Annotated in this window: 62 protein-coding genes (2 of these 62 cut by a window edge); 19 read left to right on the forward strand and 43 right to left on the reverse strand. The window is 39.9% G+C overall.

Annotated elements, in window-relative coordinates; all coding sequences use genetic code 11:
• Positions 1 to 970, reverse strand: partial view of a tyrosine-type recombinase/integrase gene (locus tag IGI42_RS19365; protein ID WP_438717670.1) — the 5' portion only. The gene continues 140 nt to the left of window position 1, outside the view; only the first 970 of its 1,110 coding nucleotides appear in the window; its start codon is at positions 968 to 970; its stop codon lies beyond the left edge, outside the window.
• 749 nt (positions 971 to 1,719) lie between these two features.
• Here IGI42_RS19365 and IGI42_RS19370 point away from each other — a divergent pair.
• Positions 1,720 to 2,550, forward strand: a complete 831-nt coding sequence (locus IGI42_RS19370; protein ID WP_438717671.1) for a homing endonuclease associated repeat-containing protein — start codon at positions 1,720 to 1,722, stop codon at positions 2,548 to 2,550.
• Between the two features lie 122 nt (positions 2,551 to 2,672).
• Here IGI42_RS19370 and IGI42_RS19375 read toward each other — a convergent pair whose 3' ends face one another.
• Positions 2,673 to 3,278, reverse strand: a complete 606-nt coding sequence (locus tag IGI42_RS19375; protein ID WP_438717672.1) for a short chain dehydrogenase — start codon at positions 3,276 to 3,278, stop codon at positions 2,673 to 2,675.
• Positions 3,279 to 3,450: 172 nt separating this feature from the next.
• Here IGI42_RS19375 and IGI42_RS19380 point away from each other — a divergent pair, with 172 nt between their 5' ends.
• From IGI42_RS19380 to IGI42_RS19390, 3 genes are all read left to right on the forward strand, one after another.
• Positions 3,451 to 4,338: a helix-turn-helix transcriptional regulator gene (locus IGI42_RS19380; RefSeq protein ID WP_438717673.1), complete on the forward strand. Its 888-nt coding sequence runs from the start codon at positions 3,451 to 3,453 to the stop codon at positions 4,336 to 4,338.
• 262 nt (positions 4,339 to 4,600) lie between these two features.
• Entirely contained in the window at positions 4,601 to 6,724 is a 2,124-nt protein-coding gene (locus tag IGI42_RS19385; protein ID WP_438717674.1) for an LTA synthase family protein, read from the forward strand.
• 96 nt (positions 6,725 to 6,820) lie between these two features.
• Positions 6,821 to 6,994, forward strand: a complete 174-nt coding sequence (locus tag IGI42_RS19390) for a hypothetical protein (protein WP_438717675.1) — start codon at positions 6,821 to 6,823, stop codon at positions 6,992 to 6,994.
• Positions 6,995 to 7,020: 26 nt separating this feature from the next.
• Here the strand turns inward: IGI42_RS19390 and IGI42_RS19395 are convergent, their stop codons facing one another.
• Positions 7,021 to 7,338 carry a DsrE family protein gene (locus IGI42_RS19395; RefSeq protein ID WP_438717676.1) on the reverse strand — a complete coding sequence of 106 codons (318 nt, stop codon included), beginning with the start codon at positions 7,336 to 7,338 and terminating at the stop codon, positions 7,021 to 7,023.
• 240 nt (positions 7,339 to 7,578) lie between these two features.
• Here IGI42_RS19395 and IGI42_RS19400 point away from each other — a divergent pair, with 240 nt between their 5' ends.
• Complete coding sequence (locus tag IGI42_RS19400) at positions 7,579 to 9,300, forward strand: Na/Pi cotransporter family protein (protein ID WP_438717677.1); 1,722 nt, start codon at positions 7,579 to 7,581, stop codon at positions 9,298 to 9,300.
• A 302-nt stretch (positions 9,301 to 9,602) separates the two neighbouring features.
• Here the strand turns inward: IGI42_RS19400 and IGI42_RS19405 are convergent, their stop codons facing one another.
• The 19 genes from IGI42_RS19405 to treP all read right to left on the reverse strand — a co-directional run bounded on the left by IGI42_RS19405 (position 9,603) and on the right by treP (position 29,221).
• A complete protein-coding gene (locus tag IGI42_RS19405) occupies positions 9,603 to 9,758 on the reverse strand; it encodes a hypothetical protein (RefSeq protein WP_438717678.1) in 156 nt (51 codons plus the stop codon).
• A 2-nt stretch (positions 9,759 to 9,760) separates the two neighbouring features.
• On the reverse strand, positions 9,761 to 10,609 hold the full coding sequence (locus IGI42_RS19410; protein ID WP_438718326.1) for a prohibitin family protein: 849 nt from the start codon (positions 10,607 to 10,609) through the stop codon (positions 9,761 to 9,763).
• A 349-nt stretch (positions 10,610 to 10,958) separates the two neighbouring features.
• The gene (locus tag IGI42_RS19415; RefSeq protein ID WP_438717679.1) at positions 10,959 to 11,252 is read right to left on the reverse strand and encodes a barstar family protein; all 294 of its coding nucleotides are present in this window, start codon (positions 11,250 to 11,252) and stop codon (positions 10,959 to 10,961) included.
• Positions 11,253 to 11,272: 20 nt separating this feature from the next.
• Positions 11,273 to 11,716, reverse strand: a complete 444-nt coding sequence (locus IGI42_RS19420; RefSeq protein ID WP_438717680.1) for a hypothetical protein — start codon at positions 11,714 to 11,716, stop codon at positions 11,273 to 11,275.
• A gap of 265 nt (positions 11,717 to 11,981) precedes the next feature.
• Entirely contained in the window at positions 11,982 to 12,482 is a 501-nt protein-coding gene (locus IGI42_RS19425; RefSeq protein ID WP_438717681.1) for a DUF2247 family protein, read from the reverse strand.
• Positions 12,483 to 12,521: 39 nt separating this feature from the next.
• Complete coding sequence (locus tag IGI42_RS19430) at positions 12,522 to 13,403, reverse strand: pre-toxin TG domain-containing protein (protein WP_438717682.1); 882 nt, start codon at positions 13,401 to 13,403, stop codon at positions 12,522 to 12,524.
• 124 nt (positions 13,404 to 13,527) lie between these two features.
• Entirely contained in the window at positions 13,528 to 14,064 is a 537-nt protein-coding gene (locus IGI42_RS19435; protein WP_438717683.1) for a DUF2247 family protein, read from the reverse strand.
• Positions 14,064 to 15,554 carry a T7SS effector LXG polymorphic toxin gene (locus tag IGI42_RS19440; protein WP_438717684.1) on the reverse strand — a complete coding sequence of 497 codons (1,491 nt, stop codon included), beginning with the start codon at positions 15,552 to 15,554 and terminating at the stop codon, positions 14,064 to 14,066. The genes IGI42_RS19435 and IGI42_RS19440 overlap by 1 nt, the downstream gene beginning before the upstream one ends.
• Complete coding sequence (locus IGI42_RS19445; protein ID WP_438717685.1) at positions 15,544 to 15,909, reverse strand: DUF3958 family protein; 366 nt, start codon at positions 15,907 to 15,909, stop codon at positions 15,544 to 15,546. Before IGI42_RS19445 ends, IGI42_RS19440 begins: the two co-directional genes overlap by 11 nt.
• Complete coding sequence (locus IGI42_RS19450; RefSeq protein WP_438717686.1) at positions 15,906 to 16,184, reverse strand: TIGR04197 family type VII secretion effector; 279 nt, start codon at positions 16,182 to 16,184, stop codon at positions 15,906 to 15,908. Before IGI42_RS19450 ends, IGI42_RS19445 begins: the two co-directional genes overlap by 4 nt.
• Positions 16,185 to 16,583: 399 nt before the next feature.
• On the reverse strand, positions 16,584 to 18,323 hold the full coding sequence (ade, locus tag IGI42_RS19455; RefSeq protein WP_438717687.1) for an adenine deaminase: 1,740 nt from the start codon (positions 18,321 to 18,323) through the stop codon (positions 16,584 to 16,586).
• A gap of 174 nt (positions 18,324 to 18,497) precedes the next feature.
• The gene (locus IGI42_RS19460; protein WP_438717688.1) at positions 18,498 to 18,803 is read right to left on the reverse strand and encodes a PTS sugar transporter subunit IIB; all 306 of its coding nucleotides are present in this window, start codon (positions 18,801 to 18,803) and stop codon (positions 18,498 to 18,500) included.
• A 20-nt stretch (positions 18,804 to 18,823) separates the two neighbouring features.
• On the reverse strand, positions 18,824 to 20,422 hold the full coding sequence (locus tag IGI42_RS19465; RefSeq protein WP_438717689.1) for a solute:sodium symporter family transporter: 1,599 nt from the start codon (positions 20,420 to 20,422) through the stop codon (positions 18,824 to 18,826).
• A 204-nt stretch (positions 20,423 to 20,626) separates the two neighbouring features.
• Positions 20,627 to 21,517, reverse strand: a complete 891-nt coding sequence (gene iolE / locus IGI42_RS19470; RefSeq protein WP_438717690.1) for a myo-inosose-2 dehydratase — start codon at positions 21,515 to 21,517, stop codon at positions 20,627 to 20,629.
• Positions 21,518 to 21,661: 144 nt separating this feature from the next.
• On the reverse strand, positions 21,662 to 22,696 hold the full coding sequence (gene iolG / locus IGI42_RS19475; protein ID WP_438718327.1) for an inositol 2-dehydrogenase: 1,035 nt from the start codon (positions 22,694 to 22,696) through the stop codon (positions 21,662 to 21,664).
• 9 nt (positions 22,697 to 22,705) lie between these two features.
• A complete protein-coding gene (locus tag IGI42_RS19480; RefSeq protein WP_438717691.1) occupies positions 22,706 to 23,710 on the reverse strand; it encodes a Gfo/Idh/MocA family protein in 1,005 nt (334 codons plus the stop codon).
• A 675-nt stretch (positions 23,711 to 24,385) separates the two neighbouring features.
• Entirely contained in the window at positions 24,386 to 25,396 is a 1,011-nt protein-coding gene (gene rbsR / locus IGI42_RS19485) for a ribose utilization transcriptional repressor RbsR (RefSeq protein ID WP_438717692.1), read from the reverse strand.
• 197 nt (positions 25,397 to 25,593) lie between these two features.
• A complete protein-coding gene (gene treC, locus IGI42_RS19490; protein WP_438717693.1) occupies positions 25,594 to 27,216 on the reverse strand; it encodes an alpha,alpha-phosphotrehalase in 1,623 nt (540 codons plus the stop codon).
• Positions 27,217 to 27,265: 49 nt separating this feature from the next.
• The gene (gene treP / locus IGI42_RS19495; RefSeq protein WP_438717694.1) at positions 27,266 to 29,221 is read right to left on the reverse strand and encodes a PTS system trehalose-specific EIIBC component; all 1,956 of its coding nucleotides are present in this window, start codon (positions 29,219 to 29,221) and stop codon (positions 27,266 to 27,268) included.
• A 473-nt stretch (positions 29,222 to 29,694) separates the two neighbouring features.
• On the opposite strand from treP, the gene treR reads away from it, so the two are divergent.
• Entirely contained in the window at positions 29,695 to 30,417 is a 723-nt protein-coding gene (gene treR / locus IGI42_RS19500) for a trehalose operon repressor (RefSeq protein WP_438717695.1), read from the forward strand.
• Positions 30,418 to 31,144: 727 nt separating this feature from the next.
• Here the strand turns inward: treR and hxlB are convergent.
• From hxlB to IGI42_RS19550, 10 genes are all read right to left on the reverse strand, one after another.
• Positions 31,145 to 31,687 carry a 6-phospho-3-hexuloisomerase gene (gene hxlB, locus IGI42_RS19505; protein WP_438717696.1) on the reverse strand — a complete coding sequence of 181 codons (543 nt, stop codon included), beginning with the start codon at positions 31,685 to 31,687 and terminating at the stop codon, positions 31,145 to 31,147.
• Positions 31,684 to 32,310 (reverse strand): orotidine 5'-phosphate decarboxylase / HUMPS family protein, encoded by a 627-nt coding sequence (locus tag IGI42_RS19510; RefSeq protein WP_438717697.1) that lies wholly within the window; start codon positions 32,308 to 32,310, stop codon positions 31,684 to 31,686. Before IGI42_RS19510 ends, hxlB begins: the two co-directional genes overlap by 4 nt.
• A complete protein-coding gene (locus IGI42_RS19515; protein WP_438717698.1) occupies positions 32,307 to 33,272 on the reverse strand; it encodes a sugar kinase in 966 nt (321 codons plus the stop codon). Before IGI42_RS19515 ends, IGI42_RS19510 begins: the two co-directional genes overlap by 4 nt.
• 22 nt (positions 33,273 to 33,294) lie before the next feature.
• The gene (locus IGI42_RS19520; protein WP_438717699.1) at positions 33,295 to 34,566 is read right to left on the reverse strand and encodes a gluconate:proton symporter; all 1,272 of its coding nucleotides are present in this window, start codon (positions 34,564 to 34,566) and stop codon (positions 33,295 to 33,297) included.
• Between the two features lie 13 nt (positions 34,567 to 34,579).
• Positions 34,580 to 34,825 carry a hypothetical protein gene (locus IGI42_RS19525; protein WP_438717700.1) on the reverse strand — a complete coding sequence of 82 codons (246 nt, stop codon included), beginning with the start codon at positions 34,823 to 34,825 and terminating at the stop codon, positions 34,580 to 34,582.
• A gap of 4 nt (positions 34,826 to 34,829) precedes the next feature.
• On the reverse strand, positions 34,830 to 35,564 hold the full coding sequence (locus IGI42_RS19530) for a sugar phosphate isomerase/epimerase family protein (RefSeq protein ID WP_438717701.1): 735 nt from the start codon (positions 35,562 to 35,564) through the stop codon (positions 34,830 to 34,832).
• A gap of 182 nt (positions 35,565 to 35,746) precedes the next feature.
• Positions 35,747 to 36,736, reverse strand: coding sequence for a LacI family DNA-binding transcriptional regulator (locus IGI42_RS19535; RefSeq protein ID WP_438717702.1), 990 nt, complete (start codon positions 36,734 to 36,736; stop codon positions 35,747 to 35,749).
• A 63-nt stretch (positions 36,737 to 36,799) separates the two neighbouring features.
• Positions 36,800 to 38,320 carry a metal ABC transporter solute-binding protein, Zn/Mn family gene (locus IGI42_RS19540; protein ID WP_438717703.1) on the reverse strand — a complete coding sequence of 507 codons (1,521 nt, stop codon included), beginning with the start codon at positions 38,318 to 38,320 and terminating at the stop codon, positions 36,800 to 36,802.
• 168 nt (positions 38,321 to 38,488) lie between these two features.
• The gene (locus IGI42_RS19545; protein WP_438717705.1) at positions 38,489 to 38,887 is read right to left on the reverse strand and encodes a pyridoxamine 5'-phosphate oxidase family protein; all 399 of its coding nucleotides are present in this window, start codon (positions 38,885 to 38,887) and stop codon (positions 38,489 to 38,491) included.
• Complete coding sequence (locus IGI42_RS19550; RefSeq protein ID WP_438717706.1) at positions 38,887 to 39,792, reverse strand: diacylglycerol/lipid kinase family protein; 906 nt, start codon at positions 39,790 to 39,792, stop codon at positions 38,887 to 38,889. The genes IGI42_RS19545 and IGI42_RS19550 overlap by 1 nt, the downstream gene beginning before the upstream one ends.
• Before the next feature lie 134 nt (positions 39,793 to 39,926).
• On the opposite strand from IGI42_RS19550, the gene IGI42_RS19555 reads away from it, so the two are divergent.
• Positions 39,927 to 40,241 (forward strand): DUF960 family protein, encoded by a 315-nt coding sequence (locus IGI42_RS19555; protein ID WP_438717707.1) that lies wholly within the window; start codon positions 39,927 to 39,929, stop codon positions 40,239 to 40,241.
• A 405-nt stretch (positions 40,242 to 40,646) separates the two neighbouring features.
• Here IGI42_RS19555 and IGI42_RS19560 read toward each other — a convergent pair whose 3' ends face one another.
• Positions 40,647 to 41,066, reverse strand: a complete 420-nt coding sequence (locus IGI42_RS19560) for a universal stress protein (RefSeq protein WP_438717708.1) — start codon at positions 41,064 to 41,066, stop codon at positions 40,647 to 40,649.
• 12 nt (positions 41,067 to 41,078) lie between these two features.
• A complete protein-coding gene (locus tag IGI42_RS19565; RefSeq protein ID WP_438717709.1) occupies positions 41,079 to 41,513 on the reverse strand; it encodes a universal stress protein in 435 nt (144 codons plus the stop codon).
• A gap of 127 nt (positions 41,514 to 41,640) precedes the next feature.
• Here IGI42_RS19565 and IGI42_RS19570 point away from each other — a divergent pair, with 127 nt between their 5' ends.
• The gene (locus tag IGI42_RS19570; RefSeq protein WP_438717710.1) at positions 41,641 to 42,015 is read left to right on the forward strand and encodes a hypothetical protein; all 375 of its coding nucleotides are present in this window, start codon (positions 41,641 to 41,643) and stop codon (positions 42,013 to 42,015) included.
• Positions 42,016 to 43,400: 1,385 nt separating this feature from the next.
• Here IGI42_RS19570 and IGI42_RS19575 read toward each other — a convergent pair.
• Positions 43,401 to 44,801, reverse strand: a complete 1,401-nt coding sequence (locus IGI42_RS19575) for a hypothetical protein (protein WP_438717711.1) — start codon at positions 44,799 to 44,801, stop codon at positions 43,401 to 43,403.
• 318 nt (positions 44,802 to 45,119) lie between these two features.
• Here IGI42_RS19575 and IGI42_RS19580 point away from each other — a divergent pair, with 318 nt between their 5' ends.
• From IGI42_RS19580 to IGI42_RS19600, 5 genes are all read left to right on the forward strand, one after another.
• Entirely contained in the window at positions 45,120 to 45,362 is a 243-nt protein-coding gene (locus IGI42_RS19580) for a hypothetical protein (protein ID WP_438717712.1), read from the forward strand.
• Positions 45,363 to 45,399: 37 nt separating this feature from the next.
• A complete protein-coding gene (prdD, locus tag IGI42_RS19585; RefSeq protein WP_438717713.1) occupies positions 45,400 to 46,137 on the forward strand; it encodes a proline reductase cluster protein PrdD in 738 nt (245 codons plus the stop codon).
• 12 nt (positions 46,138 to 46,149) lie between these two features.
• A complete protein-coding gene (locus IGI42_RS19590; protein WP_438717714.1) occupies positions 46,150 to 46,611 on the forward strand; it encodes a glycine/sarcosine/betaine reductase component B subunit in 462 nt (153 codons plus the stop codon).
• A 90-nt stretch (positions 46,612 to 46,701) separates the two neighbouring features.
• Positions 46,702 to 46,962: a DUF5960 family protein gene (locus tag IGI42_RS19595; protein ID WP_438717715.1), complete on the forward strand. Its 261-nt coding sequence runs from the start codon at positions 46,702 to 46,704 to the stop codon at positions 46,960 to 46,962.
• A gap of 5 nt (positions 46,963 to 46,967) precedes the next feature.
• On the forward strand, positions 46,968 to 47,237 hold the full coding sequence (locus tag IGI42_RS19600; protein WP_438717716.1) for a hypothetical protein: 270 nt from the start codon (positions 46,968 to 46,970) through the stop codon (positions 47,235 to 47,237).
• A 57-nt stretch (positions 47,238 to 47,294) separates the two neighbouring features.
• On the opposite strand, the gene IGI42_RS19605 is transcribed toward IGI42_RS19600, so the two are convergent.
• Positions 47,295 to 47,753 carry a DUF2188 domain-containing protein gene (locus tag IGI42_RS19605; protein ID WP_438718328.1) on the reverse strand — a complete coding sequence of 153 codons (459 nt, stop codon included), beginning with the start codon at positions 47,751 to 47,753 and terminating at the stop codon, positions 47,295 to 47,297.
• 335 nt (positions 47,754 to 48,088) lie between these two features.
• Positions 48,089 to 48,388 carry a hypothetical protein gene (locus IGI42_RS19610; protein ID WP_438717717.1) on the reverse strand — a complete coding sequence of 100 codons (300 nt, stop codon included), beginning with the start codon at positions 48,386 to 48,388 and terminating at the stop codon, positions 48,089 to 48,091.
• A 143-nt stretch (positions 48,389 to 48,531) separates the two neighbouring features.
• Here IGI42_RS19610 and IGI42_RS19615 point away from each other — a divergent pair, with 143 nt between their 5' ends.
• A complete protein-coding gene (locus IGI42_RS19615) occupies positions 48,532 to 49,251 on the forward strand; it encodes a hypothetical protein (RefSeq protein ID WP_438717718.1) in 720 nt (239 codons plus the stop codon).
• Positions 49,229 to 49,618 (forward strand): MmcQ/YjbR family DNA-binding protein, encoded by a 390-nt coding sequence (locus IGI42_RS19620; RefSeq protein WP_438717719.1) that lies wholly within the window; start codon positions 49,229 to 49,231, stop codon positions 49,616 to 49,618. Before IGI42_RS19615 ends, IGI42_RS19620 begins: the two co-directional genes overlap by 23 nt.
• A gap of 143 nt (positions 49,619 to 49,761) precedes the next feature.
• Here the strand turns inward: IGI42_RS19620 and IGI42_RS19625 are convergent, their stop codons facing one another.
• Positions 49,762 to 50,517: a MerR family transcriptional regulator gene (locus IGI42_RS19625; protein WP_438717720.1), complete on the reverse strand. Its 756-nt coding sequence runs from the start codon at positions 50,515 to 50,517 to the stop codon at positions 49,762 to 49,764.
• A gap of 385 nt (positions 50,518 to 50,902) precedes the next feature.
• Here IGI42_RS19625 and IGI42_RS19630 point away from each other — a divergent pair, with 385 nt between their 5' ends.
• The 4 genes from IGI42_RS19630 to IGI42_RS19645 all read left to right on the forward strand — a co-directional run bounded on the left by IGI42_RS19630 (position 50,903) and on the right by IGI42_RS19645 (position 53,467).
• On the forward strand, positions 50,903 to 52,039 hold the full coding sequence (locus IGI42_RS19630) for a hypothetical protein (protein WP_438717721.1): 1,137 nt from the start codon (positions 50,903 to 50,905) through the stop codon (positions 52,037 to 52,039).
• Positions 52,040 to 52,253: 214 nt separating this feature from the next.
• Complete coding sequence (locus IGI42_RS19635) at positions 52,254 to 52,694, forward strand: peptidoglycan-binding protein LysM (RefSeq protein ID WP_438717722.1); 441 nt, start codon at positions 52,254 to 52,256, stop codon at positions 52,692 to 52,694.
• A 112-nt stretch (positions 52,695 to 52,806) separates the two neighbouring features.
• Positions 52,807 to 53,166 carry a VOC family protein gene (locus IGI42_RS19640; RefSeq protein WP_438717723.1) on the forward strand — a complete coding sequence of 120 codons (360 nt, stop codon included), beginning with the start codon at positions 52,807 to 52,809 and terminating at the stop codon, positions 53,164 to 53,166.
• Between the two features lie 13 nt (positions 53,167 to 53,179).
• A complete protein-coding gene (locus IGI42_RS19645) occupies positions 53,180 to 53,467 on the forward strand; it encodes a putative quinol monooxygenase (protein ID WP_438717724.1) in 288 nt (95 codons plus the stop codon).
• 144 nt (positions 53,468 to 53,611) lie between these two features.
• On the opposite strand, the gene IGI42_RS19650 is transcribed toward IGI42_RS19645, so the two are convergent.
• From IGI42_RS19650 to IGI42_RS19670, 5 genes are all read right to left on the reverse strand, one after another.
• On the reverse strand, positions 53,612 to 54,751 hold the full coding sequence (locus IGI42_RS19650; protein WP_438717725.1) for a phage tail tip lysozyme: 1,140 nt from the start codon (positions 54,749 to 54,751) through the stop codon (positions 53,612 to 53,614).
• Between the two features lie 203 nt (positions 54,752 to 54,954).
• Entirely contained in the window at positions 54,955 to 55,356 is a 402-nt protein-coding gene (locus IGI42_RS19655; protein ID WP_438717726.1) for a phage holin family protein, read from the reverse strand.
• A 72-nt stretch (positions 55,357 to 55,428) separates the two neighbouring features.
• Complete coding sequence (locus IGI42_RS19660; RefSeq protein WP_438717727.1) at positions 55,429 to 57,264, reverse strand: hypothetical protein; 1,836 nt, start codon at positions 57,262 to 57,264, stop codon at positions 55,429 to 55,431.
• A gap of 15 nt (positions 57,265 to 57,279) precedes the next feature.
• Positions 57,280 to 57,456 carry a phosphoribosyl-ATP diphosphatase gene (locus IGI42_RS19665; protein ID WP_438717728.1) on the reverse strand — a complete coding sequence of 59 codons (177 nt, stop codon included), beginning with the start codon at positions 57,454 to 57,456 and terminating at the stop codon, positions 57,280 to 57,282.
• Positions 57,456 to 57,671, reverse strand: the 3' end of a protein-coding gene (locus IGI42_RS19670; protein WP_438717729.1) for a phage tail protein. Its footprint extends 1,815 nt past the window's final position; the window shows 216 of its 2,031 coding nt (coding positions 1,816-2,031); the start codon falls outside the window, past its right edge — the gene reads right to left on this strand; it ends in the stop codon at positions 57,456 to 57,458. The genes IGI42_RS19665 and IGI42_RS19670 overlap by 1 nt, the downstream gene beginning before the upstream one ends.

A 57,671-nucleotide genomic window follows, 5' to 3' on the forward strand; every position in this document is an offset into this window, starting at 1 on the left:
AGCGGGTCGCAAACGTATGACGTAACTGATGAAAGTGAACTCCCTTCATCCCAGCTTTAGCTCGGACACGATGAAAATGATAGGTTAACAGTCGTGGCTCACAGGCTTTGCCTTTTGTCGAAAAGACAAACGCAGACTTCGCTTTTTGTTTTAACCCTTTTAGAAGATTGTGAACCCGATTGGACATTGGGATTTCGCGCAGGGATGCCTGTGTTTTGGGCGCACCTAAGTGTAGCACTGTCTTCAGACCATCCAAGGTGGTGACTCGCTGATAGGTGTGATTCACGTAAATCAGACGTTGGTCGAAGTCAACTGCCCCCCATTTCAATCCAGCGATTTCACCGATACGCATGCCGGTTTCCATTGCGAGTATCACCGCTTTGGCTCGCTCGTCTGAGTCTGCCATTGCTGTTTTCCGCAGTTTCTTTTGTTCCTTTCGGGTTAACGAAGTCACACGTTTCTTCCTGTCGGCAGGTAATTGAATTTGGATGTTTTCACAAGGATTCGTAGATAGTATGCCTTGTTTAACCGCCGTATTCAGTGTTTGATTCAGTAGTCTCAGCACTAGCTTAATCGAACTCATGTTTAAGCCAGTTTTCTTCCATACCTCAATAACTTGGCAAATAAGTGCCTCATTGATTTGATACAACGATAATTTCCCTAGATGCGGGTATAAATAGTGTCTCAGCTTACTTGCATAGCTAGAAATGGTTGCTGGCTTCAATGTTTCTGCTCGTTTTGCCAGCCAATGGGTACTAAAATCCTCATAAGTAACCACACTTTTTCCATAGATAGCTAGGGTAATTTGTGCTTGCTCACGCAATGGGACCAACTTTTCTTTTACCTCTTCGAACGTTTTTCCATAAACATATCCGTACTTGATTTGGCCGTTGGCTTTTCGGCCGGCATGATAGCGACCTTCCCAGCGAAGGTCCTTGCGGTGGTAAATATTCTCGCCACGTCTTGCCATATTAAATAACTCCTCCTAAAATTTGTTTGACTGCTTAAATTGACGGCTGAGGAACCATTAATTTACACCGAGATTTTAATGATCTAGCTGTTTCTTTCTTCTCTAATATAGTCAATTATGGCAAAATTCTAACCATCGTATTGATTTTATATTCAAAATACATTATAATTTTACCGAGGAGTGAGTAATTTATCCTCTTGTCCGGATAGATTACCCTATCCAGTGATGGACTTTACTTGTTTTTAGTCCAAACAAGAAATCATGAAGACCGAGCCACATGGGTTTGTATCCCGATCTATCAATACATCAAATAACCTGACTTACCAGATAAGAGTCAGGCTATTTTTCTTTTTGATTACCACATGATTTCTTCATCTACCCAAATGTTCAGTTACTGAACCATTTTTTTGAAATAAAGACCCTCGATGGCTATTTATATTCAGATTATGTAAAAAGTCGTTTAAGAACGCCGAGGGTGAATTTCATACCTGAGGCTTTTTATATGAAATCAACTGCAAAGCAGCATCCTTATTTACACAAGATCGATTAAGCCTAGTGAACCTCTACCTCTTTACATTTATATCACCCCTCAATTTCAAAAAAATGACCTTAAAAAAATCCATTCTACATCAAAAACCCTATTTATTTATTATTTAAAGATAGATATGCTTGTTAATTTAATATATAATAAATCAAAACAGACATACAACATACTTTAAATAAATCAAAATAAACAGGAGGCTGATGTTATGACCAACGAATCGTCGAAGGAGTTTTATGTCCACAAACTCTATAAATTTGTGAAAGAGCATGGACGAACGCCGACTAGCAGAGAATTTGGTCATACGAGTGCCGTCATAAAAATGTTTGGATCGTACAACGCTTTTATCCTTAGCCAAGGTTTGACCCCTTATACCCATGGTGGGAAACGAACCAACAAAAAAGACCTAGAGCAAAAACTCCACGACTTTGTTGAGAAACATAAACGATTACCTAAAGCAGCCGAATTCGGTCGTTACACAACGATTAAGAGATATTTCGGTTCTTATGTTGCGTTCATCCAAGCCTGCGGGTATGAATGGCAACCCAATAGAGCAACTGGACCAAATTTAGTGGGACAGAAATTTGGGCGTCTGACTGTTGTTTCCGAAGGTGAAAAAAGCGGCGGATCAACCCGATGGAACTGTCGTTGTGATTGCGGGGCTATGAAAAAGAATGTTCTGCGTGGTGCCTTAATCAGTGCTCACACTACTAGTTGCGGCTGCACAATAAAAGAAGCTTTAAAGGATTATCAAATTGAAGGAACTAATGCAAAGTTGCTTAATCTCAAACCAACAAAAGCAAATACAACTGGTGTCCGAGGGGTTTGCTTTGTCAAAAGAGACCAGAAATATGTTGCTTACCTCACTTTTAAAAAGAATACCTATCATCTGGGTAGTTTTAACACCTTAGAAGAGGCGGCAGCTGCCAGAAAAGAAGCGGAAGAAAAATATTTTGTTCCCTTTATGAAAAAATACAAGGATAAATTATCTGAAAATGCTAGCCGAGTCATTTTTGGCGAATCGAACGCTGGCAAGTGAAAAAATATTTTAAGTTTTACATAGTATCATCTGATAATGAAATGGCTAATCGCACTAATTCTCGTATCAAGGAAAAAAAATCTGCTCCTATTGGAAACAGATTTTTTCGCTTGATCCTATTTTTATGCATACACTTGATACTCTTGTCCTGTTTGCTTGCCAGCAACACTTTTGAGATATGCCGTTGCTACTCGTTCCACTGGAACTGGCACAAAACCTTTAAAAGACTCCTTCAAGCGATCAAAAGATTCTTCTAACACATTGGGGCTAACACAATTAATACGAATCCCTCGTGTATAATCAATCGCTGCTGCTTTGACGAATGCTGCCACCCCACCGTTAGCCATTGCAGATGAAGCGCCCGCTGCAATCGGATCATCCTTCATCACACCCGTGGTCAGCGTAATACTTCCATTATTACGCAGATATTTTTGACCAATCAAAGCCAAGTTAATCTGCCCAAGTAATTTACTTTGCACAGCTAGCATATTGTCCTCTGGTGTCATCTCTTCCACTAACACTTTCTTTGCCGCTCCGGCAGTTGAAATAATTCCGTCTAAATTACCAATTTTTTGAAACATCTGCTCGATGCTTTCAGTTGAAGTGATATCTACCTGTACGTCACCGCTTGTTCTTCCAGCAGTTAAAACTTCGTAATTTTCGCTTTTCAATTTTGCTACTACAGCTTGTCCGAGCGTCCCATTTCCGCCTACTACCAAAATTCGCATTTAAACACGTCCTTTTCTACTTTTTCTCAGGATAGCATGAAAAGCCCGTAAAACCAACATTCTACGCAAAGTAGAGTCGCTTTTTTACAGTTTTTCCAGCTATTATCGAGGAAATTTGTTATGCTTAACGAGAGGAACCACGTAAAAAAACAGATGGCAGGAGAGGATTTTGATGGACACTTTTTTAGGAAGAAAATTGAAAAATTATCGGTTGAAGCATGACCTAACACAAAAACAGTTAGCCAGCATTTTATATGTTTCAGATAAAACAGTCTCAAAGTGGGAGCGGGGAAATGGGCAACCGGATATCGAGACCTTGAAGAAAATCGCTCAGCTGTTGGAAATGTCGATTGACGATTTATTGAACGAACGAGAGTCGGTGAATTATTTCGAATACAAGAGTATGCGCATGATTGCGATGTTGCCGCTTCTGCATATTGTTATTCCCAATTTTCCAGAGTTAATTCGTTCCTATGGCTGGAGACAAAGCTACTTCACTATTTTGCGCCGGATGCCCAAAGCTAAGGGCGTAATTAGCTGTGGACTTTTTTCTACTGGTATCTTTTCGCTAGGAATTGTTAGTCGTGGCTTCTTCTCGATTGGTCTCCTTTCGTTAGGGGGAATATCACTAGGTGCTATTTCAGCCGGCGTGATTAGTTTTGGTAACTTGGCGGTAGGCTTAATGGCTCTAGGAAATCTTACGCTAGGTCTACTAACCTTTGGCAATCTAGGCGTTGGTTACCTGATTATTGGAAATCTGGTGGCTGGTAAAATTGCTATCGCGAATCATGCGGCTGGCGAATTCGCCTTCTCTTTAGGACCGGAGTCTGATGGAAAAGAAATTTTGGCTGTTCTGCATCAAGTACAACAATCTGATGTGCCAGCCATGGCAAACCGATTGCTGGTCCAACCGTTGATCACAGCCCTAGAATCCCCTTGGACTATTCTATTGCTCGTCAGCCTAATCATCCTAATGGGTTTGATAATGATTGGTGGTATCTTAGTTGGGTTATTGAAGATTATTGAAAATTACCGAAGAGAACGAAATTTTTCTTATTAAAAAATAGAATGTGACAGAAGTTTTCAGCTCCGAGAAATAAGCCGCATAATCCGAAAATAGCTTCTCATATTTTTGCGATTATGCGGTCTATTTCCGAAAGAGCTACTTCAGTCACACCGATTATTCGGTTTTCAGTGGCTGTGACGTTTTATGTCACAGCCACTTTTGTCCTCTTATCAATCTAGAAGTGCCCACTAATATTGTAGATATTTGTTAAATTTTAAAATAAAAACCGTTTATGGATTTTTAACTGTTAAAATTAATGCATACTATTTACACGGAAGCAGGAGTTAGTAGGTTGAAAAACAAATGGAATAAATTTATAAATACACGGGTTGGGTTGGTTAGTTTGTTGGTTTTATTGCTTTGGTTGAAGTCGGTCTTCGCTTATTTTGTTGAATTTGATTTAGGGATTGATAATGCACTGCAGTATTTTATTTTACTGATTAATCCGCTGGCATCAAGTTTACTGATTTTGTCGTTTTCCTTCTATATAAGAAGAGAAAAACTGGCCTATGTTAGTGCCTTTGTCTTGTATGCTTTGCAGCTCGTGCTGCTATTTGCCAATATTATGTATTATCGGGAATTCACGGATTTTCTAACGGTGAATACAATCTTAGGGGTCGGAAACGTTAGTGGTGGCCTAGGTGGAAGTGCATTGCAGCTGCTTCACGGACGTGACTTGCTGTACTTTGTGGATTTGCTTGTTTTCCCGGTGCTTTTTTGGCGGAAAAAGATCCCTATTTCAACTAAAAAAATTCGTGGACGTCACGCACTTTCACTATCTGTGCTAGCACTGTTGTTGTTTTCTGGGAATCTCTTTTTGGCAGAAACTAGTCGAACCGGTCTACTTACACGAAATTTTTCCCGTAATTATTTGGTTAAGTATTTAGGGGTTAATGTTTATACTTTATTGGATGGGATTCAGACGTATAATACGTACCAGGTTCGTGCAGAAGCTAGTCCTAATGAGTTAGTGGAAGTCCAAGATTATCTAACCGATCATTTTGCCCAGCCTGACAGTGAGCTGTTTGGACTGGCTGAAGGAAAAAATGTCATTTATATCCATCTGGAAAGTACTCAGCAGTTTGTGATTGATTACAAGTTGAAAGATGATGCCGGTGTCGAGCATGAAGTCATGCCTTTTGTAAACAGTATCTATCATGACAAAAGTACCTTTAGTTTCGAAAATTTTTATCACCAAGTTAGTGCTGGAAAAACCAGTGATGCCGAAACCCTCTTAGAAACTTCTTTATTTGGTTTAAGCCAAGGCTCTTTGTTTAGCCAATTAGGGGATAAAAATACGTTTTATGCGGCACCAGCAATTTTAAATCAGACTAAGGGGTATTCGAGTGCCGCTTTTCATGGGAATGCTGGTAATTTTTGGAATCGGAACGAGACCTACAAACGCTTTGGCTATGAAAATTTCTTTGATGCTTCGTATTACGATGTAAATGAAGAGAACTCTTTTCAGTATGGATTGCATGATAAGCCTTTTTTCCAGCAGTCCGTTCCTTATTTAGAACATCTGCAACAACCTTTTTACGCCAAATTTATTGCTGTGTCAAATCACTATCCTTATGCGCAATTAACGGATGAGGATGCCGGTTTCCCCATGGCGACGACTGAGGACAAAACCATCAACGGATATTTTGCTACTGAGAATTATTTGGATCAATCCGTAGAGGAATTTGTGAACTACTTGAAGGAAAGCGGTGTGTACGAAAATTCAATCCTGGTCTTTTATGGCGATCACTATGGCATTTCGGAATCACGAAACAAAACCTTAGCTGGTTTACTGGATCAGGATGCGGAAACTTGGAATGGCGCCAATCAAGCAGAAATGCAAAAGGTTCCCTTGATGTTTCATATTCCAGGTTTAGAAACAGGTGGGATTCAATCCACTTATGGTGGTCAAGTCGATGTACTGCCTACCTTGCTTCATTTATTAGGCATCAATAGTCAAGACTATCCGCTGCTAGGACAAGACCTGTTTTCACCGGATCACAATCAAACTGTCGCTTTTCGCAATGGTGATTTTGTTTCGCCTGAGTACACATCCCATCGAGGATCGTTGTACCAAACACAAACAAAAGAATTACTAGCGGATACTTCTGTGGCGGATTCACTTAAAGAAGTGGTAACCACTCAGTTGGCAATGTCCGATAAGATTAATAATGGGGACTTGCTGCGCTTTTACAGCAATGACCAGTTAGCATCAGTAAATCCAGCGGACTTTAGTTACAAAAATTCATTGGAACGACTGAAGCAAGAAGAAGCGGATTTAGCCGAACAATCTCGAAGTATTTACTCCCAAAATAGCGGGCAATCGACCGTTTCCTTATATGAAACGAAGACCTTTCAAGAATATGAAAGCCGCGAGTAATTTTTTTGATAAAAGCTTTATCCTGCTCGCAGGTTAACAAGCATGGTTAACCGGTATTTCTCAAAGTTGTGTTAGACTTCTTTTGAGGTGAAAAACATGCGAAATACTTGGTTGGCTGAACAATTGCACGCATTACAAACTGAAGACAACAAGCTAGTTATTGAGGAGACCCTGCGCTACATTGAGCAGTTGGAGGACGATAACGAAAGCTTGCAGGTGGCTTTAGAAGGAACAATCTGGAGTCCAAAAAAATGGAATGAAAACCGCTAGCCGTGCTGATATCAGCACGGCTAACTTTATGGCTTAATGTAAGCAAACCCTTCATGTTGCAGGCGAACAAGATCCATTACGCCTGCTGGAACTACTTCCACGACTTCTGCTAGGTCTTCTTTAGTAATATGGTAAGCGTTCATGGCGTTGTTGCAAGCATGGTAGCTGACTTTTGGACATTCTTTCATGAATTCTAGCTGTGCTGGCAGTAGGTAGCCTTGAATAGCTTCCCCATTTACTACTAACACAACTGCGGCATTTTTATCGGCTGTTAATAAATTTTTGATGTTATGTCGTGCTTCGCTTAGTTTCGCTAGTTCATCCACATGAAAAACAACTTTCATTCTTTCTCTCTCCTTTTAGGCACATTTTCATCTCTAAGATTAGCTGATAAGTGAAAAAAAGACAAATAAACGAGCACTTCCTGCGATTTTTCAGAATGTTTTCTTTCTTACCCGCAAAAAAGAGGATTCATTTCCATTTTCTAAAACAATTTTGCTTTATATCAAAAAAATGGTTTACAGGAGAGGATTTTTTTATTATGTTAGGTGTGGTGGTTTAAAAGATGTGATGGAGGTTGTGCCTTGTCTTATCAAGAGATGTTTTTTATGTTTTTAGGCGGCTTAGGAATTTTTTTGTTTGGTATTAAGTATTTAGGGGATGGACTGCAAAAAGCAGCGGGAAATCGGCTGCGAGAAATCTTGAACCGATTTACTTCCACTCCTTTACGGGCTGTACTAGCCGGAATTATTGTAACGGGTCTGATTCAAAGTAGTTCAGGAACGACCGTACTCGCTGTTGGTTTAGTGAGTGCTGGATTTATGACTCTAAAGCAGGCAATTGGGGTTATTATGGGTGCCAATGTCGGTACTACAGTAACTGCATTTATTATCGGATTTAATCTCAGCGAATATGCGCTGCCGATCATGGGGGTAGGTGCGCTACTGCTATTTTTCACCAAACGAAAATCGCTGCAGTATATCGGGCAAATTTTATTTGGTTTTGGTGCGCTATTTTTCGGTTTAGAATTAATGGGCAGCAGTATGGACCCGCTAAAAGATTTGCCGCAGTTTAACGATTTGATGGTTAGCGTTTCACATATGCCAGTTTTAGGGGTAGGCATTGGGACGTTACTCACAATGGTTCTGCAAAGTTCTAGTGCAACCATCGGAATTTTACAACAATTATACATGCAAGGCAGCTTAGGACTGACTGCAGCATTGCCGATTTTATTCGGTGACAATATAGGAACGACAATTACTGCAATCATCGCTGCTTTGGGAGCTAGCGTGGCAGCAAAACGAACCGCCGCTTCTCACGTGATTTTCAATTTAGTTGGTGCAGTAATTTTTACCTTATTGTTATCACCTTTCACTCAAGTAGTGATTTTTCTATCGGATTCTCTTAGCTTGAATCCTGCGATGCAAATCGCCTTTGCGCATGGATTGTTTAATGTATCTAACTTAGCAATCCAATTCTGGTTCATTCCACAAATTGAAGCGCTGGTGAAAAAGATTATACCTGGTACCGAAAAGAATTTGAACATTCGACCAACAGCCTTAAATGATTCCTTCATCTATACTTCGCCGACTATGGCGATCGAGCAAGCTTCAACGGAAGTCGTTCAAATGGGACGTTATGTCTTGTCGGCGATAGATGCTGCCAAGAGTTTCTACCTTGATCCCAAGAATGAATGGCAAGAAGACGTCAGTCAGTATGAGGAAGCAATCAACCGTTGTGACGTGGAATTAACGGAGTTTCTTGTGAAGATTTCTACAGCTGAATTATCGGAGCTGGAGAGTCAAGAACAAGCGATGTTGATGGAATTTACGAAAGATTTTGAGCGGATGGGTGACCACTGTATCAATATTATTCGCTATATCGAGGAATCCATCGAACGTGAAGAACGTCAACGACAAAAAGACAAACGCGACAAAAAAACTAGCTCTCGTAAAAGCTATATTGTTTACGATGAAGACCTGGAATTATTGTTTGATAAGGTGCGGAAAAACATTCGCGATGCCTTAACTGTTTTGGAAGAAGACGATGCTGAGTTGGCACAAAAGATTCTGGATCGGGAAAAGGAAGTCAATCAATTGGTGGAGTTGCTGCGTAAGAAATACATTCGCCTGATGAACACTGGTGAAGGTCGTGCGGGTGACAGTGTCGTATTCATCGACATTAGCTCAAACTTAGAGCGTTCTAGTGATCGGACCCTGCACATTGCCAAGTATATTCTTGGGAATAAATACAACTTTAAAGCCGATACCAAGAACTTCCAGTATATTGAAACAGAAGATGTGTAGCCTGAATTTACAAAGCCGAAAGAACATCCTATTATAGGGTGTTCTTTTTTTTCGGAAAATACCGGTAGAAAGTTAACGATTGCGACAGCACCATACCTAATTGATTCTCACGGTCTGGACTTAGCTGTTTATCACAAAAAAAAAGTCGGATCCGAATTATCAAATAAGACTTTCAAATAAATACGATTTAGTTTCTTTACATTCTTTTATTCGACTCTTTACTTACCACTTTATCTTACTTAAAAGGTTGTTAGGTCCAATTTAATCCCTCGAATTACTCTCTAAAAAACAACCAAAAACAATTAGAAGTCTTGCCAATGATCTTGATCCTCTGACTCATCTTTAGTTTCGTTTTTACTCTCTGGAGCATCTCCTTTGATAAAAAAGAAATAAATGACCCAAGCTACTCCTCCAGCTAGGATCAAGGCAATGAGAATTTTGCTGATAAAAAAGCCCATAGCTACTCCCCCTGCTGGGTAACGACAGTATCAACACCATTTACAGTAACCCAACCATGCTCTTTTCTTGCTTGAGCTTCCTCATAGCGAATCAATTCATCCGTAACCGATTCGGCAATTTTTTGGTTGGCTGCAGCTTCCGCCTCAGCAGCTTTTGTGATCTTGTAGGCTTCACTATCCGCTTGAGTTTTCGCTGTTTCAGCATCCAGCTTGGCTTTTTCATTTTCTTGTCCCGCACGAATAATCGCATCAATCGATTTTTGCGTTTCGGCATCAACATCAGGCACGCCTAAAGTAACATCTTCGACTTCGAAGCCCTTTCCTTCCACTGATTTAGCAAAATTAGTTAAAACCTCAGCTTCCACCTTGGAAGATTCGCCTGAAAGAATGTCCAGCAAACTATATTTGGCATAAACTTCGCGAGAAACCTTTTGCAGCTTAGATTTTAACCAGCCGTTTTCAATGTCTTCGCTGGTGATATTTCCGAATTCCTTGTACATTTTTGCTGCTTTGGTTGAATCGACTTTGTAGTCGTATTTAATGTTGATAGTGGTCTTTTTTCCGTCACTGGTGGACACGGATACCTTATCGGCTTGAATGGTTTGTAGGCGGATGGGGTATTGAATGACCTTGTCGATTCCGACAAACTTGACCCCTTGAGTCAGAGCTTCGTCCTTAATTCCACCGTTCATAGAATAACGAACACCTACATACCCATTATCGATCTTCTCGAAAAATTTGAAAGCCGCTACGACGGCAACAAGAACTACGATGACAAAAATAGCTAACCCCTTTAGTCCTCTTGAATTTTTAATTCCTGTTAATTTACTGTTTTTATTTTTCTTGTTCATCTCTTTCAATGTACAATCCCCTTTGTGCTTTTTCAATTTGTCTCGTGATAAAACAAAAGAGTTATTATAATTTCCATGTTAAAAATTATAATAACTAATCTTTAGAATACCATAGATTGTTTTAGAGGACTATACTGTTTATAAAAATGAGTCAATCCTGATTGTTTGTGCGACAAGGTCTGATTTTAGAAAGAGCTTTTCCGATAAAAAAACAATTCTTTTTTTGTCTTATACTTGCATGATAAACATAGTGGACTTTTGTTAGCTATTGGCAACTTGGTTGGTGAGTGTGTTTTTACTAGTCAAGGCTTTACCACTTGATTACCAGTCATGCGATAAAGTGCCTTTTTTATTTATATTTTACTTCTGATTTCATCATAGGGTATTTTTTATTGAAGTTATAAAGCATCTCTTTTAATGAATTTGCTTCGCTTGGAATAGTCTTTTCTAAGTCTGACCAATGTTCGAATTTAATTTTTTCTGGCAATTCGACTAATCCCGTTATAGTATCCCAAAAAGCATCCCAGTTTTCTCCATAATAATCAGGGTAATCAAGCTTTTGTTTTAATAAAATTTGTAACTTTTCTTTAGTCAATACTCCTTTTAAATCTATCGTAATATCTTTTTTTACTGAATCGCACATATTATTTTCGCTCCTAATAATTACCAATAAAATGCATACGTTCCATAGGTAAACCCCATTAAGCGAAGCATGTCTGCATAGTCAGATTCCGCAAAATCCTGAATGCCTTGGAGTCCTTGCATACCTGCCTTTTGCCATCCAGTATATTCTTTACCAGAGAAATATTCTACACCTTCTCGCCAACTAGCTGCGACTTTTTCTTCAAATCCGTCTAGGGTGAGAATTTGGAACATGGAAGGATCGAGTTTGCTTCCTTTTTTATTCAAGTATTCAATTAGTTCTGGATTGTTCACTTTTCTGCCGGTTTTAGGATCTTCTAGTAGCCACATGACCGTTGGCTTTCCTTCTGGATCTCGACAGGGCACTGCGTAGACATCGTATTTTTCTAATTGCGCTATTTTCTCTTTTTCTGCACGTTTTTTAGCTCGTGCTTCATAGCCGTTAATTTCTCCAACCCAAGCCATATTATTCTTACTAGGTAAAATGAATGTGCCCGTACTGCTATTCCATGAAATCCCCACTTCAACAGGTGCTTTTAATGCCGTAGTGTCTATGTCTAAAGCAACTTGCTATACCGATATATTCATTGAATGAAAAAAGATATATGGATAATTTATAACTCCATACATCTTTCCCAATTTATCTATACTCATACAACTTTTGCTAACTAGTGGCAACTTGATTAGCGAGTTACAGCTTACTAGTCAAGGCTTTACTATTCGATGCCTATCAGATAGTAAAGTGACTTTCTATTTTTATTTTATTTTCTTCCGAACTTAAGAAATGGTGAAATCTATTGATTAAATCTTCCTTTGAAGTAGGTGCTACTTGAGGCATGTAATTTACAAATTCAACCATATCTTCTGGATAGCCATTATTTCCATAAAATTCTGCGATTTTTTTTAATAAATCATCAGTGTCGCTAACCGCTTCGTTTAATTTAGAGAGGCAAATAAATCTAAGTTTTCGTTCTTCTATTTTATACTCATTACTGTCTTCTTCTAAATCAGGAAAGTACCGATTTTTTAATTCAAATAATACTTGTTGTAAATCATTAGAATCAACACCCCAAGCTAGATCGGTAACAAAATCATCCTCATCACCTTTTTCCATCAATTCTATTGCATAATCGGAAATTGCTTTTGATTCAAAGAACTTTTGATTAACTCCAATATAGATCGTTTTCCAATTATAATTTATTTGCTTTTCTTTTAAATCAACTAGTTCCATGGTTTTCTCCTCTTATTTTTTAGGTATTTGATTTGGTTTTCATGTTAATGTACCACCATCAATAAATCTTCTGTGACTTACGTCTCCATTAGGTTCGACAATCCATTCAAAAACACCTTTTTTGCCATTATTACTGCCTTCAAGTTGAAAGAATTTCCTATCAATACCATCTCCCCCAACTAAAGGATATTCACTTGCAGACGTTGGATAATTATCAATAATATCAGGAAATCCATGTTCTTTAGCAACTTGTGGAAATTCTTTTTCTATAACAAGTTTTCCTTTTGAATCCTTTCCCCAGACAGGTTTTACATCATCAATTTGTGCACCACTTCCAACTCGTCGTCCGTCTAAAACAGGACTTTCAAGGTTAGAAATTACTTTATTATTAGACCTCCCGGCTTTCCCAACCTGCCCTGTTCCACTAGCCACTTTTTTAACTTCATCAAAATACCCAGCATTATGGAGTATCTTCAGCTCGTTCTCCGTTAACGATACTCCCTTCAGCAGTTTATTTCCAGCTTTGATTTCTTTGGACATACTATATAGTTTTCCGATTGGTATAGCAGTCAACGCCAGCCAACCCGCTGCTTCTAGCCGACTATTTTTTTCTCCTGATAACCAATCTTTTCCGGTTACTAGCCGATATAAATTATTTATCACTGTAAATTCTGCGGCAAAGTGCAGAACCTCTAACTTTGCTTGCTCATCTAAATTATTATAATATTCGCTTAGCTCTTTACTGTAAACCCCATCTACATAGGCAAATCCCATTAAGCGAAGCATGTCTGCATAGTCTGATTCCGCAAAATCCTGAATGCCTTGGAGTCCTTGCATACCTGCCTTTTGCCATCCAGTATATTCTTTATCGGAAAGAATTATAGCATGTGAAAAAAGATATATGAACTTTTTATGGTTCATATATCTTTTTTATTGTCTTCCACTTGCATGATAAATATAGTGGACTTTTATTGGCAACTTAATTGGTGAGATTGTATCTTACTTTGTCGCTTGATTACCAGTTTTGCGATAAAGTGCCTTTTTATTATGATACTCCCTTTAATTTTTCTTTTTCATCTTTCAACCATTTTTTATGATCTGAAACAACTTTTGATAAGTGTTCCTCGGTGTAAAATTCTTGAGGGGTTAATTTGTTTTCCACACCTTGGTATTGATAAGGCATATCGAACGGAGACTTCAAATCAAGCCAGAACTCACTAATTTCTAACAGAGCATTTACATAGTCTTTATCTAAGATTTTATTCAATAAATTATTCACTAAAATCCATCTCCATCTATAATAGGACATCAGATCTTTCTTATCAGAATCATCAATCAAATCTAGAAGCTTATATATTTCGTTCTCATCATATGGTGTAAATAAACTTCCCAGCTCCCAAACATACGAATTTTCTTCGTTTTCATTTTTAGATAGATAATCTAAAGTGTATTGCATTACAAATTCATCCTCAAGCATACCTTGAAAATAAAATTCGTTGTTTGAATAACCAAATCTACCTACTTTAAGCTCATTCCAAGAAAAAGGAATATTATTTTTTTGAAATTCATTTATATAATTCATTATTTTATAGGCACTCCATTCAATTCTGGATTTCTGATAAACATTCTGTGCGTTACTTTTCCATCTTGAATTATCCATTCAAAACGCCCCATAACACCATTTTGGCTTCCCTGAATTTGATATAATTTAGCATTACCTAAGTCTGTGACTTCCGCTAATCCAGCATAATTATCAATAATATCAGAAAAACCATGTGCTTTTGGAACATCAGGAAATTCATCTATGATAATTTGAGTTTGCTTCGAAGGCGGTTTTCCTGTTAATGGATCAATGTCGTAAATAGAACCTTTACCTTTGACTGGTTTAATATCATCGACTTTCAATCCGCTCCCATATCTAGGAGCTTCTAAAACAGGATTAGTGATTTCCTCTACTACTTTTTGGTTAATCCCACCAGCCTTCCTCGTTCCACCAGCCACTTTTTTAACTTCATCAAAATACCCAGCATTATGGAGTATCTTCAGCTCGTTCTCCGTTAACGATACTCCCTTCAGCAGTTTATTTCCAGCTTTGATTTCTTTGGACATACTATATAGTTTTCCGATTGGTATAGCAGTCAACGCCAGCCAACCCGCTGCTTCTAAACGACTATTTTTTTCTCCTGATAACCAATCTTTTCCGGTTACTAGCCGATATAAATTATTTATCACTGTAAATTCTGCGGCAAAGTGTAGAACCTCTAACTTTGCTTGCTCATCTAAATTATTATAATATTCGCTTAGCTCTTTACTGTAAACCCCATCTACATAAACTTCATAAATGGTGGTTTCTGCAGGTGAGCCTCTTCCAATGATTCGCGGTTTTACTTCGACTTTAGGATCTTTTTCAACTTTGCGCTTGTCCCAAGTAGTATTGATCGTGTTCGCCCAGTTCATATTCTCCGCACTTGGCAGAGAAAATGTTTTAGTGCTCGCATTCCAGCAAGAGCCGCTGACTTTGGCTCCTTTGTTGACGGCTGCTTCTAATGCGGCGATCTCTGAAAAAAAACTAGCAGAACGTGCATTGAATTCTAGGAGTTTCCTTCGCTTCTTTTCTAATTCTTGCTTGCCTTTTTCTTGTGTTCTTAAGACATTTTTCAAGGATCTTTCTATCCCACTAGTCACACCGGTGTTATCAGGGAGTCTCGAAAAATTCTGAATGATTGCATTTGTTGTCGCTATGTGGGCTTCGAATTGTCGAATTTTTTCTTCTAATTCAGATTGTTTCAAATCTCCGCTGTCTACTTGTGACTGGTATTCTTCTGGAAGCTTCTTGCAGGCCTTCTCGACTGCTTCTGTTAAAAGCATACCACCTTTAGCTAAGGGTGTTAATACGGTGGCAAAATATTGCTTGGCAGAATCATACGTTTTCCCTTGCAGCTGATCACTACTGACCACAAAACTGCTGATGGCCTGCTGCAGCTGCTGATAGCCTTGTCTTTGCTGTCGACAAATTGCACGGACACTAGCTGCTTGGGCTTGGGAACTTCCGACATACATATCAATGCTCATCTTTTCGCTCCTCTTCAGTATGGATGTTTCTCTTTTGATGGAGTAACTCTTCTTGTTTTTCGGCGATTTGCTGTTCTTGTCTTTTTAACTCTCGTTGTTTTTCAGAAAATGCAATCATCGCTGCTCCCGCATCCTTGGAAAAATCACTGTACAAATCTCCAAAAAGGTGCCGATTCTCATTTTTTTGAAACATGGTTCGTACTTCGTGGAAAAGTTTTTGAGACTGACTCAGGTGCGTTTCAGTTGCTTCATGCATCCGCTGAAATTCACGTTGCTCTAAATACAATTCGTTCCGTTTGTCGTGTAGTTGCCTTTCCTGTTTGCGAATATTGGCCAGTTTGTCCTCAATTGTCATAGGTCTCTCCTAAACAAGTTCTTTCCAGACTGATCAATCGCTTGAAAATTCTGTGCAACACTTTGAATACTTCCGGAAGCACTATTGACGGCACTCGCCACTCTTTGTGCTGCACTACTGAGAGAATCAATCGCTTCGTGTGCACTCTGATTACCGATAACTGTTGTTTGGGTATCTTTGTTTACTGAAGCTGAAGTTGACAAAGTCTCCGAAGCACTTCGTAAAGCTGTGGCTTTTTGCTGTGCTTGTCCAATATCACTACTTATACCTGCCATATAATCCTTCCTCCTGTTTTACTTTCGTCTCTAGTTCTTCAATCTAAAAAATTAGCTTGATGATCCCTGTTCAGTATTCCGTAGTTGCTTATTTGTTCAGTGACTTGTAAATAAATGCTAATTAAATATCTAGTTTTAACTAGGTACGAAATACGTTCCATTATCCTATGACACCTCCCTCATTATTAATTCACCCTTAATTGTAATACAATTTTGAGTTAGAATTACATTTTGTACCGCATTTAGCACTTAAGTGTCGTATCCGACACATGTGTATCGTTTTCGACACATCAAAAATCAGCTAAGGCAAAAAAAAAGAGTGGAACTTTCAGCTAAGCTGTAAAGTTCCACTCAAAAATGCGATTAAAAAGAAAATTCGTAGTTTTATTTTTAACCTAGCTACTCTTCCACCGAAACCGGCACAATCACAAACTTGGTTACATCTACCAAACCAACATCGGTAATCTTCAAGCTTGGGATGACTGCCAGCGACATAAAGCCCAAGGTCATGATCGGATCGACTGCTTTTGAAATCCCTAGTTCTTCGTGAGCGATTTGGTTGATCACCGCTTCTTGCTGGGCGACTTCTTCACCCGTCAACTCGCTCATTAAACCTGCTACTGGTAGCGCCAGTTGTCCAATGACCTTTCCATCTGCTACTAGGACGACCCCACCACCTAGTTCCTTCAACGCTTCCACGGCTTTTGTCATATCCTCATCGTTGGTTCCAGTAACAATCAAGTTATGGGAATCGTGGGCAATCGACAAGGCGATCGCCCCTTTTTTCAGACCATAATCCTTCAATAATCCCACGAACACATTGCCCGTATTGTGATGGCGTTCAATCACGGCGATTTTGGTGATATCTTGTTTCGGGTCATAAACAAATTCACCGGCTTCATTGCGCTGTACCGTGACAATCGCTTCCTTGGTTAACGCTTCTTGCGGAACAACTTCAATCGCCCGTGCTTTGTTGGCAGTCAAATTCAGCACCAGCTGCTCTCTTTGGAATTTATCAATGTGCACACTGGATTGAACGTCTTTAGTTGAAGTGGTGTGAATTTCTGGTAGATAGTTACCTTGTTTCGCTACCAATTCGCCATCGATGTAGGTTTCCTCTACTGCGAATGTTTCCAAATCAGAAAAAACAATCAGATCGGCTTTCTTGCCTGGGGCAACTGCTCCACGGTCGGACAGTTGGCAGCATTGTGCCGCATTAATCGTCGCCATTTGAATCGCTGAAATTGGGTCCAGCCCTTCTTGGATACAAATACGAATACTGTTATCCAAATGCCCGACTTTCAAAATCGAAGCAGCTTGCAAATCATCGGCAGCTAGAACACAGCGATGAATATTCCTCGCTGTGACTCCTTTTAGTAATGTTCGCAAATTCTGAGTAACCGAACCTTCCCGCAGAAATACATACATCCCCCGAGAAATTCGATCCTGTAATTCTTGGACAGTCGAAGATTCATGGTCATTGTCAATGCCAGCAGCTGCATAGGCGTTTAATTCTTTTTCAAAAACCATTGGCGCATGGCCGTCGATCCGCTTACCTGCATTTTTAGCTACTAATAATTTTTCCAGTACCGCATCCTGTGCGTTAATCACACCAGGAAAGTCCATGAATTCGGCTAGTCCTTCGACCAATTGATCCTGCATCGGCTGAACCATGTCTTCGGCGGTCAACACCGCCCCGGCATTTTCCATATTCGTTGCTGGCACACAAGAAGGCAGCATATACTGAATATCTAAGACGGTTCCTTTGGCTGCTTCGATCATATAATCCAAGCCCTTCAAGCCCAGCACGTTCACAATCTCATGAGGATCTGCCAAAACCGTTGTAGTCCCATGAGGAACCAAGAGCCGGCCGAATTGCTCTGGAGTAACATAAGAAGATTCCACATGAATATGCGGATCAATCAATCCCGGTGCCACATATTTCCCTTGCAGATCATGGGTGACTTTACCTTCGTATTCACCGCCAATTCCTGCGATTACGCCATCAACGACCGCAACATCCCCTTCTAACACCGTACCTTGATAGACATCAATAATTTTTGCTTGTTTAAAAACAACATCGGCTGGTACACGTCCAGCAGCCACATCGATTAGTTTTTTTAGCTGTTCTTTGTTCATCTTATGCTCACTCCCTATGAAAAGGTATTTCGTTCATTATAACAAGCTGTCAGACTTCCGTAAATTTTTTATTGAAAATAAAAAAATATGGCATACTTCGCTGGCTTTGAGTCATTAAGACTACATTTTTAAGTCAAAGAAAAAACGTGCGGAAAATCCGCACGTCCTAACAATTTATTCGATTACTGAGCGCAGCATCTTTTCCACATTCATATATTGGAAATCTTCAGGCTGAATATAAACGATTTTTCCTGATTCCTTTTGAATTTGAGCGCTGATTTTTTCTTGATAGCGGGCAACCTGCGGCGTAATCAAGAAGGCATCGTAGGATTTGGCAGCAATCTTTTCATCTAATCGACTGACTGGTGAATAGTCAATATCATAATCTAAGTCGCGTTTACGAACAACTTCCAGCATTTTCGATACTAACAGTGCGGCACTAATGCCTGTTTCACAGACAATCAAAATACTTTTATCCAATTAGCTTCCCTCCTTTCGAATTATTTAGCAGCTAGCCCCCATGGTGAAAAGGCAACATAAGTCAAAATAACTACGATAACCACAATAATCGATGCTAATTTAGTAAATTTCCAAGGCTTGATATCCACTTTCGTATTGAACGTATCAAGTACAAAGTTGCCATCTGGTTTCACTTTAGAGACAAACCAAATGATGAAAACATCCAGGAAGAATAATAGACTTAAGACATATAAGAAATGGACGTCGGCTAAGAATACTTTTGATAACGCATACAAGACAATGTGAACGCCGATGGTAACTTTGGCTGAAAATGCCGTGGCTTTTTTAGAATAGAAAGCGAACAAGATAATTACTAGTAGCGGCATATTATACAAGCCGTTAAATTCTTGCACGAACTGATACAAACCAGCTGGAGCAAAAGAGATTAATGGTGCTACGATAATGGAAATAACCCCTACAACAACAGTGGTGATTTTCCCAGCCCGAGCAACTTGTTTATCATCTGCTTCTTTATTGATCATTGGTTGATAGAAATCTAAGGCAAATAGTGTGGAAGTCGCGTTTAAAGCACCGGCAAAGGAAGACAGAATAGCTCCGAAAATAACGGCTGCGAACACCCCGAACATCATTTGTGGTAAGACTTCTGTCACTAAAAATGGATAGGCATTGTCTGGATTAGCTAACAGTGAATCACCAAAAATATTGCGGGCAATGATTCCAGGGAAGACCAAGAATAGGGCACCAAATATTTTAAATACGCCTACCATGAAGGCACCCTTTTGTGCTTCGGCTAAGTTTTTGCCGGAAAGTGCTTTTTGTACGATCATCTGATTGGTACACCAGAAATACAAATTGTTAAACAACATCCCAGTAAATAAGGTAGGCCATGGCACAACGGTCGAATCAATGGAACCTACTGAATTCAACAGCCAAGGCGTGTTGTCAACGATGTAATCAATTCCGCCGATAAAGCTGCCAGATCCAAGATTCATTAATCCTAGGAAAGGAATCAACAATCCACAAGCCAACAAACCAATCCCATAAACAGTGTCACTGTTGGCACTGAGAGATAGACCGCCGATTAACAGATATAACACCCCGACGACACCGATTACAACTGCCACTAGAATAATAGAGACGATCGGTCGGATACCCAACAACTCATCAATATGGAAAATCTTATTAAAGACCAATGCTCCTGAATACAGCACCACTGGTAAGAAGGAGATCATATAAGTAACGATAAACAGAATCGAGACAATCCGTTTGGTAACGGTGTCATAACGAATTTCGATAAAATCAGAAATAGTGTTGATACCATATTTGAAATATTTAGGTAAAAAGATTAGTGCTAACGCAACAATCGCAATGGCTGCCGTTACTTCCCAAGCCATTACTTCCATCCCAGCATGATAACTCTGACCATTTTGGCCGACAATCTGCTCAGTGGAAAGATTGGTCATAATAATCGTTCCAGCAATTGGTAAAGCGGTTAAACTTCGTCCGCCCATAAAATAACCTTCCGAACCTGAAGTATCGACACTTCGGGATCGAGAATAAGCAAACAGCCACACACAGGCTACAATAACAACAAAGCTGATCATTGAAAAAATATTCACTGTTTCGCGCTCCTTTTTGTTTCTCTAGTTTATCTTTGAGGTTGTGACAGAAGTGTTCAGCTCCGAGAAATAAGCCGCATAATCCGAAAATAACTTCTCATATTTTTGCGATTATGCGGCTTATTTCGTAAAAGAGCTACTTCAGTCACACCGATTATTCGGTTTTCAGTGACTGTGACGTTTTATGTCACAGCCACCCCGTGATTAAAGTCCGGTTACTTCATTAATATAAGTTCTAGCTTTAACTGCATATTCAAATGGATTGGCTTTTGCCGGATCTTGTTCAGCTTCTACTACGATCCAACCTTCGTAGCCGCTGGCATCAATTGCTTCCCAAATCGGTTTGAAATCAATCATGCCATCGCCGGGAACCGTGAAAGCACCGCTTTTGACTGCATTTAAAAAGCTCATTTTCTTGCTCTTAACTTCTCCTACAACCACTTCACGAATATCTTTGAAATGAATGTGTTCAATCCGATCTTGGTATTTATTGAAAATCGCAACTGGATCTTCACCAGAGAATACTAAGTGACCAGTATCAAATAACAGCTTCACTTTTTTAGGATCAGTAGAAGCCATCAAGCGGTCAATTTCTTCAGTGGTTTGTACGCCTGTGCCCATATGATGGTGATACACGATTTCCATGTCTTTTTGATGAGCCAAATCGCCTAATTTTTCCAAACCTTCTGACAGCTTGTCCCATTCCTCATCAGTAAAGCTAGGTTTTTTGTCAAAGACCGGCTGATCCATCATGCCTTGAATACTATGACCTTGTTCTGCTACGACAATTACTTTTGCGCCCATTGCATGAAGAAAGTCACGGTGTTCAATGAAAGCTTTGGCTGTTTCTTCAAAAGGCTTCGTAGTTAAGAAAGCACTGAACCAAGCACTCGCAACCTTCAACCCGCGAATATCTAAATAGCGGTGAAGTACTTTGGGGTCACGAGGATATTTGTTGCCGATCTCGGTACCGGTATAACCGGACAGTGCCATTTCACTAATCGTTTGTTCAAAGGTATTTTCTTTGCCTAATTCTGGCATATCATCATTAGTCCAAGCAATTGGTGCCATTGCTAGTTGAATATTTTTTGTCATGTGGTGTTCCTCCTACTTGATCTTGGGGTAAACTTGCTGATGAGTAGAGTAATTCTCAGCTTACGTAGCACTCTACTATTTCTCTTCTAGTTGATTTTGTCTGTATACGTATTACTTCTTTTAGTCATTTGGACAGCAAAACTACTAGTCTTTTCCGACTTCGACTAAGCTATCAGTGTCAAAAGATTCCTGACAAGCCAAGGCAATTCTCGTAGACTGCAAACCATCGTAGGCATTAACAGCTGGTTGACGGTTTTCATTGATGCAAGAAACAAATTCTTGGGCTTCGCGGACAAATGCTTCTCTGAAACGTTCAGGGAAATTTTGTGAACATGGACGAACCGTGCCGTGTTCGTTCATCACTGTCACCAAGTTCTTATCTGGTACTTGAGCAACTCGGAGCATCCCTTTAGTTCCCATTACTTCGGTTTCAACATGGTAGCCGTGAGCTGCATTTCGGCCAGCTACTAATAACGCCATCGTTTTGTCTTCCAAGCGCATCATGGCTGCACCAGTTTCTAATTCGCCAGCTTGGTCCAATTGTGGGTAAGCGGCGTTTTTACCAATTGCCCATACTTTGTCGACTTCTTGGCCAGTCATCCAGCGAACTAAGTCGATATCATGGATGGCCATATCTAGGAATAAACCACCACTGTCATTATTCATGGCAAACTCGACAAAGCTTTCCATGCCTTCGCTAGGATCGATTCCGTAGCAGCGAACTAAGGTGATTTTACCGATTTCACCGTTATCAATCATCGCTTTTGCATATTGGTAAGATTCGTCATAGCGGCGCATGAAACCTAACATAAAGACTTGGTCCGGATGTTTGGCAATCACTTGTTGGGTTTCTTTGATTTCTTCAACTGTCAGACCGAGTGGTTTTTCTGTGAAGACGTGTTTGCCGTTTTTCATGGCTGTATCGACTTGCTGGCAATGGAAACCAGATGGTGAAACGATAAAGACGGCATCGATTACGTCGCTTTTCGTCATTTCTTCATAGTCAGAGAAAGTGTTCTTAACGCCTAATTCATTTTGGGCAAACTCTAATTCCTCGGGTACAAGACTGCAGGCTGCTGCTAATTCACAGCCTTGAACATTTTCTGCTAGATTACGGGCATGAACTTTGCCTAATCTTCCTAAACCAACGATACCGATTCTTACTTTACTCACAAAAATTCCTCCTAATTATTGATAAATGGCTGGACAAGTTTCCAATGTAATGTTGACTTTTTGACCTGTTTCCCGGGCTTCGTGCAGCGCCATCATCGTGATAGATGCCGTGTAGCCATCCCAGGCAGTCGGTCCTGTTAATTTATCTTCTTGAATCGCTTGAACCCATAATTGAAACTCATAATCGTAGGCCTCCAAGAAACGTGTTTGCCAATCTGGTGAGATTGCCGTATAGTTTCTTTCTTCGGCTTTCGTGCGGATATATGCTGGGTCAGTCAAACCGATTTCGGCTTCTTCACAAACCACATCGCATTTAATGTCATATCCAAAACGGCAATTGACGAATACTTCCAAATCCATGGTGATACCCGATGCTGTTTCAAAGATCAGCAATTGTGGATCATGTAAATCTTTATGAGAATTTTTTGTTTTCTTTGGTAATAGTAATTGGACGGAAGTGTAATCTTCTTCAACTAACCAACGAAGCACATCGATTTCATGAATGGCTGTGTTACTAATCGCCATTGGTGTCGTATAGTTTTCATCTGCACTTGGATTACGATGCGCACAATGCAGCATTAAAGGTTCGCCATACTTACCAGAATGAATCGCTTTTTTTAATTCAATATAGCCACGATCATAGCGACGCATAAAGCCTACCTGTACCAACTTTTTGCCGTATGCGATTTCAGCGTCCACAATTCGACGACAACCTTCGCTATCCATCGCCAACGGTTTTTCGCAGAATACATATTTCCCATGTTTAATTGCTTCTAATACATATTGCTCATGAGTTGGGTCCCAAGAAGTAACTACCACAACATCCACGATATCTGAAGCAATCAAGGCTTCTCCGGTTTCAAAAAACTGGGCATCGATGGTTTTTGCTAGTGCCGTTGCTGTATCAACATTAATATCTGATACCGCAGTAACTCGGGCTCCTTGTGTCTTCTCGTTGATTCGATGAATGTGTTCAATACCGATAGCTCCTGTTCCGATTACGCCAACTTTGATTTCCATTGTAAATTCCTCCATACTTCTATATATTCACGCAATAATGCGTATGTACCATTGGATTAAACGTTTTAATTCATTAATTGTAGCAATGTCTTGTGAAATACAAAACAAAAGCTTGTTAATTCAATACTTACATCCAAATCATAAATCAAATTACGAATTAAAAGCTTTTAATTTCATTCAAAGCATCCTACTCAAAGCGAACCAACTAATCGCATTTTGGTTATATTGTTATGTGTTGGTTAACTTACTATAAGTTTATATTCAAACGCTTACATAATCAAGAACTTTTTTTAAAATAACAATAATAGGATCGAGTAAAATCTGATATACAGCCATAACATCTACTTAAACTTCGATTTTTTTATTAAAAAATACTCATTTTAATACGTAAGATCGAATAAATGATGGATTTGAAATGGAATAAAAACCCAAAAAGAACTCGATTTTTAGATTTTTTTGGGTATATTTAGAAAAACTTGTTTATAGAATCCTGTTCTAGTCCGCTCTCTTGTGGTGTGTTTTGTCTTCTTTTTCGATAAATTAGATAAAGAAGTTTATGGAAATATTAAGATGAACTAGTAAAATCATTACGTATTGATGACTTTTACTTTGCAGCGATCTGGATACCCAAAAAATACCCATAACTAGTTCATAACATCACAAAAAAACCCTTAACTAGTTAGTTAAGGGCGCAGTTGATTTTCGTTCGATTAAGGTCACAGGTAAGATCACTTCTTCTGGCTGTTTCTCAGGATCTTTAATCCGTTCCAGCAAAATCCTAGCTGTCGTTTCACCAATTGCCGGAATAGATTGGGCTATGGTGGTCATTCGAGGTGTCACATACTCGCACATTTCTACATTATCGTAGCCGACTATACTATAATCATCAGGAATCCCTTTCCCCGCATCTTCCATTCCTCGATACAAACCAAAAACAGTTTCATCATTGATGGCAAAAATCCCAGTAGCTTTGGTTTGAATAATTTGCTGTGCGGCTTTGTAGCCGCCATCCTTATTCATCGGTGCATCGATAATAGTGATCGATACCTCCGGATGCCCATCACATGCTTTTTTAAACCCTCGCAGGCGATTTTGCAGATGTTCTGCGCCATCAATCGGCATGACCATAACCAAATTTTTGTGTCCTAAGTCAATTAAATGCTGTGCGGCTAATTGACCACCAGTGAAATCATCGGATAAAACCGCATCGGTAAGACCCTCTGTACGTTTTTGGTCAATAATAATATAAGGGCGTTTCCTACTATGCAGCATCTCATCCAAGGTTTGATTTGAAATCGCCGGTGTGGCAATGATAAAGCCATCTACCCCTCGACGCATCAATTCTTCTAAATAATAGCGTTCTTTTTCCTCATCAAAGTTCGCATTACAAATAATCGTCACAAAGTTTTCTTGATAGAGAGCTTTTTCAATTCCGGACATCATCTGTCCAAAGAAGGGATTCGTGATATCTGAAAGCAAGACGCCGATGGTTTTGCTTCTTTTGATGATCATTTGCTGAGCAAAATAATTCGGCTGATAATCTAACGCCTCTTTGGCGGCCATCACTTTTTCGACTGTTTTGCGCGTAAATTTATTCTCATTGCCATTCAAAATCAGTGAAACAGTTGCAATCGATACCCCCGAATATCTAGCAACATCTTTTATAGTTACCCGTTTATTTTCCATTTCATACGTATCCCTTCACTATTTTCTTTCTAACTTAAAACGCTTAACATTACATATTTTTATGTTTTTTTAACAACCTATACCTCAATTATAAAAGTTGTTGTCAGCTTTTCAAGCACTATGAGTGATTTTTGAACAGATCTTTTGCAAATCGACAAAAAACCACCATAGAACCTTACAGATTCTATGGTGGTTGCTTAGATTAAGATGCCGATCGATTGATACGGCTGCAGGGTGAAATCCGATGTTAATTCTGAGGTTTGATAATTATCGATCAACACGTCACCTGCGAGAAATTCTTCTGGTAAGTGTACCTGAGTTTCTTGTGCAAAGAAATTGTTCAATACTAATAGCTTTTGTCCTTGATGTTCGCGAATGAAGCCATAAACTGACTCATGTTCTGGCACAAAAGCTTGGTAGCTGCCTTCTGAAATAACTGCATACTCCTTGCGCAGACGAATCAACTTTTGATAATAAGGGAATATTGATCCTTCTTCTAGTTCTTTTGCGGCATTAATCTCTGCTGCATGATTGCCGACAGCCAGCCAAGGTGTTGCTTTAGAGAAGCCTGCGTTTACTTCATGGGTCCACTGCATTGGCGTGCGAGCATTGTCACGAGATTTGCTTTTAACGATGTCAAAAGCTTCTTCTGGCGCTTTCCCCTGAGCCAATAATTCTTGGTAAGCATTCAAGCTTTCGACATCGACATAATCGTCCATCGATTCAAAGTCTGGGTCCACCATCCCAATTTCTTCTCCCATATAAATGTAAGGAGTCCCGCGATTCAGATGGATGGTCGATGCTAACATTTTTGCGCCTGCTACTCGATAGTTTTCCACATCCACGAATCGGTTTAGGGCTCTAGGCTGATCGTGGTTATTCCAAAACCAAGCGTTCCAGCCGTGGTTTTCACTCATTTGTGTTCCCCACGTGTGAAACAATCGCTTCAATTCTTTGAAGTCAAAAGGAATTTTAGTCCATTTTTTGCCATCTTCGTAATCCACTTTTAAGTGGTGGAAGTTGAAGGTCATGGATAATTCATTGCGCTCCGGCTGTGTATATAAGATACAATTTTCTACAGTTGTAAAGCTCATTTCCCCTACCGTAATAATCTCAGGGTCATTACCATAAGTCGCTTCATTCATCATACGTAAATACTCATGCGTGATCGGTCGGTCCGTGTACTCTGGCTTGCCATCACTGACAGCATTACTTTTCAGCACTTCGTCTTTCCCGATTAGATTAATGACATCAAAACGAAAACCTTTGATTCCTTTATCCATCCAAAAGCGAACGACATTAAACAGCTCTTCCCTTACTTCTGGGTTGCGCCAGTTCAAATCAGCCTGCGTGATATCAAACAAATGTAAATAATACTTGCCCGTATCGCCAAAAGGTGCCCAGGCATTGCCGCCAAATTTCGACACCCAATCGGTAGTTTCCTCACGGATGATAAAGTAATCTTGATATTTTTTATCGCCGGCTAAGGCTTTTTGGAACCATTCGTGTTCAATTGACACGTGATTCAAAACCATGTCCAGCATCACATCGATGCCGTGTTCTTTGGCCTTTTGAATCAGTAATTCAAATTCCTCCATCGTACCAAATACTGGGTTGACGGCTGTGTAATCAGAGATATCGTACCCGTTGTCTTTTTGCGGACTTGGGTAGACGGGGTTTAGCCAGATCATGTCCACCCCTAATAGGTTTAAATAAGGTAGTTTCCTGATGATTCCTGCTAAATCGCCAATCCCATCGCCATTGGTATCTAAATAGGATTTGGGATAAATTTGATAAATGACTTTGTCCTTGAAAGACATCTTCTTCCTCCTAAAACCAGGCAGTTGTCTGACCAACTGCCTGTATTAATTATAAATGTGTTACTGTCATGATCGCTTGATCCAAGTTGATTGGTGCGGTTTCCAGCATTGGGTCTACTTGGAATTCGTTTGAATTGGTTACAATGATTGGCGTCTGCACTTCATAGCCTGCGGCGCGAATCGCTTCAAGATCAAATTCCATTAGTAATTGACCTTTTGTTACTGTATCACCTTGACTAACTTTGGCGGTGAAATGTTGCCCATCTAATTTCACCGTATCAATCCCAATATGGATCAATACTTCTGTACCGTCGTTACTTAATAAACCAATTGCATGTTTAGTTGGGAATAATAGACTAACTTGACCATCAAATGGGGCATACAATTTGCCTTCGGATGGATTAATTACCACGCCTTGTCCCATCATTCCTTCTGCAAAAACAGGATCTTTTGCTTGGTTCAATGGTAGAACTTCTCCCTTTAATGGTGCAAACATTTCTAGTACTTGCCCTTTTTTGCTAGCAACTGGTTGATCAATGTCACTTAAATCAACGGCCATTGTTTCACCAACTCGGTCGATTTTGTTGAAAATTCCCGCTTTGCGGAAGAATAGTGTTAAAACAAATGGTACCGCAATTGCAATGACCATCGCAATCGCAAAGATCAAATAATCCTGAGGACGAATCGCTAAAATGCCTGGTAAACCACCTACGCCTATAGATAAGGCCCGAACTCGGAACAATGTAACAAACAAGCCGGCAATCCCACTACCGATCATAGCGGCAATAAATGGATACATGTACTTCAAGTTAATCCCGAACATCGCAGGCTCCGTTACCCCCAACCAAGAAGAGATGACTGATGGGATAGATACTTGTTCTTCTTTTTTGTTGCCGCGATGAGCAAAAACGACGGCTAAAACGGCAGCTCCTTGCGCAATATTAGACAGACAGATCATTGGCCATAAGTTAGTTGAACCAAAGTCGGCAATTAGTTGTGAATCAATCGCTAAAGTGGTGTGATGCAGTCCGGTAATAACCAGCGGCGAGTAGATCGCCCCAAAGACTCCTCCGAACAACCAGCTGAAGCTTGACGTTAAACCAGCATTTACTACAGTTGAAATCAACGTTCCGATTTTCCAGCCGATTGGTCCTAAGATTACGTGAGCAGCGAAAATCGTTGGCAATAATGAAAAGAATGGCACGAAAATCATCGAAATTGCTTCTGGAATACGTTTTCTGAAGAAGCGTTCTAAGTAAACCAGCAAGAATCCAGCCAGCATCGCTGGGATAACTTGCGCTTGGTACCCGATTTTTTCAACGGTCATAAAGCCGAAATTCCAGGTATAGTTAGCAGCAATTTCAGCAGCTGATGTTCCGTTAACGGCATAAGCATTTAGTAATTGAGGTGATACTAAGGTAATCCCCAGCACAATTCCCAAAATTTCGGTGGCACCCATTTTTCGAGCGATACTCCAAGTAATCCCAACTGGTAAGAAGTGGAAGATCGCTTCCCCTGGCAACCATAAGAAACTATTCACAGCATCCCAAAATGTTGAAGCTTGTGTAATGGTTTGGCCATCTAAAAAGCCCATCGGTACTGCTTCTAAAATATTACGGAACCCTAAAATCAAACCGCCGACAATAATTGCAGGTAATAATGGTGTGAAAATTTCAGCTAAAACAGTAATAGCACGTTGAACAGGGTTCTGATTTTGCTTGGCTGCTGATTTAGCCGCTTCCTTCGAAACGCCTTCAATTCCAGCCAAAGCAGTAAACTCATTGTAAAAGACTGACACGTCATTGCCGATGATCACTTGAAATTGCCCCGCATTGGTGAACATTCCCTTAACTACTGCAATATCCTCAATCTTACTTTCATCCGCCTTCTTATCATCAACTAACACAAAACGCATACGAGTGGCACAGTGAGTGACAGCAGAGATGTTTTTCTTCCCGCCAATCGCCTCTAACAGCGCCTTGGCATCCTTATCATATTTACCCATTTTTTTCCCTCCATTTTTTGAACTTGTATGGATAAGTTCTATCTGCCTTAACTATAAGGAATTCTCCAGCTTTTGTAAACCGCTTACAGTTTTGTCAATATATTTTTTATTAGAATTTTCTCATAATAACAGGACGATCATAAAATTTAACACCTCTTTTATGTCTTGTTTTTACCGACATGTTGCATAAAACACCTACAAGCAACTGATAAAAAATACGTTAAATAAGTTTTTTCTAATCTTTAAAAAACTTCACAGAAAGCGCTTTACATCCTCAGAGATTTTGCTTATACTTGTCTTGCTTATCCGTACAAGTTGGATGAAAGACTTCGCAAGCTCGCTCAGCTTTGAGGCATTAAGACTAAACTTTGAATACACTGACCTAAAAGTTTTTCCATGGTTTTGCTTAATGCCAAAAAAAGCTTGTTTGCTCAGCGGACATAAAGGAAAATACTAAACATGGGAGGCAACACATGAAAAGCTACGAAATTATTTACCAAAACATTGAACGAGGAATTTTAAAAGGGATCTATCCTCCTGGCAGTTACCTGCCCAGTGAAAATCAGCTGCGGAAAACTTATGCTGTTTCCCGGGATACCATCAGGAAGGCACTTTCCTTGTTAATGGCCAACGGTTACATCCAAAAAATGCAGGGAAAAGGTTCTTTGGTATTAAAACGAGAACAGCTGCGTTTCCCAGTTTCAGGCTTGACCAGCTATAAAGAACTGCAAAATTCTTATGGTTATGAAAGTGTGACGGATGTAGTGAGTCTGACTAAAGTAACGATTGATGAGGAAATGGCTCGCAGGACTGGTTTTGAGGTTGGTGAAGTCTGTTGGTCCTTGATCCGTACTCGCCAGATTGATCAAAAGAAAATGATTTTGGATAAGGATCTGTTACGGGTGTCTGTGATTCCTGAATTGGATACCGAAATTGCCAAAGATTCGATCTATCGCTACTTTGAGCAAGACCTGCACATCACTATCGGCTTTGCGGAAAAGGAAATCACGATTGACAGCTTAACTGAAGAAGATCGAGAATTATTGGATTTGAATCAGCATGATATCAACATCGTATCCGTGAAAAGTCGCGTATATACTTCTGAAGCGAAGCAGTTTCAGTATACCGAAAGCCGCCATCAGGTGGATAAATTCCGCTTCTTTGATTTTGCCAGAAGGAATCCGTCGACGATGTAAGAACCAAGTGCCTATATGTTTTGTTGCTTCTCATTGCTATTGTTATCTTAGCAGTTTACTTGGTGTTACTGCTTTCAGTCATTCCCTATGTAACCGAGGAGGAGTGAAGACTCTTCCTTTTTTTATCAAGCTGATCTTTCTAAATTGATCACACTGGCTTTGGGATACCCTATTTGTTAATCATCATTTAGTATTTTTCTTGTTATTTGTTTAAAGGAAGCTTCTGATTGAGGGTAAAAAAAGAGCGTTATGGAAACTTTCATCTTTATTATACGTGAAGGTAGCGTTATTTTTTTGCCTAAATGTTTATAGTCGCTTAATATTCTGATTTAAAAGCTATGAAAACGGAATTGTCTTTCGTTCATTATTTCCCAATAGCTCCAGAGGAATGGCTAAATTTTTTTGACGCCTAAAATGTTGCTGCGACATAAAACGTCACAGCAACTGAAAAACGCATAATCGGTGCAACCGAAGCAACTCTTTCGCAAAAATAAGCCAACTAATCGCAAAAATATGAGCAGCTATTTTCGGATTATTTGGCTTATTTCTCTGAGCTGAACATTTCTGTCACAACCTCAACGTACTAATTATGAATCAAATGATCCTCGAAAATGATGGTTGGTTTTAACGCTATTTTTCGTAGATCCGAATCCTTATCTATTCTCTTTTTCATAAATTGGCTCGGTCCAGCCGTATGCTAATCAGCTAAGTTTTCCAAATTCACATCCTATTCCACATTAACATGTTCATGCAACGCATCTTCGTTGGAGGTGTCGTCGCGTTTTGCCAACATCAACGTCAACGCATCTAGCGTAATATGAACAGTTTGATCAAACAGGGAAGATAGCAGCTGGACCGATTTCACCCCGGCACCGGTTTTGGTTGCGCCGGGAACCACGATCACTTGATCGGCTAACTCAGCCAACGGCGAAGTCGGATCGCTCGTTAATACGACAATATCTAGTCCTAACTTTTTGGCCGCCTGGGTGTCGGCTACGATACTTTTTGTCGTACCGGAACCGGAAATCGCTACCCAAGTATCCCCTTTTTGAATCGATGGGGTAATCGTTTCTCCCATGACATAATCGGTATAGCCGATGTGCATTAAGCGCATCGCAAAGCCTTTACCTTGAAAGCCGCTGCGACCAGCCCCGATCACAAAAATTCGTTTATCTTTTTGGAAGTAGTTCATTGCCTCTGCTAGTTGACGTTCATCTACCTGCTGCATGACTTCATTAATTTCAGCCATAATTGTTTTAATTGTACTCATTGTTGTATTCCCTCCATAAATTCCTTAACGGCTTCGGTTGGATGATCCGCTTTGGCGATTTTTGAACCGACGATCACGATTTCGGTTAAGCCTTGCTGAGCTAAGCCGTTTGCTTGTTTTAGATCAATTCCGCCGGCGATTGCCAGGCGATTGATTGTCGGAAACTTTTCGTGAAAAGCCGCTACACTAGCAACCGCATCCAACTTGTCCTTGCGATCGATCGAATGATGCAAGGCGAAAATCGCTTCTTCAAAGTCGGTTAGTTGAGGGATTTTTTCATCCGCTACCTCTAACAAATCAATCATCATGGTTTTCTTTTGTTCCTGTGCCACTTCATAACAGGCCTTCAATGTATCGTAAGAAGCCGCACCCATCACCGTTAAAATATCTCCGCCATAGCGATACCCTTGGCGAAATTCGTAGGCGCCTTCGTCAATGGTTTTTAAATCCACCAATAATTCAGTGTGGGCGAGCACTGCCCGAATTTCTTCGATTGCCCGATTGCCGTAATCCTTGACTAATGAGGTGCCAATTTCTAGAATGTCGGTTTGGCCATCCAACTGACGTACCAACGCCACGGCTTCTTCTAAAGAAACGCGATCAATTGCTGTTTGCAGCTTCATTTTGTTTCCTCCTCGTGTTTAGCTAAAAAGGCGTCTAATTCTTCCGGTGTTGGGTATCCGTCATTGTCCCCTGGGGATTGAACTGCCAATGCTCCGACGGCATTTGCCCGAATGACCGCCGCTTCTAAACTTTTTCCTTCTATTAAAGCAGTAATTAATCCAGCCGCAAATCCATCGCCGGCCCCTACGGTATCGACGACGTTATCTACCTTGAAACCAGGAATAGAAAAACTGCTGCCATCCTTTTGCTTCACATAGGCGCCTGCTGTTCCTAATTTGACGATGACCGTTTTAGTCGCTGAACCGTTGGCTAAGTAAAAGTCCGCAATAGCTTCAGGGTCACGGCTGCCCATCAAAATTTCTCCTTCATTAATACCTGGTAGAATAATTTCGGCATGAGAAGCCAATTCATTAATGGTTTCCACCATGATTTCTTGAGAGGCCCATAATTGTGGACGCAAATTCGGATCAAAGGTCGTTCGAATATTTTTTTCTTCCAATAATTTTACGAAGTGACGAAAGGCCGTTAGCGCTTCGGGCGAAATTGCTGGGAAGATGCCTGACAAGTGTACCATTTTCACTTGGGAAAAATCAATTGCGTCTAACACCTGTTGGTCAAAATGAGCAGCCGCTGAACCTTTGCGGAAGTAGAAAATACTAGGATCACCGTCACTCACGCGATCCTTCAATTGAAAAGCCGTCCAGTACTCTTCGGTTTGCTCCACATAATCAGTACCTACTTTGTTTTCATTCAGCTGATCAATAATAAATTCACCAAAAGGATCTTTCCCTAAACGAGTGATGTACTGAGTAGAGTGCCCTAAACGGGAAACCCCCACCGCTACATTCACTTCGGCTCCTGCCAAAAACTTTTGAAAATTCGCCGCATCCTTCAAGCTTTTGTCCACCTCAGTCGATCCAAACAAAGCAATCGGTTCACCTATTGTTAAAAATTCACTCATCATTTTTTCCTCTTTTCTTCTATTATAATAAGATATAAGCTGTCGCTAGATTCAATACGGTTGCCAGCCACGCCCAAGGCAAGCCGGTCATCAAGAAGGTCTTCGTATCCAATTTAGCATATTGGACCGACCACAAATTCCATGATTGAGTAATACAAGCTGACACACCCATCATGGATGGAACTACCAGCAGACCGTACAAGAAATATTGGTCGAACATCCCCGTTCCCACTAAGATTGCTGCCGTTGCTGCTCCGGCGCCGTACAACATCAACGGTCCCCGGAAGTAAGAAAGTGGTGCGATTATCGCGATAATAATCACTAAGACTAGCTTGCTGTCAGGAATTACCTGTTGGAAAATGCCGGTGAAGCCAGACATCGCATGAACCGCGGCCGATTGGAACATGGTTAAAACAAACAACATAATCAGTAATCCGGCAATATCGCTAATCGCATGCTTCGCTGTTTCATTCATCATGGTGACAAATCGCGTATAGCTCTTCATGTTGCCAGTTGCGGCAAAAGCGATAATGGTTGAAAGCAGCAAAGCCGGCACGGCATCCCATTTGGCAAAAATACTCAAAGCTACAGGTAACACCGGCAAAATATATGTCCAGATGGGCACTTCAGGAATTTCCTCACTGCCGTCGCTGGTAATAATTTCTGGGGTACCGTTACGAATTTTCTTGGCATTAAACAAGATGAACAACAAGACAATTACCATTTGCACGCCCATCGCCACAAAGCCGAAGCGTTGATAATGCGTCCCCCACTCAACTTCTGGGAAGAACACTTGGAATTGGACAAACAGCACATTGTTGACATACATCGCGGCCCCAATGGACATCGTGAAGACTAAAACGGCGATGTTTCGTGGGACACCGATGGAAAACATAATCGGAAACAAGATGACCCCGACAGCGATAGCCGAACCCACACCGTAAGAGCTGGTGAAGATCAAGGCGATAACTAAGGCGATCAGCACCGTTGCCAGCACGGGACTTTTTTTGCCGACGGTTTCGGTACGGCGGCTAATACTGCCGGCGATTCCGGTATCCACCAGCACTCGGCCGAACCATGATCCGAAGATAATATACGCAGCGGTCTTGCCGTAATTTAAGACTGGTTCAGTAAAAATTTCCTGAATCGCTTGATTGAAGGGTACCCCACCGATAATCGTCCATAACACTGCCATTACGAAGAAGCCGACAGTCAAGTTGCCGCCCTTCATAGCGTAAAGCACGAAAATGATAAAGGTAACCGCTAACAAAATTCCAATAATTGCACTACTCATGATTTGTCACCTCCTAATATTGATTTAACTCGCTTAAGATCTTTTGATAAGTAGAGATCGGTTTGGTATGGTCATCTACAAAAAACTCGTTTTCTAAATTGTTGAAGCGTTGTGCTAGGTAATAGGCACTTAGGTAAGCCGCCAATGCTTCTTTAGCAGCATCTTCCATCTCTTCTTTATCGATCGCTGGTCGCTTAATCGTATCCATAAAATGATAAGCGAAGGTTTCGGGATCGATTTTAGTTTGTTGGTCTTGCATGGTATTATGCCTCCTCTAATAATTGCTTGGCTGCTAAAATTTGTTGGTCTTCCGTGGTTGGGTATTCAATCGCTACTGGCACATCCTTTGGCAAAATAGCTAAAATCTCACGCCATTGGATTACACCCTCATCTAAAGCGGCTGCTTGCGGCTGATCGTTTTCGTAAGCTACGTTTTTTACATGGATGTAACGGACATATTCCTTCAAAGCTTCAGCGGCTTTTTCTTCTGACTCGCTGACAAAGCGCCAGTTTCCTAAGTCGTAAACATAACCGATGTCCAACGTTTCCTTCTTAACCGCTTCCATAAAAGTGGTAATGGCTTGAATCGTTCCTGATGTTTGGGTTTGGTCATTTTCGATGTTTACTTCAATTCCTTGCTTGGTTAATTCTTGTAATTCATTTAATGAACTGTCAGCTTGAAAATCGCCAATGTTCCATTTAATATGCTTGACACCCATTTGTTGGGCTTCATTTACAAATTCAGACAACTGAGAATTCACTTTCCCTGCGACAAATACTTCTTCTGGGACGCTGTAAAACAGCTCAATCCCTTGTTCTTCGGAAGTTTGTTTGATAACAGGTATCTCTTTAGCTAGATCCTTAAAGTACTCCCGACGAATTTCAACTTTATCAAATCCTAGCTCTTTCGCTTTGATTAATAGGTCGCTTTGCAGCGCTCCTTTTTCGACTTTGCTAGCAAAAACTAATAAATTTAAGACCACTTGTTCTTTCTTCATAAACAGCTCTCCTTCAATATGTTAACCGGTTTCTATACTTACATAGTAAACCGGTTTCCAAGATAAGTCAAACGCTTTCATTTTAAAAACAATCATTTGAGTACACAAAAAGAAAGAGAGTCGTGGAAACCGGTTTCCACGACTCTCTTTCTTCGCTTAATATTTTCTTAATAAATAACGCTTTATATTGAATTGCGCCATTGTAACTTAGTAGGCACAACCATTTCTTCCACTTGACATTCTTCTGTCTGTAAAAGTTCTAAGATCTTACCTGCTGCAGCTTGCCCAATGGCTTGCGACTGCTGTTCGATGCTGGTAATTCCCGGTCCCACCAAGGCAGTCAGGTTCCAGTCATCAAAGCCTGTGATGCCTATCTCTTCGGGAATTGTCATTTTTTCTTCTATTAAAAGCGTTAATACAGCCATCAGCACCCGACCATTGGAGGCAAACAGCAAGGTCTTTTGCGGTGACTTGATTTCCGCCATCAACATCTTGGTAAAATTCTCATCTAATGTGGTTTCGATCAATGCGACATCCATGCCAGCCTTGCCAGCAATGTCCGCCACTGTATGATAGCGAATTTCCCGAGTCGTCACTTCCCGCAATGGTTCACTGACTACAACGACTTTTTGATAGCCCTCGTGGATGACGGCGGCCATGATTTTTTCAATCGCTGACACATTATCGGTAACAACCGCTGGCCATTGGGCGGGATCGGTCTGACGATCCACCAGCAGCAGCGGAATATTCCGCTCTTTTAAGAAGGCATAATGCTGGGGATCACGGGAAGACGGTTGTAAAATAATCGCCTCCACGCTTTGATCCAGCAGTTTTTCTAACAAATCACGTTCTTGTTCAATCGAGTTGGAAGCATCCATAATAATCATTTGGTAGCCTTGCTTTTCCAACACTTCCCCGATTCCTTTTAATAATAAAGAAGAATACATGTTGGAGATATCCGCCACGACCACTCCGATTAAGTAGCTGCGTTTGGATTTCAACGCTTGCGCTTGACGATTGGGTCGATAATTTAACTCCTCAATCACCGCTGCGATTTTTTCTTTGGTTTCCTGGGACATATTGCCGTAACGTCCGTTTAAAAAGCGCGAGATGGTAGTTTTGGAGACGCCCGCTCTTTCTGCCACTTGATTAATGGTTACTTTCTTCTTCATGATTTTTCCTCTTCACTGTACTGTTTCTTCCATTCTAACGGATCGAAAGTGCTTTGTGAAGAATTAGTGTGCCAACATTTCTTGAGCAATCGCCATCCCAGAAAGATCAGCCGGATAGTAAGTTGGCCAATGATCCATTTCTTCTAGCAACGCTGCTTGGCTGTCATCCCCGTAGTAAATATGGAAATGGCCAGATTTTTCTGGACTGATGCCATGATCACTAAATTGAACGTACTTGAAGGCATCGGTATCATCTTTGGCTTCAAATAAGAAACGCACGCCACGGTTACCAGCTTTGTAATCTAAAATTTCATAGCCGGCAGATTTGTATTCCGCCGATTTTTCACTGCCATCCTCAAAAATAAAGGTCATGGTGTTGCCTTTAATTTTGATTTCCTTCACATCGGTTTGATAACCGGTTTGGTAGTACGCTTTGTATTCCGCCGCAGTTTTGGAAGGGTCCTTCTTCTCTTTGTACTCCATCACTTGATCTAACGTGCCATCTTCCAAATAAGGATAAACGGACTGCCAGTCACCTGCCCAGTCACTTAGTGGGCGTTCGGCAACATCTTCATCTTCAAAATAGCCATTGTAAACCGTTTTTTCTTTTTCAGGCGTCAAGTTGCTTTCTTTCGGATTTTCAGTATCGGTGGTTTTCCGCAAAGCGGTCAAATTTTGTTCCATTACGGAAATGTAGTCTTCGCCCTCGTCCATTTGATCCTGTGTTAAACCTTCTAACGGATTCAACACTTCGGTTTCGATTTTGGTTTCGTTCGCTAACGTTTCGGCTACACTGCTTTTGGCATTTTCTTCAAAGTAAATGTATTGAATCCCGTTTTCTTCGACAAAATCCTTTAATTCTGCTATACGGGCTGGAGAAGGTTCTTCTTCTGCCGACACGCCGGAAATCGGTACTTGGTTCAAGCCATACTCTAAAGCTAAGTAGCTAAAGGCGGCATGCTGGGTCACAAAGCTGGTTTGCTTTGCATTGGTAAAAGCATCCGCATATTTTTGATCCAGTTTTTCTAACTTTTCTAGATATGCGGCTGCATTAGCCTCGAAGGCTTCTGCATGTTCAGGATAGCTCTCGCTTAATTGATCACGAATTGCTTCGACTTCTTTTACTGCTAAGCTTGGTGCCAGCCACACGTGAGGGTCCAATTCATGATGATGTCCTTCTTCACTGTGATCATGATCGTGTTCTTCTTCACTGCCGGGCATCAGCAGCATGCCTTCAGTTGCTTTGATAACTTCCACGTTTTCTTGTTCTAAAGATTTCGCAACGTCCGGTACCCACATTTCCATGTTTTCATTGTTGTACACCAGTGCGTCCGCCTCTTGTATCTTGGCAATGTCTCTGGCAGAAGGTTCAAAGTCATGGGAATCTGTTCCCGCTGGCACTAATAGCTCAACTGTACCTTCCTCTCCCACAATATTTTTAGTAAAATCGTACATGGGATAAAAGCTGGCAACAATCGTTAAGTCGCCATCATTTGCGCTATTTTCATTTTCATCGTTATTTCCACAGGCACCTAGTACCCCGGTTAATCCCATTAACGCCAACCATTTCCACGCTTTTTTCATTTTTACACATGCTCCTTTACGCTTTATATTTGCAAATCGTAACACTTACGTTTTGCCGCATGGGTTTAAATTTAGCATAGGCGCATTTCTTTTGTCAACAACAAATAAACATTTCTTGGTTAATGAAAAACAGACCAACATCAGAAAATCAGATGTTGGTCTGTTTGTTTAACTATCGATACTATCCGTTTGTTTCTCTTTATAATGCTTAACACTTAAGGTTTCAAAAACTGCCAAGACCGGATGCTGATAGTCCAAAGACTGCTGAAAGTCATTGAGTTTAGCGGTCAGTGCTTCGTAACCTTCGATTTCTTCTAATAAGAAATAGCCTTTTAAGGCTAAGCTCTCATGGTGGTCAGAGTCAAAACAAAATAGACTACCACTGCGATTGTTCCGAATATTTTCTGCTGTTTTCCCTTCTCGATTAATGTAAAATTTAAAATAGTGAAAGCCTCCTCGTTCTAACGGTGGGGATACGGCAATCACATGTGGAAAGCCACGACTATCAATAGTCGTTAACGTCATGGTATCGACCTTATCTAGCAAGGCTTCAATTTCTTTATCCATTAGTTTCCTCCTTTAACAGGTACTGTTTTCTCTGGGACATAAATAGTCAAAAATTTGTGCAGCCAATCCAATTCCAGCGGCAACTTAGGTCCTTTATCGCCGTCAATTCGCGCCACAATCTCGCTATCTTCCAGCGGTGTCAGGCGAATCTTTTTCGGCTGCAAGTACAAAACAGCCTCTGAATTTTCCAATTTCCCAGTAAAAACAAACCGCGCTAATTGCAACAGTTTGAAAATGGTCATATTATGCAAAATACTCACATGAAAAGATTCGGCCGCCTTTTTCACATAACTCATACCACCAATTGAGCTAGTAGTAGTAATTAGTGCAAACCAGACCTTAATATCTTTTTTAAAGGAATCTGCTTCAATACGAACTTTATATGAACTGTCCTTACCAATTTGCTTCAACGCTTTTATTGGATAAACTATCAAGCCAAATTTTTGCTTTTCTTGTTGACGCACCTCGTTAGAAATATCCGCAAATGTGCCAAAAGCAAAAGAGCTGACGATCGCTTTGTCCCGATTACCACAAGCACCAATTCCCACTTCTCGGGTATGGCCGGCAACAATAACATCCATTGCCTCCTCCAAATCCATTGGAATGTGCCAACGTTTGGCAAAATTATTCACCGTACCTCCTGGAATAATGCCAAACGGAATGGCTTTGCCAGCCTGAACAAAGGCGGTGGCTACAATATTTAAAGTACCATCGCCCCCAATTGCGATAATTGCCTCGTATTGATTTAAATGGTCTTTGATTTTCTTGATGGCGGCCTCCGGATCAGGTGCCGTTAAAAATTCGGCTGTTTTATTTGCGACCTCCAATTTTTCCTTCATTCGCTGAGCGGTTTGCTCGGCTTTGCCGTTGCCGGCATTTGGATTAAAATAAATTGCGTAAGTCATATGATTCCCCTCTTTCATCACTCTAACCATATCATGACTAGCAAAAAAAAGCCTTTCGGACGATTATTTTTCCCTTTATATAGTTTTCTTTCTCATAAAAACTGCTATGATAAGATTAGAAAGGAATGACTACTATGTTTGAACCAAATAAACCACGTCGTAGCGATGTCCCGATTGAGCAATTACCTGAACAAATGCAAAGCGAATTATGGCACATGATTTTCATGCGTCCTTTAAAAGGCTTGCCCTTGACTTCGCCGCAACGTTTTAATTTTTTCAAAAATCCCAATAAAACCTTGAGTGTGGTCCATTCTCAAGTGGAACCTCATTTCTCCGATAGCGTTACCGCTCCTTACGTTGAAGCCTACGAAAAAGTGCCCTTTCCTAGCCGCATATATGTCTATGATACAGGAGAGGAATTAGTAATGACCTTGACACAAAAAAACTGAGCCGCAGCTCAGTTTTTTTATCTTGTAAAGAAAGTATAAGTTTTTCACAATTGAAATACTTGTAACAACAACGCTAAGGGTGTCCGGCTTCACAAATTAACTTGCCAGTTCCACTTTTCACAGTTCAAAAAAGCTGGTTTATCAGATAATCAAGCTATAACACGTATTAGGTTCGAACCGCTTAGTGGAATGGTATGTGTACGAGAATAAAGTGAATTTTTGCAGAAAATTCACTACCGCATTAAGGAGCTAACTTTGTCGGCACTAAGCGAAAATTGGGAGAAACTTAAGGAGCACCAAGTAGGTACCAATCAACATCAGCTCCTACGATCGCTGTGTTTCTTGGCAGTTTATCCCAATTTTAGTCTTAGTGCTCCAAAGCTGAGCGAGTTTGCGAAGCCTTTCTTATTTAACAACCATTACATTACAAGGCGCGTGATTAACAACATATACTGTTGTCGATCCCAAAACCCAGCGTTCCAATCTATTTAAACCTGTAGCTCCAATAACGATCAAATCTGTACCTGCTTCTTCAGCAATTTTAACGATTTCATGCTTCGGATTCCCAGCTGCCACCTTTGTTTCAACGGGGTAAGTTGTCGATGCTTTGAATTCATTTACAGTCTTTTCAGCTACCTTTTGCAACTCTTCTGTTAATTTTACAGAACTTTCACTAGCGGTCCCTCGGAAACCTGTTACGTCCAATACGGTAAGTAAAAGTAACTCAGCACTGTTTCTTTCGGCAATGTGGCAAGCTTCTTCAAATGCGTCCTTCGATTGCGGAGAGCCATCAACGGTTACCAAAATTTTCCGATATTTTTCCATTTTTCCCACCCCTTATTTTACGACGAGTACACTGCAAGTGGCGTTGTTCACAACATAGGAGGTCGTTGAACCGACAATGGCTTGTTGAATCGCACCTTTACCGGTTGGTCCCATTACAATCAAGTCAACAGGTTGATTTTCAGGAATAATCGTTGCTAGATATTCTTTCGGACTGCCGATTTCGATGATACTGGTGACATCTTTTACTTGAGCCTGCTGCGCATCGTGAATCTTCTTTAGCATTTCCTTTTCCACCATCTCTTTTTCCTCGCTCAAGATTTTCGAATAGGAAAAGGCACTATTACCAAGATCTTCTTCGTTGATAATCCACGCAATTGTCAAACTTGCACTATTCGCCAGAGCAATAGCAATCGCCTCTTGAAAGGCTTTTTCCGCTTGCTTTGAGCCATCAACAGCAACTAAAATCGCTTGATATTGTCCCACCATTGTAAGCGCCTCCTTTATTTAATTATAGCATATTTTCTTTCATTTCCCCTTTTAGGATTGCTGATTTATTGTTCTTTTTTTCAAATGGTGCTACACTGTGGCAAGACTTGAAGAAAGGAAAGTTGTAATGAATAAAAAACAACGAAAACAAGCGCATTTCATTATTCACGGCGCTTCTTCTGCCGCAGCAGCTATTGGTGGAGGTATGGCCCAATTGCCGATTGCTGATGCAACAGCCCTGATTCCTTTACAAACAGCAATGATTATCGCTCTAGGAAAAGTGTTTGATAAAAAATTAACGCAAGGGGCAGCCAGAGCTTTAGCTACACAGGTTGTTGCCCAACAAGCCGGGAAGATGACCGCTCGCTTTTTCGCTGGAAAAATCCCAGTCGCCGGTAATATTATTAATGCCACCACCGCAGCTGCCATTACCGAAAGCTACGGCTGGATGATCGCTCGAGAATTTGCTCAAGAAGCTGAGCAAGCGTTAAAAAAACATTAAGATAATTCAGTTAAAATAAAACTTGTTATTCTTTTTGCTATACTTGTTTTGTGGATGAACACGGTGTTTCACTCGTTCAATGACGTAGTCTGCATTTAAGACAGAGGTTTAGGTTCGACTCCTAACGTCCACATTACTATAAAGTCTTTATCCTGATTAAAGGGTAAGGGCTTTTTTGATTTATCCATTGTTCACGTGATTATTTCCCCTTTTTATGTTAGAAACGACAAAAATTTTCTTTTTTATAAAAAAAGTTACGATTTTATGTGCATATTTTTTGTCGTTTTTTGAAGATGATGGTAAAGTAAGAATGTAGCATATATCCCCACTACCCCATTTTTTCCGATCACTTTCGAGTGGTCGGTTTTTTTTTGCTTTTTTTGGTTCGGTATTTTATTTTTTGTTACACGAATCAACTAACCGCTTATAATTTGCTTCGCATCGTTGCCTACTTTTTGCTATTTTAGCCAAATCATCGGCTTTTCCAAATAAATCTTGTGGGTCAGCAAATGTTATCTTTTCCTAGCAATTTTAGTGTGCTATAATTCATGTTAGATTGACCATGACTTTTAGAACCTGCAGATTACAGATAATTAATTTGTTTACAACTATTACTATCTTTCTCAGGTCCTTTAATTTGTTTACGCATGTTTCATGGTCAATCCCTTTTTATTGACTAATTTCGCATAGTTGAGTACTTTTCTTGTGAATGAAATTACAATCTGATACTATGATACTGTTTAGACTGTCTAGACAGCATGCTGATCTGAGGTAGTCCGATTTTGGCTAGCTCTTTTTTTAGGCGAATTAGATAGGTTTAGTAATTAAGAAAGAAGTGAACGTATGCTTTTTATTAAGCTTCCCCTGCTAAACGAGCTTCCCCCGTTTGATTCTCCTGAAGAGATATGTTTTACTTGCGTAACCAAAAGTCTGAGTGTCCACAAGATGACACCCTATTTAGCAACCGATGGTTCTTTGTTCTACATTGCTGAACATATTAAAGGTGCACCCGCATCTATTTGGACCACGCGGGACTTAGCATTTGCAAGAGACCGGCTCAAGAGAAAAAACGCCGTGATTTTCTTCAAGCATTCCAATAATTTATATGAGAAGATCACTGACTAGCCAGAGTTTATCTGGCTTCGGACTGTAGAAGTTCCCAAAAAGGGCTACTATCTACGGTCTTTTCTTTTTCAATATAAATCAAAACAAATACAAGTGAATGTATACGAATTAAAATCAACAACAGCTAGAAGGTAAAAAGCTCTTTTGGTTACCATTTAAAGTACACGAAAAATCGGAATCAAGTCGTCTTTGATTCCGATGATTTGTCTATGATCCAAGGCACTTTAAAAGAGGGGCCTTGTTTGATAGCTATTTGTATTTTAGTTAGGTTCAGTAATATTTTCTCTCACGGATTGGTATTCACTGTCTGTTACGTCATTAAATATATTTCCAGAAGTTATTTGTCCGCTTTGAAGTGATTGAATAGCCACATCTCCATTTTTTTGCACAGTGAAACTCGCACTAGGTGTATAATGGACACCATTTATGGTGACCATTCCATCATAAGATATTCCGTGTTCATCTGAATTTAAATTAATAAACCCGTTACTTGCAAGTTTATCTATCGAACGATCGGGTAAAGATTTTTTAACCAACAGAACTAGTAATCTCTGAGCTAATTCTGTTTGACTAATAGAATCAGCTGCTTGGTTAGAATCTGGCTTTTTATTTCTCCAATAATCCCAAAGTTCCTGTGTCTTATCATAATCATATTTATACTCAGTGCCTCCCATTGCACCTTCCATTCTAGTATCTACCGACCCAGCTATAGAATTGTATCTTAAAAACATGCTCGGTCCTGACGGGAATTTTACTATCATGTCTTCCGATGATTCAATAACTACATCATCCCCAAACGATTTGCTAAATGCTTCTCTGAACTCATCAATACTCAGGTCTGGTAAAGCTAGTTCATTTGGATTTTCTCTTACACCCTTCAGTTCATCTTCTGTTAATTCATTAAAAATATTTCCTTCTTCAAGCCACTTGTCACCCACTGCTTCAGTTTTCGTATAATCGCCACTCGGCTTAACAGTATATTTGAACATTGCACTTCCTACTACACCATAACCCCTTGGAAATGTTTCATAAATTGTAGCAATATATTCTCTCGTGTCAGAGTTGATTTCTGATTGTACTGTTGTTGCAAACTTATTTTCTAATCCATGTTCTTTACTGTAAACACCTAAAATTCTTCTGTCTAATTCGATTTGAGCAATATTACCTAGTAGAGTCGTTACATCTTCTCTAACTTGAGATAACTGTTCTTTTGTGACGTCGAAAATGTTGAAATTCTTCGTTTCATTTGTTGAATCGCTTGAATCTGAAACTGTGCATTCTCCTTTGGTGTCAACTTCTATTGACCACCTGTATTTATTTAAAGTTTCTACATGTCCTCCAATTATTGTTTTCCCGTTTGCTTCTTGCCAACTCGGTTTCATTGAGTCCAGAAAAATCAATTTATCTGGTTTAGCAATATCAAGATCTCTATTATTCATAAACCACGCAACCACACGTCTTTTTACTTCGCTATCTGATAAAGCTTGCGCATCCGGTCCACTTTCATCTTTGATACTGCTTGAATTACTGGTAGTGAGAGTTTTGCTTGTAGCTGTACCTGTTGATTCGTTTGTTGAATTAACAGTTGGTTTACACGATGTTAGCAAAAAGACACTAACGATAAAACTACCCATAACCAATAACCCCTTATTCTTTTTCATTTAACCCACCCCATTTTTTTGAATAATTTAAGCTTACATTGTTTCTTGTGAAAAACAAAGCCATTTAAAATTCTAATATGCTTTTCTCCCTATCCCATTATAGTAAAATTTATAGGTCGACAAGCTATAACCAGAGTTTAGCTGGCTTTTTCATGTGTTCTTTTGAAAAAAAGAACGAAATTGTGATACCCAGATACCGTTTCTTACCCACCCGTTACTATCCATGCTATTTCCAAAATAATTTTTATTCCTACAGAACTCTGATATTTCCTATGCTATAATCAGAATTAAGTTAATGTTTGAATAAAGGAGTTTGTTATGCATAAAGTATGTTTACATGATTTAATTACTAGAAAGTCGTTTTTAGCTGATTTATCAACCATTCCTGCAGTTGCTGAAACAATCCAAATTGATAATAGCCAACGTTTTTATCTGATTCATGGTGTGACGAAAAACATTTCGGATCAATTCGAAGCGTCTCATGATTTTGATATTTATGTTGAACGAATCAACAAAGAATACTGGGTGAATTCTTTACTAGATAAGATGCAAAACAGCTAATATTGATAGCCTTTACATAGAAAAGGATAGATGAAAGATGTCAACACTAACGATCAAAGGATACCATGTGACGAATGTTCAATTGGGAGAAAAAAATCTAATTACAGAAACAGGACACATGGTCGTTTCACCTGATCCGCCTTGTTGTGATCATCCATTGATTAACTCCATTACGATTCGAGTAATTACACCTCAAAATCATCAAGTATATACCAATACCATCATGGATGTTATACCTATTTCAACTAAAGCTCTAGGCAAGCTAGGAGAAGGGATTACGCATACCTTGACCGGCGTTTATGTCTTGTTGACTGGTGTCGATACGAAGGGGCGCCAAGTTTGTAATGGCGGTGGCTCCGAAGGTATTTTGGCAGATCAAATTGCTTGGGGCAGACCTGGGACACCAGCAAAAGATGATTTTTTAATTGCTTTTGATGTGGTACTAAAAGCAGATGCAGGGCTTACGCGCGCAGGTCCCGATGCTATCCACTTAACCTGTGATCAATTTTGTGATCTTTTTCGCCAGCAGCTCCGTGTGTTTGATCCGCAAAATTATAGTGAAAAGCATGTATTTGATGATCGCTGTCGTCCTGAGGCTAAACAAGTGGTCTTAGTCAAGGAAGTTTCTGGACAAGGCGCCGTATACGATACGCGTCTTTTTCCTGTTGAGCCTGCTGGATTTCGAGGTAGTCAGTCAATTATTGATCTAGGGTGCCTGCCGCAATTTTTGACCCCAAATGAATACCGCGACGGGATTATTCGAGCAATGGATTAAGGAGGGATTATTTTGGGTTTAGGCGCCAGTATGAAAGAAACCACACTACATCATTATAGAGATCCTTTTGTAGCCCTATTAGCTGAGGACCAAGAAATCGATTTACGCGGGGTGATTATTATGGGCAGTGCCAATGACACCCCGTCAAAAATGTTAGCTAGCACGCGTACCGCTCAGCTGATTCGCTCACTGGCAATCGACGGTGCTATTTTATCTTGCAACGGTTTTGGCAATAATCACATAGATTATACACATCTGATTAATCAAGTGGGCAGCGCTGGCATCCCATTTGTGGCGATGAGTGTTTGTGAAGCGGCTGATTTTGTTGTCCAAAATAGCTACTTAAGCGAGGTACTTCCCTTTTACAAGAGTTCCAATGCCAAAGAAACAGGTATTTTAGGTCAAAATACGGTGAATAACCTAGATGCTCGTAAAGCCATTGCCCGTCTACGAATGAAAATGCGACAATCTTAAGAAGCTGCAAAGCTTCTTTTTTTTTGAGGAAATGTTCTTTACTTATAGAACGTATGTTCGTATAATAGTGTTGAGGTGATGACTATGTCAATGATTAGTGCCAATTCAGTATCAACTTTCTATCAAACCTATTATTCAATCGTTCAAGATACCGTGCCTTTAGCCTTATTCCTCAGCAACATCATTGAAGAGATGGATGAAGCACAACGAGATTATTTTAAAGTGGCCGCCCCACGCACGAAAGAGAAAAAAGATAGTTATTTTCTTTTTGAGCGTTCGAATGGGGAGCTTGTTTTTAAAGGAGTTCGCACCACTGACGTCCCTTCTTCCAAGCTTGAAAGCAAGGAGTGATCTCAATGAATACATTAAAAGGTAACGTGAGTCACATAAAGATAGTAAAGCTTTCCGAATATCCTTTAGTTTATTTTCAGCTAGACGGACAGCACTGCTTAATTGCCAAGCATAGTTTAAACTTTCTAGCTGATGTCGAAAACGGCATGACGCTTACAGCTGCCGGACATTTTAATGCCCGTAATCAATTTATTGTCGCAAAATATGCGGTTTTAGGTAAAACGCGTATTATGATCGATATGGAAAAATTTCAGCCATCTCATTTTGTTTCATAGATGGCTTGCTAAACGAACACCCGCAAAAAGCCAATGGTTGCTTTTTGCGGGTGTCTTTTATTTGTCTGTTGTATAATCTAGCGTTTCTTGTAAAGTGCCATCTCTTTTGTAGACTTTCAGTTTGGATTGTTTATTCTCAGCAATCCTTTTTCCACGTTCAATCGCTTCAGATTTTTTAGCCAAGCGTTCACTGGCTTGTTTGGCTCCCTCTGAAATCACTATCCATTGATCTTCTTGATATTTTACTAGTACATTGGCGTTAATCAGTTTTTTCGTGTTCGGATTTGTTTCGTGCTTGTCCTCTTTTTGGGGATTTTTCGCCTGTTTTTCCTGCTGTATTTCTTTATCAGGTGCATCTTCATGCCACTTTTCTGCCTGACTAATCGCAATCGGTATCGCCCGATCCTCAGGATAACCATCTGCCAAAAGCGCATTGCCGATATCAATCGCTTTTTTGCGGGTTACTTTTTCTAAATTTTTCATAGACGCTGGGTAATCATTCATATTCCAAGGCATCATAAATCCGCTCCTTTTGACTTTCTTCCATTGTATCGATTGGTTAATAAAAAAGAAAAAAATCCGCTCATTGGAAAAAAATCTATCAAAAAAGACACTCCAATTTTTAGAGTGCCTTAAGGGAAAATGGAAAGAAAGAATGAGAGGTTCTTTCTATGTATCTAGTTTAGCAGATTTTCTAATGATTTTGCCATTTTTATTCAAAAAATATTTAAAGCAAATCTTATTTGATCCATACAACACATTTCAGAGCGCAAAAAAGGCAGTCTCAAAAACATGATTCCATGCTTTACAGACTACCTTTGATAATTTTTTCACAAGTTATTAGAAAAAAATTAAACATGAACGTATTCCAATTCCACTCCCTTAGCAGTGTCTTCGTTCACTACTACTTGATACGTGTTGAATAATTTGTCCATTGTTTTTGAATCAAATGCAAGTACTACGCTTGTTGGTAACGCAATTTCCTCAGTCACTTCATCAATATTGATAGAAGCAGGTTTCTTTTTGTTTTTTTGCTGAAACTCGGCGAATGGTCGCATCATATTCGCAAACCCGCTAGTCAAAGCAATCTCCTTTTTCTCACAACGAATGGCATCTCTCAGTTCAATTGGATTGGCAACGATTTTTCTCATGCTATCACATCTCCTTTTTCATACTTTAGCACATCAAAAAAGAGAAAGCAACGATTTTGTGAAAAAAAGCACAAATTTTTTAACTACGAGAAACGTTTCTTGCACACGCTCCTAATGGTATACTCATAAAAAGGAGCATCTCGATGAAAAGCACAATTCAACAATTAAAAGCTCGTGGCTGGCTTACTGAAGAAGACCTCACGAAATTCCAACACCACTCTGTTGATCAGTTATTAAGGCTATTAGATTCAAAAGATCCAGTAGAGCGCAGTGCATCCGCTCGCTTACTTCCTTTAAATTTACTTACGACAAAGAACCTGCTACAAGCAGTCGCACAGGAAAAAAAGCTGTATTGCCGTTTAGAAATGATGCGCAAATTGGAAACAGGTGATTGCGAAACTGCTCGCTTGATGTTGCCTTATTTAGGCAAAATCGGAAACAACCAGCATTTGATCCCCCTAAGCAAGCCTTCGGTAAAAAATTCATTTCCCTTACCTCGAGATTTAATCGCTCGTTCGTTAGGAAATATGTCACCGACAATTTTGCCTTGTTTGTTTGAACAACTAACGATTCTGTCACTACCCGCACTCAGCGAACTGATTGATGCGATCGGTATGCTGCTTTTTTATCACCCAGAAGAAGTGAGTGCCTGGCATTTTGAACAGCTTCAATCCTTGTGGGATACAACTGATTGTCCGCTACTTCGATGGAAGCTGATTATTTGTTTTTCTGCTTTGCCGCAAAGCAAAGATTTTTTAGAGACAATCACTGTCTCTAATCCAGTTCTGTATGCTGAAGCACAACGTTCACTAGGTATACTATCGCAAAGGAGGCTTAACAATGACTGCGGTCAAACAAATTAAACAGCGTATTGAAAGATTCCAAGCTTTTGGTAATGAGCTGCCTAAAGCAACCGTTTATTATCGCCAAGATTGGCAAGTCTTATATTTCGATCTTTATGGCAAAATGTTTGGAATGATGTCACCCGAAGCCCAAGAAACGTCCGCCATTACTTTAAAAGGCCCTCCGGAAAAAAATGAAGAATTACGTGAGCTTTATTCCGATATTTCGCCAGGGTATCATATGAACAAAAAACACTGGAATAGTATTGCCTTGTCCACTACCCAGTTAAGTGACCAAGAAATAGAAGGCATGATCCAGCTTTCGTATCATTTAGTCGCTAAGAACCTACCTGCAAAAGACCGCAAAAAAGTAGAAGTCTATTGGTAGCATATCCTTCTACTGATGGAATGATTAAATTTAGTTCAATCTTTTTAGTCCTTTTTCCCCACGGGTGCCGCCTGACCCGTGGGCTTTTTTTCTTTGCATTAGTTGATTTGTCCTAACTTTAGAAGAAAATTTGGTACAGGCGTTCAAGCGTAGAACTGAATGATATCATTCAGCCAGCCAGCAGCATCTTTCCCAGCCCGTTCTTCGTAATAAGCAGTAAAACGCTCATCCAGCACATACATTTCAGCGACGCTTTGGTGAGCCTCTCTAGAATACTTTTGCCAACTATAGCTCAGCCATTTTTTGTGCAGTAAAAAGATTTCTTGGGCCAATTCGCTAGGAAGTTTTGGTGCTAGTCCATATTGTTTCAACTTTACTAATAGTTCCTGCTCCGTTTTGTCTCTTTCGTCAAGCTCTGCTTGAGACAGACTCGTCCACTTCTTTTTTGCTTGCTGAATCGTTTTCTCTCCATACTTTTCTTGCATTTCTTCTCCGTAAAGGGTTTCGTTTTCCTGCCATTTTTGTTGTTTGAACAGCTGGAATTTTTCTTCGTTATTCATGCGTTCTTCTCCTTCATAATCAGCCAATGTCTGCTCAACTAATGCTAGTAATTCGTCAATTTCATCTCGCCTTTTCATCAGCTGCTTCTGTTGATGGCGTAAAGCAGTTTCGATCTTAAAATCTGGATGGTCTAAAAGCTTCTTGATCTCCTTTAAGGACAAGCCCATTGAGCGATAAATCAAAATTTGTTGCAGTCGATCGATCTCTTGTTGTTGATACAAACGATATCCTGATTCACTGATTTCTGCCGGCTTCAGCAAATGAATTTCATCATAATAACGTAATGTTCGCGAGCTGACTCCCGATAAATCAGCGACTTGTTTCACAGTGTATACCACCTTTATCACCTCCACTTCTACAGGATACACCTTTCCGTTGCGTACAGGTCAAGCAGGAATGTAATGCATAGGCAAATCGATTTTATCACTTCGTAAAATCTTGTAATTTTTTTATACATTTTTTATTTAGTTTTGAGACGTAAAATACAAAAAAGAAGTTCAAAACCTCGTCTATAAAATAACCAAAAAATTGAAAAACGGTATAAATTAAATCTTTTAATTTTTCTTTGTAATTATCTTTGTAGAACAATAAATTTCCAATTAATCCCTAAAAAGCACATCTTAATCGATTTATTAATTTTAATCTCAATAATCCTTTCTTTTTCCATCCATTTGAATTATAATGAAAGCGGATTATCAAATAACAACTAAGGAGATTAAGCCCATGACAACGATAGCGAACCTTGAACAAAAACATCTGTTTAAATTGACTAGAAAGCACTTGGAAAAGAGAGTGATTACGCATTGCCAAGATAATAGCAGTATCGCATACGTGGTTCAATGTGCCGTCGCAATTCTTGTACGTAACGCCTTCACACCCTTAGATTTCTCTTATCTAGCAAAAGATCAGATTTGTTCGTTGTTTTTAGAGCGTTCTCCGGAAGACCTGTCTCCTGTGCGCCATTTATGTGTTTATTTTCAAGCGTATTTTAGTAAAGAGGACTGGCATAAAGTCATCCAGCGCTTGTTTAAGAATAAAAAAGAGTTCTTAGCTGTTACCAAAGAAACCCGTTCCCGCACGGATCATCTTCATGCCATGCTTCATTCTGGAGCCCGTGAACCTAAGGAACTGGTGGATATTGCCACCTTGTTCAAAGACGCCAACGGAAAAAAACATCGCTTCACCTTCAAGAACGCCGATCCATGCTACTCCGTTCAGGAAATCAACGATCTGTTAGCCATCTTAGGCACCCTGACGATTTTCCAAAAAGATGGCGTGCAACGCTTCGCAGAAATCGTACGCTATATTTATGTCCCTACCACACCCGTTTATGATGCGGAAAAGAAAACAGAAGAAGTCAATGATTGGCAGGAAACTTTGTACGCACAATTAATAAAAGCGCTCAAAGTTATTTCCCATGTAAAAGTCAACGACAAGCCAGGTGCTGGCTTATTGATTGAATCACCTAAATTTATCAAAACCAATTGTTACGCAGGAAAAACACCGGAGGAAGTGGCGAAACACCTATTTGACGACTTTCCCTTCGATCCGTCAATCGATCAGAATGTGCTCATGAGTCGGATATTAACCGCCCTAGTCAGTGGACTAAAACTAAAAGATGCCAAGCCGATGATTGAATACAATGGGGAGCTGGAGGACAATGCTGGCAAAGAGCCGAACTCTGCGAACGTCACTAAATCAAAAAAACAAACAGGCACGAACACGCCAAAGAGAGGAAAGAAAAAGTCCTCCACCTTCCTAAGTGCTGAAGAGATCCAAAAGAAAAAGGACCAATGGGAATACGAACAACTGATGAGGAAAGCGTATGTTAAAAAGCATGGGCATAAGAAAAAGCGATAGTAAATCATCCTGCTCTTAAGGTAGTATTTGTCCTGTTTTCGAAGGACTTCACATCCAACTAACAACACGATTAGTTTTATTTTATTTGAATTTTGCTATAAAACCCTCGAAATATAAAAAACATATTTGTTACCTAGTTGTAAATATCGTTACTTTAGGTAATTTTTTGAAAACGTTATCTTTTTTTGTTAAAATCATATAAAGGGGGTTTTTTATGAAAAAGTTAGTTATGGGTATGTGGGCGCTATTACTTTGCTTCGCATTGACAGCTTGTGGTAAACCGATCACAACTAGTGATCTGAAGGCACATGACTGGATTATGGAAACACAAGAACAGGATGAAGACGTGACTTTCGTTGCATCATTTACTGATAGCGAAATGATTTTGGCCTTCGATACTTCAAACATGCTATCCACTGCCTCCAATGAGTGGGAAAAGTTGGGAGAAGATATGGCCAAGCAAATGATTGATGACATGACCTTTCACGTATCCTATCAATTAGAAGACGAAACCATCCATTTAAAAAATGATGAATTGGAATTAGATAATGATTATCGAGTTAGGGCAGATGGAGAAAACTTGATTTTTACCCCAGAAGAACCGCAAGAAACTGAAACCATCACTCTACTTCCACAAGAAAAACAAGAAGACTAAGCTCAAATAATAACGAGTGTATTTTTTTGATCAAATGTTTGTGAAGAATGGCCCTTAAGCATTTATCATTTGCTATACTAGAGTTATCTTAATGAAGAAAGAAGGTTCTTTTATGATTGATCATTTAAGTTTAGGTGTCGCAGATTTGGCTAAGAGTAAAGATTTTTACCAAAAAACGTTACAACCACTTGGTTATCAGATTAAGGTAGAAATGGATCATGGCGTCTGCTTTAGTTCTGCCGATGGCGGAGATCTTTGGATTGTCAAAAACGATCCTAGTAAAACCCATGTAGCTTTCGGCGCCGTCAGCCGTGAATTAGTGGATGCTTTCTATCAAGCAGCGATTGATGCTGGTGGTACCGACAATGGTGCACCTGGTCTTAGACCGCATTACCATGAAAATTATTATGGTGCTTTTGTGATTGATCCTGATGGTTACAACATCGAAGCCGTCTGCCACAAAGAAGATTAAAAGGAGAGAAAAAATGATTATTATTAATGTATTATTGCCAGTAAAAGAAGAAAAACGTGAGGAATTTTTAGTCTTCGTTGAGGATTTAGTCAACAAGTCTCGGAAAGATGAAGGCGCAGAGTTTTACGACTGCCTAGAAAGCTTAGATACAAGAAATCAATTTATGATTATCGAAAACTGGCGTGACCAAGATGCCATCGATAAACACAATGCAACTGACCATCTGAAAAAATTCTTAGCTGAGATCGACCAATATCTTGCAGGCGAAAAAGAATTGAAGAAAGTTGAATATGTAGGTTAACAATCCGTGTCTATGTGAATTTCGAAGTCCTTCGAATGGTTCACATAGACACTTTTTTTCATTTTGGGACTAATGCACTAGGATATCCCCGACACACTTTTTTTTCGTGGACACAGGTTGATATAATAGGCTGCTTTTTATTTTTTAAAATTCCTTCGGCCGTTCTAAGATACCTTTAAGACGGTAGTGCCAAGGAGCCGAGCTCGTCCATTTGAAAAAGGGCATCTCCTTGCCATTATTCGCCTGATAAATGTCTTGTAAAACTTTCTTTTCATCCATATGTGTCAGCGGCCGTACTTCTGTACCATCAAAATAATAGACTGCGCCTTTTTCATCAATTTGATACAAACATTTCATTTCAACCTCTCCTTCACTAACTATTAAATTACTTTCCCTCATTACTTGTAAAATACTTTGAGCCCCTCGAATACGAACATCCATATGAGCATACTCTAGTTTAGGCCTTTCCCAATGCGCACAGAAATTGGCTGCCGCTGATATAACATCCGTCGCTTGCTTAAATGCAGCTAACGTCTGATTTTTCTGAACAGTTGGATGATAAGCTGTATTGCCAGTCACGAGCCATTGGCCAGTCTTATCCCCTTGTGCGATAATTTTTGCCTGACCTTGAGCCGTCTCAGCCTCACCCGCTGAAATACCACAAATCGTCGCTTGCGTATACAGATTGCTACGAGGAGTCCATTGACCTAATCCGTAGCCACCGCCGCCGCCAACCTCATGCTTGTTAGGATCAAGTGACGATTCGGCATACAAATTACCGATCACTCCAGCAGCCGAATGATCACTGTAGCCAGACTGCTTCAATACTCCCCAAACTACTTTGGCAACTTCATATTGCGGCAACGTAAAAATCCCTAAATCTTGTGATGCATTTAGACGATAGTACTCGATCGGGTCGTAACCCATTCGCCCGTTTGCCACAGTCGTACTGATGGTGCCATTATAAGCATTGCAATGAATAATCGTGCTATTATCCAAAAATACTCCTGTATGTCCTTCGTTTGCCCAGTATTTCGATAAGAAAATATCCCCTCTACGACAATCTGCTCGAGAGATTTTTTTAGAAATAGCTGGTAACGTTGTGTCATGTAACGAACCCGTCCACCCCATACTTCCGCTGGGGATAAATCCGCCTGCGATTAAGGCAAAATATACTGCTGAACTGCAATCGTAACCAGTGGGTCCAAGCCGGCTGCTTTGACTATAGTTCACTTTTCCCTCACGGTCCTTAAACCATTGAATCATTTGGTTGATACTTGCCACGTTTCTTCCCTCCTTCTCTTACTAACATAAATAACTGTATTTAAGTTGTTGGTCTGTCATTATTTGATAAGTCAAATTACTTCCCCATCGAGAGTGGACGCAATTTCTTCGGCGAAATCATTATCCTACTCATGGAATTGCTAGACACAAAAATCAAAAAGGCACCCTAGCGAACTAGAATGCCTAAAAGATTGTTATGCTGATTATTGTTTTTCTTCTTTTTCCCTGATTTGTAAGAAGACATCCCGCAGTTTATCTGGTAAAGGAATAAATACGGAAATATTCTCCAAAAAAGAAATCCCTTCATTCGCCAAGTAAAACATAATTACAATCTCTCGCAAAGGTATAGTACTACCAAGAACCTTTTCGGCTTCAACTGATACTGCCACTACAGCGAACAATAAAACCTTCTTAATTAACCCGATAAAACCTACTTCACTGTCAATCGCTTTTTGCTTCCAAGCCTTAATTAACCCCGTGATATAATCAAGCACTACTAAAAAGATCAGTGCATGTAAGATCGCATCCATCCCTCCAAGATAACTTACCATGATACCACCAACCACCCCGAAGATGATTGATAGCTCGTTTAGATATTTTTCCAATGTGTTCACCTCGTTGCTGGAGACTACTTGAATTGAGTACGGCATTTCAATGTCTAGTAACTTAACTATTTATTAAAAAACCTCCTGTATTTGAAGAACCATTGCACCAAAACTCGTAGCATCATTTTTTAAATTAGTATTTGTCTTTATTGTAATGACATCTCCAACATTTATCTTTGCAATAGTTGCACCTGAAATTTCATTACGCCATGCATGCTGTCCTCCGATACCAGATAGACGTTCATCTGTATCTTTAGGAACATTATTATTTACAGATAAGTCTAAATAGAAATAACTACTGCTAGTTGATTCTGTCTGGATGAATGCAGATAAGTGAAATACATAAGTTCCAGTATTCTGGCAAATAATATCTGTATTATTCCTGACAGAAAAAAGCGGCTTGTTACCAACAGAATTAGCACTAAAAACAAGACTGTTAAATTTTAATTTTGTTCCTGATGCCACACTACCACTCATACGAATACCTTTCAAAATTGTTACTATACTATTTCTTTCGGTCAATATAGGACTATCATTAATTAATGGAGCATCCATAAATTTCTTAATACCACTAATCTCTTGATCGCCCTCCAATTGAACTGCCTTCGCATCCACTACATCCTTCACATTTTTAGGTGTCACCATTTTATTATTGACTGTACCTAACAAAGCTTCCGCATCAGTTGCGGCACCATAGTTTGGCACACTGCCTAATCCTACTTGGTTTTTTGTAACATTGTGCGGATTATTCTTGTCATCAGTATGTTGTTGCAAATTAGCCTCAACGTCTGCTGTTTTGGCAAAACCGCTGGATTCTAAAACATCTAACGGATTTACCGCAACGGTAATTTGAACACCAATGTAATCAAGATCGATCATTGATGAAGTGACCCCGTTAGAACTATCGGCGTATACCAACACATTGATTTTTCCTTTTGAATCAATGAAATTACGGTCGTTAATTTCTGTCGTAAAATCCGTATATTCTTGCGCCGCACTTTGCAGCTGTGTGGTATAGCTGTCGGTTGACTCCAAATAAGTGGCTACTTTCAAATTTTTGTTATTGGGAGATGAGGCTTTCCCACGAATAGCCAAAGTAAAAGACACAAAGTTCCCTTTTACTAAACCAATACTTTCTTCTAAAGTTTTTCCATCAAAAATTCCGGGTGCTAAATTTTCCACCGTTTTTACAACATCAAATTGATACATTTGTTGAGGAATTACACCGTTTTGGGTAGAACCTGTCGAAACTCCAGAGTCATCACGAGCAACGAGTTTATTGTAAGCATCTTGGTTTACTTCGTTCCAGCTTGCTGCAGGTTTCTTTAAGTTTGTCGCAGTGTAATCGGAATATCCTTGGTGAGGGTTCGTTGATAGGTTGCCCGCTGTTTTTCCTGAGAAATCCATCATTTTGGGTGTATTAACTGAACCTGAGAACATTTTGATTGCATCAGCAGTGGTCATTCGGTTGCCAAAATCTCTAGTCAATCTTGCTTGTAAGGTTGGCTGCTTAATCCCTTCCGTATCGGTTCTAGCTTGAACGATTTCTGGATTGCTATCACCGGATTCGGCCACTAAATCATCAAACTCATTTCTTAATGTATCAAATTCCTGTTTATTTTGATTAGCCGTTCCGACTGCCCGATTAGCCGTTTCAACCGCTGTTTTTGAGTCTGCTACAGCTTGATCTGCCTTTTGATTAGCTGTGGCTCCTGCATCAGCAGCAATCTGCTTGGCATCATCCCCAGCGTCGGCTGCGATTTGTTTGGCGTCTTTTACCCCTTGATCAAGAATTCGTCCATAATTATCGACTTTTTCAATCGCTTGATTGGATTGATCCATAATTTCGTTAATTTTTTGCCGCCCTTGATTGAGGGTATCGGTTTCTTTAATATGTTCGATTGCCATCTATTTTTTCCTCCTTTAAGCTACTTCAATTTGTTCAATAATTGATTTTTGTATGATACGGTCACCTAATAATAGAAACGAATTACTGGCAATGTCAGCCATTTCTGTAAAAATATCTGTCAGTGTTCGTTCATCTTCAATAGTTACCGTAAAAAATTCTGATTCACTAATTAGTTTTACTTTTAGTTCCATTAGAACTGTCCTCCTATTTGGCTTTGAATAAATACGCGACAAGTCACTTGTGCTTCAATTCTTGCCAATCTGTTTGGTTTAATTTCGATCGTGTGGTTGCCTCTTTGAATTTTTCCACTTGATTTTCTTAGATAATCGACTATATTCAAACGATCCTGAGTAATCTCATGATGTGGTAAAGTCTGGCCGTCAACAATGATATCCACGCTGTTTGC

Origin of the sequence: Enterococcus sp. AZ109 (assembly GCF_051714625.1) — a bacterium.
GTDB lineage: Bacteria > Bacillota > Bacilli > Lactobacillales > Enterococcaceae > Enterococcus_A.

Coding starts and splice junctions, on each gene's coding strand:
- IGI42_RS19410 (WP_438718326.1), bottom strand. CDS start 10,609: ATGAACAAGAAAAATAAAAACAGTAAATTAACAGGAATTAAAAATTCA.
- IGI42_RS19615 (WP_438717718.1), top strand. CDS start 48,532: ATGAAAAGCACAATTCAACAATTAAAAGCTCGTGGCTGGCTTACTGAA.
- IGI42_RS19600 (WP_438717716.1), top strand. CDS start 46,968: ATGAATACATTAAAAGGTAACGTGAGTCACATAAAGATAGTAAAGCTT.
- IGI42_RS19645 (WP_438717724.1), top strand. CDS start 53,180: ATGATTATTATTAATGTATTATTGCCAGTAAAAGAAGAAAAACGTGAG.
- IGI42_RS19545 (WP_438717705.1), bottom strand. CDS start 38,887: ATGGATAAAGAAATTGAAGCCTTGCTAGATAAGGTCGATACCATGACG.
- IGI42_RS19515 (WP_438717698.1), bottom strand. CDS start 33,272: ATGAGTGAATTTTTAACAATAGGTGAACCGATTGCTTTGTTTGGATCG.
- IGI42_RS19430 (WP_438717682.1), bottom strand. CDS start 13,403: ATGAACCATAAAAAGTTCATATATCTTTTTTCACATGCTATAATTCTT.
- IGI42_RS19665 (WP_438717728.1), bottom strand. CDS start 57,456: ATGGAACTAAAAGTAAAACTAATTAGTGAATCAGAATTTTTTACGGTA.
- IGI42_RS19605 (WP_438718328.1), bottom strand. CDS start 47,753: ATGCCTTGGAATATGAATGATTACCCAGCGTCTATGAAAAATTTAGAA.
- IGI42_RS19620 (WP_438717719.1), top strand. CDS start 49,229: ATGACTGCGGTCAAACAAATTAAACAGCGTATTGAAAGATTCCAAGCT.
- IGI42_RS19375 (WP_438717672.1), bottom strand. CDS start 3,278: ATGCGAATTTTGGTAGTAGGCGGAAATGGGACGCTCGGACAAGCTGTA.
- IGI42_RS19390 (WP_438717675.1), top strand. CDS start 6,821: ATGCGAAATACTTGGTTGGCTGAACAATTGCACGCATTACAAACTGAA.
- IGI42_RS19580 (WP_438717712.1), top strand. CDS start 45,120: ATGCATAAAGTATGTTTACATGATTTAATTACTAGAAAGTCGTTTTTA.
- IGI42_RS19445 (WP_438717685.1), bottom strand. CDS start 15,909: ATGACAATTGAGGACAAACTGGCCAATATTCGCAAACAGGAAAGGCAA.
- IGI42_RS19405 (WP_438717678.1), bottom strand. CDS start 9,758: ATGGGCTTTTTTATCAGCAAAATTCTCATTGCCTTGATCCTAGCTGGA.
- IGI42_RS19440 (WP_438717684.1), bottom strand. CDS start 15,554: ATGAGCATTGATATGTATGTCGGAAGTTCCCAAGCCCAAGCAGCTAGT.
- IGI42_RS19635 (WP_438717722.1), top strand. CDS start 52,254: ATGAAAAAGTTAGTTATGGGTATGTGGGCGCTATTACTTTGCTTCGCA.
- IGI42_RS19565 (WP_438717709.1), bottom strand. CDS start 41,513: ATGGTGGGACAATATCAAGCGATTTTAGTTGCTGTTGATGGCTCAAAG.
- hxlB (WP_438717696.1), bottom strand. CDS start 31,687: ATGAGTACAATTAAAACAATTATGGCTGAAATTAATGAAGTCATGCAG.
- IGI42_RS19415 (WP_438717679.1), bottom strand. CDS start 11,252: ATGTGCGATTCAGTAAAAAAAGATATTACGATAGATTTAAAAGGAGTA.
- IGI42_RS19610 (WP_438717717.1), bottom strand. CDS start 48,388: ATGAGAAAAATCGTTGCCAATCCAATTGAACTGAGAGATGCCATTCGT.
- treP (WP_438717694.1), bottom strand. CDS start 29,221: ATGGGTAAATATGATAAGGATGCCAAGGCGCTGTTAGAGGCGATTGGC.
- IGI42_RS19510 (WP_438717697.1), bottom strand. CDS start 32,310: ATGAAGCTGCAAACAGCAATTGATCGCGTTTCTTTAGAAGAAGCCGTG.
- IGI42_RS19630 (WP_438717721.1), top strand. CDS start 50,903: ATGACAACGATAGCGAACCTTGAACAAAAACATCTGTTTAAATTGACT.
- IGI42_RS19520 (WP_438717699.1), bottom strand. CDS start 34,566: ATGAGTAGTGCAATTATTGGAATTTTGTTAGCGGTTACCTTTATCATT.
- IGI42_RS19450 (WP_438717686.1), bottom strand. CDS start 16,184: ATGGCAGGTATAAGTAGTGATATTGGACAAGCACAGCAAAAAGCCACA.
- treC (WP_438717693.1), bottom strand. CDS start 27,216: ATGTCTTTCAAGGACAAAGTCATTTATCAAATTTATCCCAAATCCTAT.
- treR (WP_438717695.1), top strand. CDS start 29,695: ATGAAAAGCTACGAAATTATTTACCAAAACATTGAACGAGGAATTTTA.
- rbsR (WP_438717692.1), bottom strand. CDS start 25,396: ATGGAAAATAAACGGGTAACTATAAAAGATGTTGCTAGATATTCGGGG.
- IGI42_RS19560 (WP_438717708.1), bottom strand. CDS start 41,066: ATGGAAAAATATCGGAAAATTTTGGTAACCGTTGATGGCTCTCCGCAA.
- IGI42_RS19380 (WP_438717673.1), top strand. CDS start 3,451: ATGGACACTTTTTTAGGAAGAAAATTGAAAAATTATCGGTTGAAGCAT.
- IGI42_RS19550 (WP_438717706.1), bottom strand. CDS start 39,792: ATGACTTACGCAATTTATTTTAATCCAAATGCCGGCAACGGCAAAGCC.
- IGI42_RS19425 (WP_438717681.1), bottom strand. CDS start 12,482: ATGGAACTAGTTGATTTAAAAGAAAAGCAAATAAATTATAATTGGAAA.
- IGI42_RS19555 (WP_438717707.1), top strand. CDS start 39,927: ATGTTTGAACCAAATAAACCACGTCGTAGCGATGTCCCGATTGAGCAA.
- IGI42_RS19370 (WP_438717671.1), top strand. CDS start 1,720: ATGACCAACGAATCGTCGAAGGAGTTTTATGTCCACAAACTCTATAAA.
- iolE (WP_438717690.1), bottom strand. CDS start 21,517: ATGACAAAAAATATTCAACTAGCAATGGCACCAATTGCTTGGACTAAT.
- IGI42_RS19570 (WP_438717710.1), top strand. CDS start 41,641: ATGAATAAAAAACAACGAAAACAAGCGCATTTCATTATTCACGGCGCT.
- IGI42_RS19660 (WP_438717727.1), bottom strand. CDS start 57,264: ATGGCAATCGAACATATTAAAGAAACCGATACCCTCAATCAAGGGCGG.
- prdD (WP_438717713.1), top strand. CDS start 45,400: ATGTCAACACTAACGATCAAAGGATACCATGTGACGAATGTTCAATTG.
- IGI42_RS19385 (WP_438717674.1), top strand. CDS start 4,601: ATGCATACTATTTACACGGAAGCAGGAGTTAGTAGGTTGAAAAACAAA.
- IGI42_RS19435 (WP_438717683.1), bottom strand. CDS start 14,064: ATGAATTATATAAATGAATTTCAAAAAAATAATATTCCTTTTTCTTGG.
- IGI42_RS19420 (WP_438717680.1), bottom strand. CDS start 11,716: ATGGCTTGGGTTGGAGAAATTAACGGCTATGAAGCACGAGCTAAAAAA.
- IGI42_RS19480 (WP_438717691.1), bottom strand. CDS start 23,710: ATGGAAATCAAAGTTGGCGTAATCGGAACAGGAGCTATCGGTATTGAA.
- IGI42_RS19540 (WP_438717703.1), bottom strand. CDS start 38,320: ATGAAAAAAGCGTGGAAATGGTTGGCGTTAATGGGATTAACCGGGGTA.
- IGI42_RS19530 (WP_438717701.1), bottom strand. CDS start 35,564: ATGAAGAAAGAACAAGTGGTCTTAAATTTATTAGTTTTTGCTAGCAAA.
- IGI42_RS19535 (WP_438717702.1), bottom strand. CDS start 36,736: ATGAAGAAGAAAGTAACCATTAATCAAGTGGCAGAAAGAGCGGGCGTC.
- IGI42_RS19640 (WP_438717723.1), top strand. CDS start 52,807: ATGATTGATCATTTAAGTTTAGGTGTCGCAGATTTGGCTAAGAGTAAA.
- IGI42_RS19595 (WP_438717715.1), top strand. CDS start 46,702: ATGATTAGTGCCAATTCAGTATCAACTTTCTATCAAACCTATTATTCA.
- IGI42_RS19575 (WP_438717711.1), bottom strand. CDS start 44,801: ATGAAAAAGAATAAGGGGTTATTGGTTATGGGTAGTTTTATCGTTAGT.
- ade (WP_438717687.1), bottom strand. CDS start 18,323: ATGAACAAAGAACAGCTAAAAAAACTAATCGATGTGGCTGCTGGACGT.
- IGI42_RS19395 (WP_438717676.1), bottom strand. CDS start 7,338: ATGAAAGTTGTTTTTCATGTGGATGAACTAGCGAAACTAAGCGAAGCA.
- IGI42_RS19525 (WP_438717700.1), bottom strand. CDS start 34,825: ATGCAAGACCAACAAACTAAAATCGATCCCGAAACCTTCGCTTATCAT.